This is a genomic window from Austwickia chelonae (genome assembly GCF_003391095.1).
GTDB lineage: Bacteria > Actinomycetota > Actinomycetes > Actinomycetales > Dermatophilaceae > Austwickia > Austwickia chelonae_A.
In genome coordinates, this window is record NZ_CP031447.1 from 460,694 (window position 1) to 518,364 (window position 57,671).

A 57,671-nucleotide genomic window follows, 5' to 3' on the forward strand; every position below is an offset into this window, starting at 1 on the left:
AGAAGCAAAGCGTGAGGCAAATCGTGTTCTTTCTGAGCTAGGATTGGAAGATAAGGCAGATAGCATGTTTATGAGAATGTCTCTGGGGCAAAGACGAAGATTGGGCGTATCACGTGCTATCCTGGGTTCTCCCAGTCTTCTTTTATTAGACGAACCTACCTCTAATCTAGATGCCTCTGGGACTTTTTTAGTTCAAGATGTTATATCTAGGCATGCTTCTGCAGGTGGATCTGTGATAATTTCAACTCACCATCAGCAGGATTTGCGCTTATCGACCAAAGCAGTCCTAGCCTTAAAAAATGGAAGATGTGAATTACTGCTAAGTAATAAATCTATTTTAAGCCGCAAAATCGAGTTCTCCTTCGAATCAAAGAACTCTTCTGCGATTCATAAACTTTCCGAGAAGTATCCAATCACATTAAGTAGCGATGGAGCGTTAGTTGATGTTCCAGTAGAAATTTCTTTGGCTCAAATTGTGGAGGAGATCTCAGGCTTAGGAATATGTATATCATCAGTTAAAGACACTATGTGGTTCCCGGAGCGCAACTCATAGGGAATTTAGGTAAATTGGCAGCCAATAGGATTTTGCACCGCTAGATTTGCAGTCCTTTATTCTAAAAGGAGCTATCTCAGAGTAGTGCCATCAGAGTCTACAGACTATATACATATAAAAACTAATCTGAAACTAGGGGTTTCAATGAATTCTTTAAGGCAATTTTCAGCCTATCTAAAGCGGATTTACCTGGAGCAGGTTAGCTATAAGACTGCACTCGCTTTAACTCTAATAACCGCAGCTATAAGTCTTCTACAATTTGTATTCATGGGAAATTTTATAAAGGAAGGGAATTCTTTTCCGGGTATATCGGCGTATGGAGGTGACATTCTTTCATATTTTGTTACTGGATCTATATTCACAGGATTCGTAGGAATCTGCGTATCTTCATTTAGTTCCTATTTGTCACTAGAGCAGCGAGGGGGAACACTAGAGTCAGTATTTGCATCTCCGATGCCATTAATTAAAACAATGCTCTTCTCTGCGGCAGCTGGATTAATTGGAACGATTTCCGGGTCTGCATTAATGATTTTTATCTTTGGATTTATATTTAAAATATCGTTTAATATTAATATTTTAGGTCTTTTAATAATTCTATTCTCCTTGACGCTGACTCTTTTTGGGTTCGGCCTGGCGGGTTGTGGCGTTTTGTTAGTTACAAAGAAAGGTGATCCGATAACGTGGGTTTTCACAACGGCCACCGCCCTACTGTCTGGAGTTATGTTCCCTGTTTCAATATTGCCGCAATGGATGCAGTATATTTCGCACTTAATTCCCACTACGGTGGCTTTGGATGGAATTAGATTAGCAATGCTATCCTCGGCCTCCCCTGATAGATTAATTTCTATTATTTTTCAACTGTTTTTGTGGTCTTTTATTTCAGTGCCCGCTGGGATCTTTGTATTCAGAAGAGGGCTCGCTCTTTCTCGTAAGCATGGAAGCCTTTCCGACTATTGAAAACAGGGAGTATTACTTGTGAAGGGTTTCCCTTCGGCATGAAAAGCTGCGAACCTGTTGGTATGACACATTGTGGTGTGGTTTCTGCAGTGTAAATTCTCGCCTAGTAAATAAATCTCTTGGCAATCCATGGGGTGTTGTTCTCTGTGGGATGCGACCATCCAGTCAATATGAGGGCGAAGGTAAGTGTCACACGTGTCGAGGTCTTCCAGAAGTCAAGCCTGAGTTCTCCCAGTTGGCTTAGTGACCCCCTTGCGGTGGTGAGGATGGCTTGGGCGTGCTCGGGAATGTCGGGCTCGAGGGTGAGTCGTTGGCCGTTGATCTCGATGGTTGCCGCGCGGATGGTGCGCAGGGTCTGGACGATCTTCTTGATGGAGGTTCCGGTCGTCGAGGTGAGGTAGCCGGTGATGGCCAGGGCCGCGAACACGACGGTCAGGTGGGCCTCGATCGATTCGCGTCGATGATGGAAGACGGGTCGGGCTCGAAGGTCGGACTTCGTCATCCGGAAGGAGGCTTCCACGTGCCACAGGTCGTGATAGGCGCTGATCACCGCCGCTCCAGCCATCGTGGTGATGTCGAGGTTGGTGACATAGCCTTTGAGTCCGGCGAGCTGACGGGCGCGGTCGATGGTGGCCTGATCGAGCTCTTTGGCGGCGCCGCTGACCTTGAGGAACCGGGTCTTGCGTAACGGTGTGGCGCCGGTAGCGACCTTCTCGGCCTTGGTGATCTGGGCGTTGATGGTCCGGTCATCACGCTTTTGGCGCTTGAAGGACCACTGGTAAACGATCCGACGCTCGCGGGCCGCTTTCCCGGTGCCCATGACCCGCTTCGACTCCAGGATCTGCCCATCGGTGAAGTAGTTCCCCTTCCGGGCGAAGTGGTCGGCCAGGTCATAGGGCGCTTTGGTCAGGCGCGACCCGACGATGAAGGAGAACCCGGCATCCTCCAAGGCGTTCAGGTTGGCCGCGGACAGCATCCCGGCATCGGCGACCACGATCATGGCGGTCACGCCGTGGCGCTGCTGGAACTGGGTCAGCATCGGGACCAGGGTGGTGGTCTCGGCGGCGTTGCCCTCGAAGAGGTGCACCTCTAGCGGGAACCCGCCCGGGTCTACCAGGAGCCCGACCTGGACTTGAGGGTCGACGCGATGCTCCTTACTCATCCCGACTTTGCGCAGGCCGTCTTCGTTCTCGTTCTCGACGTGCAAGGTCGTGACGTCGTACATGACGAACGCGGCATGGCCGGTCGTGGCCGTCGAGTGCCTCAGGCAGGCCCGTGGCCAGCCGGCCGCGGTAGTCACGCGCCTGGCAGCGTTGCAGACACCGGTAGATCGTGTTCAACGATGGGGCGGGCACGCCGACCTCGCTGAGGACCCGGATCGTGTCTGCCTTGGAGGCCGGCTCGATGATCCGGGCCAGCACCAGCGCACGGAAGGTCTCATCACCGATGACGTCGAATCCCAGCTGGGTGTACGCGCTGGTCAAGACCTCCCACAGCAGCAGCGCGGAGGTCGAGAGCACCCGACCTCCGCCGGCCACGGTCCGGAGCCGACCCGAAACCGCCGGCACCGGCAGCCGCGGCGGCCCGTCGCTGGTCCAGTCAGCCACCTCGCTCATCCGCGACCCGACCCGCTCTAACGGCCCCAGACCCAACACCTGCTGCCCCGACCGAAGCCGTTCCTCGGCGACGGCGACGAGCAACTCCAACTCGGCATCGGTGTGCGCCGACCCCACATGGTCAACCTCAACGACATCCCACCCCTGACGGGTCACGACCTGGACCGCGACTGCGCCCGAAGAGGTGCGCACCTTGCGCACGAACCGAGACGACACGCCCCCAAGGCTAGCCACGAGCAGGTTATTAGTGACCCCTTCACACCGGCCAGGGCCACACCCCCCCAGATCAGCCCGTCGCCGTCAGCCAGGAATCACAGACTGGGCGAACTCAGGTCAGGCGTAGGAAACCTTTATCCTCGTTCTTCTCTATCCCCAGATCGACGCGCCGGTTTCCAGCCCGCCAGCAGGGCTCAGACCTACACCCTCATTGGGAAGAGCTGGTGAAGGATCTGGCTCGGGAGACGGCGGAGGCGACCGAGGAAGTCGAAGAGAAGGTACGAGCGATTCAGGAGGATGCCGGCAGCGTGGTGCAGGCGCTTTGCCCGGGTCGAGGCGACGGTGGCTCGGATCAGGGGATCATCAGCGGGGTGCTGGGTGACCAGAACAGGCCGAAGAGCAACATGCTGGAACAGGACTGATCTTGCCGCCGGGAATCTCGTTGAGAAGCGCAGTCGCTGGGGCGCTGTGACGTCCGGGCGTTTCGGCACCGGACGCCACCGCGCCGTGGTCAGCTCAAGGCGACTTCTTCATGTTTCATGAAGGCCAGCCGGTGTCCAAAGGAGACCAGCGCGTAGCGGTCTTTTCCGGTGATGAGGACGTGGTCGTTCGGGGTGTCCATGGAGAAGGACTTCGACCAGTAGTAGGCGGTGGGCGGGTTCAGATCGCCGACGACGTACTTCTGTCCGGCTTCGACCTTGTAGACCAGTGAGTTGACCTCTTGGTAACGCGAGGGGTCTTTGTAGGCGGCCTTTTCGGGGACGGCCCGGCCGTAGAGCCTGGTTTTCGCCGTGGTGGTGGCGATGGTGCGTTTCTCGGTGACCTTGCGGGCCTTGGGTGTGGCAGGCGGGTTGTGGAACCAGCCGAGGACGCCCAGGTACCAGATGGCCGTCCAGTCCTTGTCGACCTTCGCCACGACGAATTCGCTTCCGGCGATGGCGCGGGCGCCGATGTCGGAGACCTGGGTGGTGCTGGGGTCACCTTTGGGGCGCAGCCCGGGGTCGCGGACGAGTTCGGAGCTGGTGGACGGTTTGGTGTGCAGTGGGACGAAGTTGGTGTTCCCGGCTTCACAGGGGCCGTCTTTGCCGCAGGCGGTGAGTGGCTGGGCGTTGCCTTTGAACCCGGGGAGGATCCGGATGACGTCGCCGGGTTTGATCGGGTCTTTGCTGGTGCCTTGGGTGAGCGGTGCGCCGAGGAGCTCGAAGAAGTGCTCCCAGTCCCAGAAGGGGCCCGGGTCCCAGTGCATCTTGGGGATCTGTTCGGTTTTCTCGCCGGGGATCTGGTCGTGGCCGATGATGTGGGCGCGATCCATCGGGACCTTGAGTTCTTCGCAGAGGTTCTTCACGAGTTCTGCGGAGGAGGCGTACATCGGTTCGGTGTACCAGCGGTGGCCGCGGGCGGCGTGGCCTTCGTGTTCGATGCCGATCGAGTGCATGTTGAACCACCAGCTGCCGCAGTGCCAGCCGATGTCCTGATGTTTCAGGTGTTGGGCGACGTGGCCGTCGTTCGAGCGGATCGTGTAGTTCCAGGAGACGTACTTCGGGTCCTTGACCATCTTGACTGCGACATCCCATGAGCATTCGGTGTCATGGATGATGATGAAGTTGATGGCGGGGGCTTTGGGGCGGAATGCGCGGTCGTGGTTTCCGTAGTCTTTTTCTGATTCGCCGTACTTTTCGTAGGGCGATGGCATGATCTCGATTTTTTTCTTGTCGGCAGGTGGTGCCGGAGGTTTATCGTCTACGCGCGATTGGAGCAGGACTTCTTTCTGGGCTTCGACGGAGCCGACTTCGCTCTTCTCCAGGACGAGGAACTTGCCATCCGGCAGTTTTTCTTTTTGCCCTGAGGCGACGGTCTTCATGACGCGGTCGGCGAAGGTGCTCTGCGCTTCGATCGTCGACATGCCGCTGGCCCTGGCGACGGCGAGGTACCAGGCTTCGGGCTTGGTGTCGGCGCCGACGGGGTGGCCGGCCTTCTTTTGCAGGTGGACGAGGAGCGCGGCGCCGGCTTCGACGTTGGCGCCGGCGTCATTGCGGATCTTGTCGGCGGGGATTCCGCTGATCTTGGTGGCGCTCTCCAGGGTGTCCTCGAAGGCGGCGATCGGTTTACCTGCCCGTTCGAGACCGCGTTGGCGTTCGGCGGCGTCGATCAGGTGCATGGGGCCGAAGCCGTTGCCGACGCTGGGGCGTCCGCCGTGGTCCTGCCAGCGGCTCTGGCAGTGGGCGAAGGCAGCGAGGACGGTGATCGGGATGCCTTGTTTGTTGGAGGCGTCGTCGTAGATCTTTGTTTCTTTACTTTTTTCTTCCGCAGCATGGCTGGTAGAGGTGCCCAGCCCTATACCCAGGGCTGCTGCACCGGACATGACAATGAAGGAACGTCTCCCTATATGGACCATTCGTTCAAAGCTCCTCACCTTGTTGATAAGGGCATTCCGGACAGTCCCCCCGAGATGCCGGGCTCTTTGTATCATAGATTTCCTTCTCGGGAAATCTTGTTGAAATAAAGATGATGGGCTTGATCGCGAGATGGCGGGGTGTCCGTCCCGGAGTCGCACTCTAAGGAGGTGTCCTGGATTTTTCCTGCATGGGTTGAGGGGATGATGATCCGTACATTTGGGTTCAAATGCCCGAATTATTTGGATATCTCAGCGCCCTTGTGTGGAGAGTGTGTGGACTTCTGAAAATTGGTGAACCACGCTCATGAAAACGTTGGCCTGTGGTTTTAACTAAAGTGAAAGGTGAATACGGGCGGGGTGGGTGAGTCCCGCCTGCGGGTGGCCGGTCGATCGGTGGACGTGCTTGGTCGGTGCTGCGCGTGGTGCTGCTGGAGGAGGTCATGGTCTCGTGGGGAAGCGTGCGCAGGGCCTTGCCACGAGTCAGTGGGCGGGCCGAGCGCACTGCGGGGAAAAGAGAAATGCGGCGCGAGTCGCCGCATGAAAAAAGGCCCTTTCCCGATCTGGGTAAAGGACCTTGTCTCTGTATTAACGATGGTCGGGGTGACAGGATTTGAACCTGCGGCCTCTTCGTCCCGAACGAAGCGCGCTACCAAGCTGCGCCACACCCCGTGGCTGGTCGCCGGGTGCTGACCCAGGTTAGACCTAGGAGGAACCGGCGACGACTCATGGTAGCCGATCAGGTGTTGAACTTCCGAATCGGGGATGGTCGGGCGTTCATCCGTCGTTCACCGATCACGTGGCGTCAAGGTCAACAGGGTGGCCTCGGGTCGGCACGCGAATCTCGCTGGGGCGTAAGGAGATGTGCCCAGCCCTGCGGAGACGTGCATCCAGGCGGCATTCTCGGGGGCTTCTCTATCGGGCGCGCCGTTAGCACCGGGCCACCAGCGGGACATCCCTTTGGCGCGGCGGCGGTCGAGATCGCAGTTGGTGACCAAGGCGCCCATGAAGGGCATCGCGATCTGTCCGCCGTGGGTGTGCCCGGCGATGATCATCCCTGCGCCGTCCCTGGTCATGGCGTTCAGTACCCGCTGGTAGGGGGCGTGGACCACGCCGATGGTCAGGTCGGCCGAGGGGTCGGCCCGGCCGGCCACCTCGTCGTAGCGGTCGAGCTGGATGTGGGGGTCGTCGACCCCGACCAGTTCCAGATCGAGCCCGGCGATTTCCACCCGGCTGCGCACATTGTTGAGGTCGAGCCACCCCTGGGACCGCAGCCCGGCCACCAGAGCATCGGTGGGCAGCCGAGAGGTCATGGGCATGCGGGTCTTGTGGCGTAGATAGATCGCCGGGTTCTTCGGCCGCGGGGCGAAGTAGTCGTTCGATCCCAGGACGAAGGCACCGGGCAGGTCGAGGAAGGGCGCCATCGCTTCCAGGAGCGGCTCGACCGACTCCGGGTGGGAGAGATTGTCTCCGGTGTTCACCACCATGTCGGGACGCAGCCGAGCCAGTTCCTTGATCCAGGCGACCTTGCGGCGTTGCCCAGGCATCAAGTGGATGTCGGACACCTGAAGGACCCGTAGTGGTCGAGCACCGGGGGGCAGGACAGGGGCCGAACGTTCACGCACCACGAAAGCATTGCGCTCGATGAGCGAGGCATAGGCCAGGCAGGAGATTCCTGCACCCACCACTGACAGGGCCGTCTTCGTCAAGGTGTTCATCGTGTGACATCTTCCCAGAGAAGTTCGGGTGCGGGCGAGCCGCCCAGCCTCTGACATCGGTTCTTCGAGAGCGATCTCAACGACTTTGCTGAATCGGACCGAGCGGGTGGGGGCGAGTACCAGAGCCGGGCGAGGTCATGGCAGAGCAGGACGGTGTGGAGACGACCGAAGGGTGGCTCTGCCGGAAGTATCTCCGTCAGAGCCACCCTTGGATCGGTAGCTGAGGAAGTATCAGATCATCGGGCCGGCGCGGGCGGGGGAGCCCCCGGCGCCGGAGCGCCAGGCCTGGCCGGGGCAGCGCCTGCCCCACCTGGAACACCGGCGATGCCTGCTCCTCGACCGCCGCCAGGAGCACCAGCAGCACCACCACCGGCAGCACCGCCAGCAGCACCACCACCGGCAGCCCCGTCCGGTCGGGCTCCCGGGCGCTCAGGTCGGGCGCTGGTTCCGGTCGACGGCTTCGGCGCGCCACCGGCTGCGAGGATGATGCTCACCGTCTCGCCCTTGTTGATCTGGGTTCCTGCAGGCGGGTCGGTGCGCGCCACGGTGCCCGGCTCGACCTCGGTCGTCGTCTCCTTCTGGTTGGAGACGACCACCTTGAAACCGGCTGCTTCCAGTGTCTTCTTCGCGTCCTCTTCAGAGGAGCCGACCACGGTGGGAACCGCTACCCGGTTGTTGGACTGAGCCGCTGAACCGCTGAACTGTGCCTTGGGCAGACCGACGTGCGCGACATCCATGATCTTTTTCCAGGTCGGCCCGGAGAGGGTTCCTCCGTACGGGTTGGCCCAGTAGCGGCTTCCGATCCGGATGCCTTGCATCGACTTGTTGCCCTTCTCCGGGCGGCCGGTCCACACAGCGGTGGAACGCTGCGGGGTGTAGCCGACCATCCAGGTCTGGGCGTTTCCGTCGGTGGTTCCGGTCTTGGCGGCGGCGTCCCTGCCTTCGGACAGGTTGTTCGGCGAGACGACGCCCTTGAGGATGTCAGTGGTGTCCTGGGCGACCTTCGCACTCACTCCGGTGTCGCGGCACTGACCGATGCGCAAGGGCAGCTTCTTGCCGTCGTGCTGGGTGACCGACTCGACCGGGTAGGGCTCGCAGTACTTGCCGTTCGCGGCGAGGGTGGCATAGGAGGCGGCCATCGTCAGCGGAGAGGCTTCGTTCGCGCCCAGGATGATGCTGGGGGAGAAGTCGCCATAGGGCTTTCCGCTGCCGGTGTGCAGGCCCATGTCCTTCATGGTCGCCTTCTGCTTGCAGACGCCGATCTTCGTGGCGAGGTCGGCGAAAGCGGTGTTCACCGAGGCTACTGTCGCGGCCCTGATGGACATGGTTCCGCTGGCGGACCCTTCGACGTTGTGCACCGGCCAAGGGCCACCCATGGCTTTGCATTCCCCGGCACGGAAGCGTCCCTGGTTGTAAACCGTTCCGCTGGGGGTGGAGTTCACCGAGGAGCTCGCGGTCATCCCTTGTTTGAGGGCCTCGACAACGGCATACATCTTCGCGGTGGAGCCGATCTGGAACCCGGCCGATCCGCCGTATTCGGCGTCGACCGACCAGATGAGGTGGTTCTTGTTCTGGGAGCTCTGCGCGATCGAGAGCACCTTTCCGGTGCCGGGCTCGACGACAGCGGCGGCGGTGCCGACCTCTTTCTCCTGGGCGGGGGGCACCCATTCGGTCAGGATCCGGCGGCTCTCCTTGAGGAGCTTCACGTCGAAGGTGGTCTGGACGGTCAGGCCGCCGTGCATCAGGCGGCTCTCCCGTTCGGCTTCGTTGGCGCCCAGCGCGGGCACATTCTTCTTCAGCCAGGACTTCACGTAGAAGCAGACCCACTTGTCGACCGCGGTCTCGCAGGAGGTCTTGATGTCCTGTTCCTTGGTGCCCAGCGGGGCGGCCTTGGCTTCGGTGGCCTCGTCCTTGGTGACGAAGCCACCGGCGGCCATCCGGTCCAGCACGGCATTGCGGCGGTGCAGGGCTGCCTGCGGGTAGACCAGAGGGTTGTAGGCGGTCGGCTGCTGGGCCATACCGGCGATCATGGCCGCCTGGGCGAGGTTGAGGTCTTTCGCCGGGATGCTGAAGTAGCGTTGCGCGGCAGCTTCGACTCCGTAGGAGTTCGCGCCGTAGAAGACCAGGTTGAGGTATCCCTCGAGGATCTGGTCCTTACTCATCTTCTTCTCGATCTCGATGGCGTACTTCGCCTCTTTGAGCTTACGGACGATGCCGGGGACACCATTGCGCTGCTCGGCGGCGGCTGCAGCGTCATGGTTGTCATTGCGCAGCGCGTTGGTGATCAAGGACTGGCGTACGTATTGCTGGGTGATGGTGGAGGCGCCCTGTTTGTCGCCGCGCATGGTCGACACGAAAGCGCGCATGAGGCCGCGGACGTCGACGCCACCGTGCTCGTAGAAGCGTTCGTCCTCGATGGCGACCTGTGCCTTGCGCATCATCGGGGACACCTGGGACAGAGGAACCACGGAGCGGTTCTCGTTGAGGAGAGTGGCCAGCTCGGTGCCGTCAGCGGCCAGGATGCGGGTCTGCTGGGCGATGGCGGGCGCGGTCAGTTGGCTGGGGAGCGCTTCGAAGGTGCCGATGGCCAGCTTGGTCGAGGCCCCGGCGCCGCCGACCAGAGGAATTGCCAGTCCAGCGGCTAGGAAGCCCATGACCACTGACGCGGCGAGGAAAGCGCCCATGAGATTGAGGACGTTGGTGAACCGGGTGGCACGGCGCTGCATGTGGTCAAGGGTACGTGGGTCTGAGGGGCGAGGGCGCAGGCGGCCCCTTCCGGGCGGGTAACGAATCACGCACCTTTGTGGTCTCCCAGGCTGCGCAGACTTTGTCTGGAGTAGTCCCGACTGTGCCCCATGTCAACGCGTGGAGGCGGGCCAACATGGGGCACAGTGGGCCAGTATGCGCGTCGCACGTTGAGTATCCATGATCAACAAGGCTTCTCGGCCAGCTAACCGCAAAGGATTCCACCGAAGGATGGAACCGATTACATCGAGTGACTAGTTCTTTATGACTATAAGGGTGGGCTCTTTAGAGGGATGGGCACGGCCTATCAGGGTTCCTACTGTGCAAATTGTCATCATGTCGGCGGCCTGACCAGAGCAGGCCCAGGCAAGGGTAGGCAAACGGTGAGCACAGTCGCCCAGGAACAGCACACGCAACAGACCAACTGGATAGTCGAGTGGACCCCCTTGGCAGCCTGCCGGGCTTCGTCCCCCGACGCACTCTTCGTGCAAGGGGCAGCCCAACAACAGGCCAAACAGATCTGCCAACGGTGCCCTGTCATCGCCGAATGCCTCGCGGATGCCCTCGACAACCGGACCGAGTTCGGGGTCTGGGGCGGAATGACCGAGCGGGAACGCCGCGCCATGCTGCGCCGCCATCCGAACATCCCCTCCTTCAGGATGCTCTTCGAAGCAGATCGGCAGAACCGGGCCAGCGCCTGAACCTGCCGACACCGGCCGGTCACGCCGCCGCATCGGCCGCCAGGTCCGCCCCGATCCGACGTAGCGCCTCCAGATCATGGACGTCCACCGCCGCGGAAGGAACCTGCACCACCGGCACTCCCGGATGTCCCTCCGCCAGGTGACGGGTCGCAGCCTGCTGGCGCCTCGTCAATTCGTCCTGCACCGCCTGCAGGCGCAACAGTGCCGCAGCGAAACGGTGGACCTCGTCCGGCTCCGCGATCGACTCCAGCCGATCTGCCGCCCGATCAGCAGCATCCGCAGGTAATTCCACCTCGACCCGGGCCATCCGGTTCACCACCACCCCCGCCAGGGGCATTCCGTCAGCGGCCAGCCGATCGATGAAATAACCGGCCTCCCGCAGAGCATCCCGTTCGGGTGAGGCCACCACCAGGAAAGCCGTCTCCGCGTCCTGCAGGAGCGCATAGGTGTGCGTAGCCCGCTCCCGGAATCCCCCGAAGACGGTGTCGAGGGCAGCCACCAGCGTCTGTACGTCATGCAGCATCTGCGCCCCCAGGATCTTGGACAGGGCATGCGCCGTCGCGGACATCCCCGCCTGCACGAACCGCAGATAAGCCCGCCCGCCCGCCTTCGCCGGAGCCACCATCAACCGGATGAACCGCCCGTCCAGGAAGCTGCCCAGACGCTCAGGGGCGTCCAGGAAGTCCAGTGCCGAACGACTCGGCGGGGTGTCCACCACCACCAGGTCCCAGTACGGGCGGCCGTCCTCGTCCCGCCGGTCGTGGAGCTGCCCCAGCTTCTCCATCGCCATGTACTCCTGCGTGCCCGCGAACGAACTCGACAACGCCTGGTAGAAGGGGTTCGCGAGGATCTGCTCCGCCTTCTCCGGCTTGGCATGCGCCTGCACGACCTCGTCGAAGGTCCGCTTCATGTCCAGCATCATCGCGTCCAGGGAACCGCCCGCCGAGCGGTCGACCCCTGACACCTCCCGAGGGCTGTTGTCCAGCTCGGCCAGGCCCAAGGACTGCGCCAACCGACGCGCAGGGTCGATGGTCAACACCACTGCACGACGACCACGTTCGGCCGCCCGCAAGCCCAGCGCGGCTGCCGTCGTCGTCTTGCCCACCCCTCCGGCGCCGCAACACACGACGATCCGAGTCCCTCGATCGTCCAACAGTGCATCGATGTCCAAGGCCGGTGACGGCAGCTCGGCGGACCTGGCCGCTCGGACACCCCGATGAACAGCGTGACCCATGCTGATATCCGTGTTCCGTGGCCCGGGCTTCATCACTCATCCACCTCTTTCACCAGGCGGCCTGGTCCGCGAGTTCCTGCGCGAGCACCCGGATACCCGTGGCATCCATTCCCTCGCGCAGCGGCGGCAGCACATAAACCGGACGGCCCAAGGACTCCACCACGGCGAACTGCTCGTTCTCCAGACGCATCCGGTCTGCATGAGCCGAACCCTGCGCGACCAGGGAGTCCACCGCCGCAGCCGACCACCCCTCCTGCTGCCCCTCAGCCCGCCCCGAGAACGGACCGGGCCACGCCGAGGAGTCCGTCAACACGCGGGCCAGCGCTGCATGATCGATCCGGCCATCGGACAAACAGACCAGTTCCTGCGGAGTCAGCAACGGATCCCGAGCCTGGTTCACCACGACCGCGCCCAAGGGCAGTCCCGCCGCCCGCAGCTCCGCGACGGCGTCCACCGCCTCCTGCACCGGCATCTCCTCCAACAAGGTCACCAGATGTATCGCGCACGACCCTGAACGCAGCAACTTCGTGATGGAATCGGCCTGGCTCCGGATCGGCCCCACCCGTGCCAGGTCGGCGACCTCCTGGTTCACCCCCAGGAAACGCCCCACCCGGCCCGTCGGTGGCGCATCGAGAACGACCGCGTCGTAATGCCAGTCCGGGGTACCGTCCGGGAGCGGACGATCCGCCCGGCGCCGGGCCGCCTCGTAGACCTTCCCGATGAGCAGGACGTCCCGGACCCCGGGAGCGATCGTCGTCGCGAAATCGATGGCTCCCACCTTCTCCAGGGCCCGCCCGGCCCGGCCCAGGTGGTAGAAGAGCTCCAGGTACTCCACCAGCGCGGCCTTCGCGTCGACGGCCAGCCCCCACATCTCCCCGCCGCCGGAGACCTTCAACATCAAGCGTTCGGTGCACGGCAGCGGCGGCACGTCCAGGACCTGGCTGAACCCTTGGCGGCCCTCCACCTCGGCGAGAAGCACTCTGCGGCCCAGACTGGCCAGCGCCAAGGCCAGCGCGGCCGCGACGGTCGTCTTCCCGGTGCCGCCCTTCCCGGTCACGACGTGCAGGCGTACACCAGGCCAGTCCGACGTCGGGGCCCGTTCACCAGGCTTCCCAGCGATGTCCGGCATGAGTGAAGTCTAGGAGAGCGCCCTGTGCTCGTCCTGCTCTGCAGCTCAAGATGATCGGCCGACCTGGCAATCCATGCCGGTCCGGCCCTCGACAGGCCCGGCCCAGTAGGCTGAGAGATATGACGAGGTGGGAGTACGCAACAACGCCGGTCCTGATCCACAACACCCAGGCCATCCTCAACACCTGGGGCGAGGACGGTTGGGAACTGGTGCAGGTAGTGACCATGGCCGAGGGAAACCTCGTGGCCTACTTCAAACGCCCGAAGGAGAACTGATCCATGAGCCAGGTGGAAGAACGCCTCGCGGCGCTGGGCCTGACCGTCCCGGAGGTGGCCGCACCGGTGGCTGCCTATGTCCCTGCGGTCCAGGACGGGCGGCGCATCTATACGTCCGGCCAGCTTCCGCTGGTCGCAGGTGAACTGGCTGGCGCTGGTCTGGTCGGCGCCGACCTGACCGCCGAACAGGCCCAAGAACTAGCCCGGATCTGCGCACTCAACGCCATTGCCGCAGTGAAATCTGTGGTCGGCGACCTGGACAAGGTCGCCCAGGTAGTCAAGGTCGTCGGATTCGTCGCCAGCGCTCCCGGATTCACCGGGCAGCCTGTCGTGATCAACGGGGCGTCCGAGCTGCTCGCGCAAGCCTTCGGGGAGAAAGGCGCGCACGCTCGCAGTGCCGTCGGAGTGGCTGCGCTTCCGCTCAATGCTCCCGTCGAGGTGGAGATGGTCGTCGCCCTCGTGGAGGAGTGACCCGATGAACGGTGGCCGCCGTTACCCACTGCCGGGAGATCGGACCGCGCAGGTCCGGGCCTGGCAAGAGAGCGGCGCCACCGCCGTCGGACCTCGCGATGCCGCGACCGTCGTCCTTCTGCGTGATCGGACCAGAGGACACGACGCACAGCCCGACCGGACATCTGGCGGGCTCGAAGTCTTTGTGCTTCGACGGGCGGCGACCATGCTCTTCGCGCCCAGCACCTATGTCTTCCCCGGCGGCGGCGTCGACCCCACCGACTATCAGCGTCCATCGGCCTGGCACGGACCCGACCCCCGGGCCTGGGCGCGAGTCCTCGACCTGCCGGACCCGGAGCTTGCCGGAGCACTTGTGGTGGCTGCAGCCCGTGAACTCTTCGAGGAGTGCGGAGTCCTGCTCGCCGGGCCGGACCCCGATCACGTCGTCGCCGACCTCGACACCCCGCACTGGTCGGCCGCCCGCAAAGCACTCGTCGTCCACCGGCTCACCTTCGCCGATCTTCTCGCGGAGAACGGACTCGTCCTACGCGCCGACCTGTTGCGTGCCGTCGACCACTGGATCACCCCCGAATTCGAATCCCGCCGCTACAGCACCCGCTTCTTCGCCGCCGTGCTCCCCACCGGCCAGCAGCCGGACGGCGACTGCACCGAGGCCGATGACGCACGCTGGGTCCGTCCTGCCGACCTCCTCGCCGAGGTCCACGTCGGACAGGCCCTGATCCTTCCTCCCACCAGGTCCCGTCTCGACGCACTGCTCGACGGCCCCGCCCGAACCGCCGCCGAATGGTGGCACCACCAGGACCCCGCAGCTGTCGTCCCTGCGCTCCTGGCTGTTCCCGTCCGGACCGCCGACAGGTACGAGATCGTCGCCCAGCGCGTCACATCCGGCCGAGCCGACCCTACTCACCCGCAGAACGGGAGAACGCCATGAACGGACCGGACCGACAGACCGAAGAACTCGTCGCCCGCCCACCCCGGTGGGCGCAAGGTACGTGGGCCGGCGGACGTTGGAGCGACAGGGTGGACTGCATCGTCTGCCCCAACCCCTCGGCGATGACCCTCGAAGGAACCAACACCTGGATCGTTGCCGACCCCGGCGACGAAAGCTGCCTCGTCGTCGACCCAGGCCCCTTGGACGAAGAACATCTACGCCGGGTCCTCGGCCGGATCGGCGAACGCCGGGTCTCCCGGGTGCTCCTCACCCACCGCCATCCCGATCACGCTGCGGGAGCGCACCGTTTCGCCGATCTCGCCCACTGCCACGTCAACGCCATCGGCGACGGACGCCATGACCTCGCCGACGGTGACGTCCTCCGTGAATGCGGGGTCGAGGTGCACGTCGTCGCCACCCCCGGACACAGTGGTGATTCCATCAGTTACCTCGTGGCCGACGACCGCGCGCTACTCACCGGGGACACTGTCCTGGGCTGGGGGACCAGCGTCGTCGACTGGCCGGACGGCAGCCTCGCCGAATACCTCCTCAGCCTGGAGAAGATCGCCGCTCTCATTGCGGACGGGCAGGTCACCGACCTGCTCCCCGGCCACGGCGGGCCCATTGCCCACGCTGCGGAAGTCGTCGAGGCCTATCGTCGGCATCGGCTCGACCGACTCGACCAGATCCGCGCCGCACTCAGCGAGGGGGCCTCCGGCGTCTCCCAGGTCGTCGACCGTGTCTACGCAGGCCTCGACCCGGCGTTGCGACCGGCCGCCGAACGTTCGGTCCAGGCTCAACTCGCCTACTTGAGGGTCGAGGGCCTCGGCTGACCGGGCCACCGGCTGCCTCCGGCAGGACGGATCCGGGGCATGTCGCACCTGCGCGACATGCCCCGGAAGTTGCGTCAGCGGGAGCGGCGGTACAAACGGTCGACGTCGAGGAGAACCACAGCTCGCGCTTCCAACCGCAGCCAGCCACGGGAGGCGAAGTCGGCGAGAGCCTTGTTGACGGTCTCCCGGGATGCGCCTACGAGCTGGGCGAGTTCTTCCTGGGTGAGGTCATGGGCGACGAGGACACCTTCGTCGGCGGGCTGACCGAACCTGTTCGCGAGGTCGAGCAGTGCTTTGGCGACCCGGCCGGGCACATCGGTGAAGACGAGGTCGGCGACGGAGTCATTCGTCCGGCGGAGCCTGCGGGCCAAGGAGGCCAACAAGGTCAGGGAGACGGCAGGCCGGTCCTTGAGGTATTCGTGCAGGGACTCGTTGCCCATGCCGATGAGTTCGGTGTCGGCGACGGCGGTGGCGGTGGCCGTACGCGGACCCGGGTCGAACAGGCTCAGCTCACCGAACATCTCGCCGGGACCGAGGATGGCCATCAGGTTTTCCCGGCCGTCGGTGCTCGACCGTCCGAGCTTGATCTTGCCTGACACGATGACGTAGAGACTGTCCCCTCGTTGGCCTTCGCGGAAGAGGACGTCGCCTCGTTGGAGGCGAGTTTCCGACATCGTGGAGCGCAGGGCATCGACGTCGTCGTCGTTCAGGGCGGCAAAGAGGGGGGAGCGTCTCACCACAGCGTTGTCCACGACCCCTACTCTGCCACAGCTGTGCGCCAGATCACGTGGGTCCCGCAGGAACTCGTTAAGACATCTGTCCGAATATGTCGTCAGCGTCGAACTGGTGGTCTCCTCCGGCACAGGGACAAGGACACTCAGCGGACGGAGAGGTCCCGTTCAGAGCAGCGGCGTAGCCTTTTCCTTGCACAGCGAGGCGTAATGTCTCGAAAGTCATGGATGCCGCGCAAAGGACGGCCGGGGAACGAGGGGGAGAACGCGATGACAGCCGGTGCGGCGGTCACCGAACGACCGGGGGAGCCGAGTCAGCTCGCTCGGGTCCGTCGGGCTCGAAGGATCCATCGTCTTCTGCGGGAACGCTATCCGGATGCCCATTGCGAACTCGATTTCGCGGATCCTTTCCAGCTGTTGGTCGCCACGGTGCTGTCCGCCCAGACCACCGATGTCCGGGTCAACAGCGTCACGCCGACCTTGTTCGCCGCATATCCTGATGCCGCCGCGCTGGCCGCAGCTGAGCGGACTGAGTTGGAGGAGATCATCCGGCCCATCGGTTTCCACCGGAACAAGGCCGATGCCCTGCTGAGACTGTCGGCGGAACTCCTCGCCCGACACGACGGTCGGGTGCCGGGCTGCCAGAAGGAGCTCGTCGCACTCCCCGGCGTCGGACGCAAGACCGCCAATGTCGTCCTGGGGGAGGCCTACGGCGTCCCAGGTATCACCGTCGACACCCACCTCGGACGATTGGCGCGCCGGTTCGGATGGACCACGGCCGAGGACCCGGTCGTGGTCGAGACCGAGGTGGGGGAATTCTTCCCCCGCAAGGAGTGGACCATGCTCTCGCACACGCTGATCTGCCACGGTCGGCGCACCTGCCACGCCCGCCGTCCGGCTTGTGGCGCCTGCACGGTGGCAACATTCTGCCCGTCCCACGGGGTGGGGGAAACCGACCCGGTGAAAGCCGCTGCACTGGTGAAACCGGGCCCGGCCGCCACCGGGGCTCCGGCGTGACGAACGTGCTGAAGCCGTCCATCGAGTTCCTGTCGGAATTCTCGCGACCTGCCCGGACGTTCCGGTGAGCAGGGCCGCGGTCACTCTTCCGGCCGGCCCGGCCCGGCCGGGCGGGCCCCCCTCCTGGATGGGCGAGGTCCTCCTCGCCATACGATCAAAGGAAGCAGATTATTTCTCCAGACACAGGCCCCCGCCCCGACGACGTGGGAGGACTGCGGCTGTGCTGATGCTCTACGGTCCTCATCCGGGCGGTGGGGAGGACGTCGTCCTGACTCAACGCGCCGCTCACCTGCGTAGCCATGCCGGTCAGGTCTCTTTTCCCGGCGGGCAGATCGATGTCGATGACGAGGGGCCGGTCGACGCAGCGTTGCGGGAGGCTCGCGAAGAGATCGGGTTGAACCCCTCAGGGGTGCAGATCCTGGGCCAGCTGCCCGAGCTCTTCCTGTCCGCGTCGAATTCGTCGGTGACTCCCGTGCTGGGGTGGTGGGATCGGCCCTCGCCGGTCTCCGCGTACAGCGCGGAGGAGGTGGCGCGGGTGGTGCGGGTCTCCGTCAAGGAGCTCACCACTCCACAGAACCGTTTCACCGCTGTCCACCCGAGCGGATACCGTTCGCCGGCCTACGTTGTCGACGGCCTGTTCATCTGGGGATTCACTGCGGCTCTGTTGACCGCGACTCTCGACCTGGCCGGGATCGACCCCGGCGGGTGGGATCCCGCGGTCGAACGTGAGGTGCCCCGGCAGGGGTTGCCCGCTTCGACCGATCACATCCGGACCACGGAGGAGACCCGGTGAACGTCGGTGTCGTACTGGACATCCTGTTGTTGCTCCTGCTGGCTTCGGGCGCCTTGGCCGGTTATCGCCGAGGCCTCTTGGTGACCTTCGTGTCCGCGGCGGGTTTCCTCGTCGGGGCGGCACTCGGGTTGTGGTTGTTGCCGGGATATGTGGCCTTGTGGGTGCCGGACTCACCCGCGGCTTTCCGGCCTGCCGTCCTGGTCGGAGGAACGCTCTTCCTGGCTCTGGTCGTGCAAGGACTGTTCGTCAAGGTCGTCGCGCAGATCGCCCACGGCTTGGACCGGTCCAGGTTGGGTGTCGTCGACTCGGTGCTGGGCGCGGTACTCACTGTCGTGGTCACTTCGGCGACAGCGTGGTTCACCGTCGGGGTGTTGCGGGTGGTCGTGCCGGGGGAGCTGGCCAGGGGAATCGGGCAGTCGAGGGTGGTCGCGGCCATCGACTCGGCGATGCCGGCCACCAGCGAGCAAGTGCTCGGCGAGGTCAAGACGACACTCGACGCCTACGGCTTCCCCCGGGTGTTCTCCACCATCGGTGCCGAACCGATCCGGCCTGTCGCCGGGGTGGATCCGTCCGTGGCGACTTCCCCGGCGATCCAGAAGGCGGTGAACTCGGTGCTGCGGATCGATGCCTCGGCCCCGGCCTGTTCCCGGTCGCAGGAGGGCACCGGATGGGTCTATTCCCCGGGCATGGTCGTCACCAATGCCCACGTCGTCGCGGGGTCGAAGAATGTGCGGGTGAGAACAGGGAACAGTTCGTTGCCGGCGAAGGTGGTGGCCTTCGATGCCAAGCGTGATTTGGCCGTCCTCTCGGTCAACAACCTGCGGCACCAACCTTTGCCACTGGGGCGCTCCTTGGAGAACGGGGAGTCTGCCGTGGTCGCCGGGTATCCGCTGGGGGGCCCGTTGAAGGTCGATGCCGCCCGGATCAGGGAGATCCTGGAAGCACACGGTGACGACATCTATGGCAGCAGTCCGGTGCAGCGTCAGGTGTACTCGTTGCTGGCGACGGTCCGCCCCGGTAACTCCGGAGGGCCGCTGCTCGCACCGGACGGGAGCGTCGCCGGGGTGGTCTTCGCACGTTCACTCGATGACAAGGAGACCGGATACGCCTTGACCCTGGAGGAGGCCCGGCCGGTTCTGAAGAGCGTGAACCGTCAGTCCCCGGAGGTCAGCACCGGAAATTGCACGAAGACCGGTGGCTGAGGGCCGACCTCGGACGGACAGCAGAGGGGGTCGGAAGAACGCCGGAGGCCCGTCTCCAGTCGTGTGACGGGGAGGCGGGCCTCTGGGGGGCGGACACGTAACCGGATCAGCCCTGGGCGGCCTTCTTCACGACCTCGACCGTCTCCTTGGAGGTCACGATCGTCCGTTCCGGCTTGCCCTTGACCTTGCTCAGCTGATTCTTGCCGATCACCGCGGCGATGGCGGCGCCGATGAAGAGGATCACTGCGACGATCAGGTAGCCCGCCCAGACAGGCAGCCATACCGCGATCGTCCGGGCGAAGGAGTGCAGCAGGAAGATCAGGCCGAGGAAGGCGAAGACCCCAGCGACCACGAAGAAGGCGGCGCCCATGCCACCTTTCTTGGCGTCGGCCGTCACCTCCGACTTGGCGAGCTGGATCTCCTTTCGAATGAGGGTGGACACGTCCTCCAGGACGTCGTGGACGAGTGCCCCGATGGTCGGTTCGTACTCCCTGGCGGCAACCCGCCCGGCAGCCGAGGAGGACTCATGCGCGGGAGTTCGTCCCTCAGGGTTGGCGATCGCCATGGATTGTTCCCTCCTCACGGGCCTGCACGGCCCGGCGAATATGTTCGTTCATGACGATAGCGAGTGCAGTGCTTCGGGGCCTCCCCGATACCGCGACTCGCTGGCCGTCCGACCGGATCTGCGCTTCTGGTCCGATCCTCCGATCAGAAGTTACCCAGCCGAAGGCCATTCTCCCGCCTCCGTGGCTACTTCGTTATCCCCCAAGGTCCTTGAACTGCTTTCTGCTCTGGGTCGGCAGGCCGCGGGATGACCTCTCGGGGCATGATGGACAGGGCGGCCATGGCTCCGGAGGCACGCTGGACGACGACGTGAGCACACCAGGAGGGGTTCCGTATGTCCGAGCAATCCGTACCGGCTTCTGCAGGAGTGGAGGCAGATCCCGGGGACGATCTCTCGTCAGAGGCCCCTGCGAAGGGAGCGACAGCTGCCCGAATAGGGGTCCTGACCAGTGGTGGAGACGCTCAAGGGATGAATGCCGCAGTGCGTGCGGTAGTGCGGACCGGGATCCATCTGGGCGTCGAGGTCTACGCGATCACCGAGGGATGGCAGGGCGCGGTCGACGGTGGCGACGGCATCCGTCCGATGGACTGGGAGGATGTCAGCAATATCCTCAACAGCGGGGGGACGATCATCGGGACCGCTCGCTGCCAGGAGTTCCGCGGACGGGAGGGGCAGCTCAAGGCGGCTCGAAATCTGTTGGCCCACGGCATCGACCGTCTGGTCGTCATCGGAGGCGACGGGTCGCTCACCGGCACGAACGAGTTCCGGCGCAATTGGCCGGGGCTCGTCGAAGAACTGGTGGGGCGGGGGGAGATCGATCCGGAGACGGCGGCCGCACATCCGTCGTTGATGATCGCCGGCCTGGTGGGTTCCATCGACAACGACATGGTCGGTACCGATATGACGATCGGGGCCGACTCGGCTCTGCACCGGATCGTCGATGCTATCGACTCGATTTCCTCCACTGCAGCCTCCCACCAGCGGAGCTTCGTCGTCGAGGTGATGGGACGACACTGCGGCTACTTGCCGTTGATGGCGGCCATCGCCGGCGGCTGCGACTATGTGTTCATCCCGGAGAACCCACCCGAGGACGGATGGGAGGAGGACCTGTGCACCAAGTTGCGGGCCGGGCGTGCCGCCGGGCGGCGGGATTCGATGGTCCTGGTCGCCGAGGGTGCCCAGGACCGTCACGGCAGTCCGATCAAGGCCGAGCGGGTCAAGGAAGTTCTGGCCGAACAGCTCGGTGAAGACACCCGGGTCACCATCCTCGGGCATGTCCAACGTGGCGGCAGCCCCAGCGCGTACGACCGATGGATGTCCACCCTGCTGGGGTACGCCGCAGTGCACGAGGTGCTGGAGGCCACCGCTGATTCCACCGCGCACGTGCTCGGGGTCCGCCACAACCGGATCGCGCGCATTCCCTTGGTCGAATCGGTGGCGGCGACACGGGCCGTGGCCGATCACATCGCTGCCGGTGACTACGAGAAGGCGATGGCCGCTCGTGGGGGTAGCTTCCGGCGGATGGTCGACGTCTTCGCCACGATGAGCAGGCCGCCGACCGACGAGGACAACGCTCGGGTTCATCACGGTGCGAAACGGGTCGCGATCATGCACGTCGGTGGGCTCGCTCCGGGGATGAACACTGCGGCTCGGGCCGCTGTCCGTCTCGGCATCGACGCCGGGCTCGACATGGTCGGTGTGTACGGCTCGTTCAAGGGTCTTCTCGACGGGGACATCCGCCCGTTGTGTTGGGGAGACGCCGAGGGGTGGGTCGGTGACGGAGGCGCTGAGCTGGGAACCCGGCGCACGGTGCCCGGTATCGAGCATCTTTACTCCATCGGTCGGGCGATCGAGAAACACGAGATCGATGCCCTGCTGCTCATCGGCGGGTACGACGCCTACGAGGCTGCCGCCCTACTGGTCCGGGAGCGTGAACGCTATCCTGCGTTCGCGATGCCGATCGTCTGCGTGCCGGCGACCATCGACAACAACTGCCCCGGTGCGGAATTGTCCATCGGGGCGGACACGGCGTTGAACAATGTCGTGTGGGCGATGGATCGGATCAAGCAGTCGGCATCGGCGGCGCGGCGGTGTTTCGTCGTGGAGACGATGGGGCGTCGATGCGGCTACTTGGCGTTGATGTCCGGTCTCGCCGGTGGCGCCGAACGGGTGTATCTGCACGAAGAGGGCATCACCCTGTCCGATCTGCAAGGTGATGTCGAGCGGATGTTGGAGGCCTTCCGCGGCGGGCGACGTCTCTTCCTGGCCGTCCGGAACGAGGAGGCCTCGGAGATGTACACCACCGATTTCCTGGCACGTCTGTTCGAACAGGAGGGGGCCGATCTGTTCGACGTGCGCCAGGCCGTACTGGGGCATCTCCAGCAGGGCGGCAGCCCGTCGGCTTTCGACCGGCTGCTGGCCACGAGGCTTGTCCAGGAAGCGATCGACGACCTGGCAGGTCAGCTGAAAGCTGGGACGGCTGAAGGTCGTTATCTGGGATACATGGTGGGGGAGACGCAGCGTCGGCCGCTGGCTCATTTCGATGAGGATGTCGACCGGGCGAACCGTCGTCCACGTGAACAGTGGTGGCTTGCCTTGCAGCCCGCCGTCACCGCGGTGACCGAGCCCCAGTCGCGGCCTGGCGAGACCGTGGTCCCGGTGCTTCCTGTCGAGCCACTCTGAGGTTCCGGATCGGCCGGGCACGGTGTGTGGCTGTGCTGCGCCTCCGGCCGAGGACCCCGTCCACGGTTGGGGGCGCAGCCCTTTGCCTCAGGTGCTGCCCTGAGCGCGCACACGCATGCTAGCGGGTCACCTCCAGAACGACCTTGCCCCGAGCATGGCCCCCCTCGACGAGCCGGTGCGCGTGCGCGGCCTCCGACAAGGGCAGCACCTGCCCGACCTCGACGGTGAGCCGGCCATCAGCCACCCGCTCGGCCAAGGCCGCCAAGCGGGAAGGGTCCGGAGCGATCAGGGGCACGGACACCTCGATGCCGCGCTCCCGCGCCGGTCCCAGATCCGCCAAGGACGGCAGGATCACCAGACGGCCGCCGTCCTTCAGGTGATCCATCGACGGCCCGTAAGTGCCGAAGTAGACGCCGTCGACGATCACCTCGGGGCGAGGCGTCGCCGTCGTGAAATCCTCACGGGTGTAATCGACGTGCACCGCACCCATCGACTCCACCAGTTCACGCTTGCCCGCACTCGCGGTGGCGTACACCGTGGCACCGGCCTCCACCGCCAATTGGACGACGAACTGCCCGACGCCACCGGCGCCCCCGTGCACCAGAACGGTCTCACCGGCGGAGACCTTCGCCAGATCGTGCACAGCCGTCCACGCGGTCAGCCCCGCCAGCGCCGTCCCGGCCAACCGGTGGTCCTCGGCTCCCTCCGGTGCGGGGGACAGACAATCGGCCGGAAGCACCACCTGCTCGGCGTAACAGCCTCCGCGATGCCGGAGCGGTGCCATCCCGAAGACCCGGGTGCCCACCGCGAGACCACTGCCCTCGCCGGCGGCCTCCACGACCCCGCAGCACTCGCGACCGAGCACCAACGGGAAGTCGTCCGGCCCGAAGTCCTTCACCAGCCCGGAAGAACCGTCCCGGATCTTGTAGTCCAGTGGGTTCACCCCGGCAGCGGTGACCCGTACTCGGACTTCGCCCGGGCCTGGCTCGGCCACCGGGAGATCGACGACATGCATTTCTTCGGGCGACCCGAAACGGTCGATGGCTACGGCGCGCATGTTCGCAGTCTGCCAGGAAGGTCCGGTGCAGGGTCGCCCCAGGACCCCGGGGAGCTGAATCGGGAACAGCTCGAGAAGAAGCTTTTTCGTGTCGAGCGAGGGGCGGCGGCCATGGATCGTTCCTGGTCGACGTATGCGATTCGATGCGGCAACGTGCACACTACGTCAGTGACCGACGACAGGGACGTCACCCGGGAGCGCTGATCCCGCCGCCTCTGTTCACCTTCAGGAGGACCCATGAACGCTGCCCCCTCCGGCGTGGAACGCCGCAGCATCGACGTCATTCCCGCTGGTGAACGACATGGGCGGCCGATGAGTCAGTTCACCCTGTGGTTCGGTGCGAACATGCAGATCACGGCGTTGGTCGACGGTGCCTTGGCCGTCGTCTTCGGCGCGGACGCGCTGTGGGCCATCATCGGTCTCACCCTCGGGAACATCCTCGGTGGCGCGGTCATGGCCTTGCACTCGGCCCAGGGGCCTCGGCTGGGTCTGCCGCAGATGATCTCCAGCCGGGCACAGTTCGGCGTGGTCGGGGCGATCATCCCTCTCGTGCTGGTGGTCCTGATGTACCTGGGCTTCGCCTCGACCGGAACAGTGCTCTCCGGGCAGGCCATCAACCGCATGGTCGGCGCGACGTCCCCGGCCTTCGGCATCGTGGTCTTCGGTGTCATCACTGCGGTGGTGGCCATCGTCGGATACCGGTGGATCCACGCGCTGGGGCGGATCGCGACGGTCACCGGCATCCTGGGATGGCTGTGGCTGGCATACAAACTGTTCACCTCCCATGACGTGGCCTCCTTCTTCGCGGCGCCCTCGTTCAACATCGTGACTTTCCTGCTGGCCACCTCCTTGGGTGCCGGATGGCAGCTCACGTACGGCCCCTACGTGGCCGACTACTCGCGGTACCTGCCGCAGGACACCCCCGATCGGGTGACCTTCTGGGCGACCTTCTCCGGCAGCGTGCTCGGTTCGTCGTGGTCGATGGCCCTGGGCGTGCTCATCGCGTCGGTGCCCGGGTCGGGCTTCCTGAAGAACCAGGTCGGCTTCCTGGGTGATCTCTCCGGCGGGGGAACCATCGCGATCGTGCTCTACCTGGTCATCGTGATCGGCAAGCTCACCGTCAACACCCTGAACGCCTACGGCGGTTCGATGACGATGCTGACCACGGTGTCCGCCTTCCAACGTTCGGCGGTGATCCCGGCGATGTGGCGGGCGATCTGGATCTGCGTGTTCATCGTCGCCTCGGTCCTGGTGGCCCTGCTGGCCAGCGCCGACTTCCTCAACAACTTCAAGAACTTCGTCCTGGTGCTGCTGATGGTGTTCACCCCGTGGAGCGCCATCAACCTGGTCGACTACTACCTGGTCAGCCGGGAACGGGTCGACATCCCGGCGCTGTACGACCCGAAGGGCCGCTACGGTGCCTGGAACTGGCCGACACTGGCGATCTACTCGCTCGGCGTGCTCGCCCAGATCCCCTTCCTCGCCCAGACGATGTACACCGGTCCGTTGACGAAGATGCTCGGCGGCACCGACATCTCCTGGATCGTCGGTCTGTTCCTCACCGCAGCCGTCTACTACCCGGTGGCGAAACGGACCCAGGACGTGCCTGAACAGATGATCTTCCCGGTTGGATCGGATCTGGGTGCCGAGGAGCCCGCGCCCGTCGGTAATACCCCGGACGAGAAGCTCACCCAGAGCTGAGACCCGGTGGGGGCGGCGAACCACCGCCCCCACCGACCTCAGGCCTTGGCCTGCAGATTGTTCTTGATGAAATCCATCACCGTCGCATCGGCGAGGGTGGTCACGTCGCCGACCTCACGGTTCTCCGCGACATCCCGCAGCAAGCGGCGCATGATCTTGCCAGATCGCGTCTTCGGCAACTCCGAGACGATCATGATCGACCTCGGTTTGGCGATCGCCCCGATCTCCTGGCCGACATGCGTTTTCAATTCTCCGACCAGGGCAGATTCGTCACCGCCGGCCGCATCGCCCCGCAGGATCACGAAGGCCACCACGGCCTGACCGGTCATGTCGTCGTTCGCACCTACCACCGCTGCTTCGGCGACCTTCGGGTGACTCACCAAGGCCGACTCGATCTCCGAGGTGGACAGTCGATGCCCGGAGACATTCATGACGTCGTCGACCCGGCCGAGCACCCAGATGTTGCCCTCCTCGTCCTTCTTGGCACCGTCACCGGCGAAGTAGAGCTGCTCCCACCTGGACCAGTAGGTGTCCCGGTAACGCTGCGGGTCGCCCCAGATACCGCGCAGCATCGCCGGCCATGGCTTGGTGATCACCAGGTAGCCGCCCTCGCCGTGACCGACAGGTCGGGCGTTGTCGTCGACGACCTCTGCGACGATCCCGGGAATCGCGGTCTGCGCCGAGCCTGGGCACAGGGACGTGATCCCCGGTAGTGGCGAGATCATGATCGCGCCGGTCTCGGTCTGCCACCACGTGTCGACGATCGGCACCTGGCCTCCACCGATGTGCTCGCGGTACCACATCCACGCCTCGGGGTTGATGGGTTCGCCCACGGATCCGAGGATGCGGATTCGACTCAGGTCGTATTTCGCCGGGATGTCGGTGCCCCACTTCATGAAGGTGCGGATCGCGGTCGGTGCGGTGTACAGGATCGTGACGCCGTACCGCTGGCAGATCTCCCACCACCGACCTTGATGCGGGGAGTCCGGGGTGCCTTCATACATGACCTGGGTGGCGCCATTGGCCATCGGTCCGTAGACCACATAGCTGTGCCCGGTCACCCAACCGATGTCCGCAGTGCACCAGTAGACATCCGTGTCGGGGTGGAGATCGTGCACGACCTTGTTGGTGTACGCCGACTGCACCAGGTAGCCACCGGTGGTGTGCAGGATGCCCTTCGGTTTCCCGGTCGTCCCCGAGGTGTACAGGATGAACAGCGGGTGCTCGGAATCGACCATCAGCGGGGCCCGCTCCGCCGGAACCGCGGCGAGAGCCTCATGCCACCAGACGTCGCGTTCGTCGTTCCAGGCCACTTCGGTGTCACACCGGTTGACGACGAGCACCTTGCGGACCGGTGAGCCCTCTGCGGCAACGGCCTGGTCCACTGCGGGCTTCAACGCGGACGGCTTGCCGCGTCGGAAACCGGCGTCGGCGGTGACCACGACCTTCGCGTCCGCGTCGGCGATCCGGCTGCGCAGCGCATCCGCGGAGAAACCGCCGAAGACCACCGAATGGGGAGCGCCGAGCCGGGCGCAGGCCAGCATCGTGATCGCGGCCTCGGGGATCATCGGCAGATAGATCATGACGACATCGCCTTTGCCGACGCCCAAGTCGGCCAGCGCATTCGCGCACCGGGCGACCTCGACCTGCAATTCGGCGTACGTGATGTCCCGGCTGTCGCCCGGCTCGCCCACGAAATGGATGGCGATGCGATCGCCGTGGCCGGCTTCCACATGCCGATCCACGCAGTTGTACGAGACATTCAGCTCACCGCCGACGAACCATCGCGCGAACGGGGCATCGGACCAGTCGAGGACCTGCCCGAAATCCTTCGCCCAGGTGACATACTCCTGGGCGCGCGCAGCCCAGAACGTCTCCAGGTCGGTCTCGGCCTGCTCGACGAGTTCGCGTTGGCCGTTGGCGAATGCCGCCACCTCTTCGCCGGGCGGAAAACGACGGTCCTCGTGGAGAAGATTGGACAGGGTCTCTTCGGCCACCGCAGCCTCCTGGGAAGGTTGTACGTCATCGGACGTACCGATCCTTTCCCGCAGAAGAGCTGTGAACGGCCGTGCACCTCGGTCTCAGGCGGCCGAACAGGCAGCTGGGGCGTTGAACGGACCCGTCGCCGGATCCGATCAACGCCCCAGCCGGACGATCAGGGAACGTAGCAGCGGCTGCGTAGCGCAGTGCTCTTCTCGTACGGTCCGTAGGAGCTGTACGTGCTCTGACACCACTTGACGGCGTCCTCACGTGTCTTCCACTCCGAGTTGGTGACGGCCGTCGACCATACCCGACGGCCGTTCTCCTTCCAGGACATCAACTTCGCACTGGGGAAAGTCGCCTGGTAGGACTTGTGCGCCGCCAGGATGTCTGCGGCACTCCACGTCTTGGAGCCCGACGGCGGGGTGACGAAGTTGTTCTGGGTGCCCACCGAATGGATCTGCAGATAAGCGACCGGTCGCCCGGGGGAAGGGGCGATGGAGGTGCTGAGCTCGCTCAACAGGGACAGCGTGCCTTCGTCTCCTCCATCGGCGCTCTCAGCCGGAGCCGCGCCGTTCTTTCCCGCAGGCTTGGGGGCCGGAGCAGCGCTCCGGTCGGCGGCAGGCTCCCCCTTCTTGTCGGCCTTGTCATCGCCGACCTTGTCATCGGCTTTGTCGGCGGCCTTGTCCTTCTCCTTCTCGGCGCTCTGATCCTTGTCCGAGGCCGCGGGGTCGGGCGACTTCTCGGTCGGCTTGGGGTCTTCGACCGGTGCCGTGGCCGACGGTGATTTCTCCTCGGCCTTCGGTGACTGGCCATCGGCGCTGGCACTGGGTGCAGGGGTCTGGCCGGCACCGGTGGGGGATGCGCTCGAGGTGTGGCCGGCCTTGGCGGCCACCGCGGTGGAACTGGTACCCCGGGTTGCATTGTGCAGGGTCCAGGTGGAGGTCCCGATCGCCAGGACGAGCATCACCGCAGCGCCGATCAAGACAACGGGCGCATAGCGATATTCGTCGTGAGGTTGCTCAAGTTCGGGCGTATCGGCAACCCCTTCGGCCTCAGAATCGAAGTAGTCGTGGCGATGTGTTGGATCGCTCATCGGGGTCCTCCTGCGTGGGGTGTCTCGGGTTGTACCGGGACAGCGGGCTCCGTCATCAAACATGTGCTGTCGATCTCGTCGGGAGACCATCCGGGCGACGCCTGGTCGAGTCGGCCGGGTACACACCGGTTATCCACGACCGATATGGACGAAGACTTCACTGGTGGCACTGCGCTTTCTGCTGGTCTTCCTCGTGGCATCCGGGGTGTTCAGGGAACCGGCGTTCCGCTCCGGACCACCGGCGCGGGCGGACGGTCGTGTCGCCGCGGACGGGCAGTAGCCGCTGCGGGCAGACCGGTGAGTGATCCGTCACAGCTGCGGCCGCGCTGCCGAGCCTCTCCCTCGCCTACCCGATGGGTATCAGCGGCGGCGAATAGCCGGACACCGGAACGACCGTCAGGCGTGGAGAGAAAGAGGGCACCCCCCGACCATAGCCGACCGTCCAACTTCCGTGTCGGTGGGTCAACACACCGGATCGGGCAGGGCGATCTTCGCGGTCGGCTTGTGCCGTAGGCGAACCCGCCGGAAAGTGGACAAAGATGGACGAAAGGGCTGTCCAGGTGCCAGGAAGGGGCTCACATCCGGCTCTCGTCGCCCTCGGCCAGGTTCAAGGACTCCGGGGCGTGCAAACGCACGAAGACATGCATGACGTCCGCGGGGACCTGCGCACGCGTCGCCCAGGACGCCGCCACCGCGGTCCCGAACGCCAATGGAACCGTCCAGGCCGCAGGCTGAGCCAACACCAGCAGAGGCCAACCCGACAGCTGGACCCCCGAGACGGTCACCACGGCAGCGGTCAACGAGGTCAACGCACCCACCGCCATCCCCGCGCCCACGCCCGCCGCCGTGGCACCCCGCCACCACACACCCAGCACCAACAACGGACAGAAGGTCGATGCGGTCAACGCGAAGGCCAGACCCACCGTGGTCGCCAAGGACGCACCTTCGGCGCCCAACAGGAGCAAGCAGGGAATGGCGGTGGCCAGGAGCGTCGACAGGCGAAAACTGGTGATCCCGTCGTCCTCCGCGCCATGGCGAACTCCCAACCACGGCCGAACCACGTCCTGATCGAGGACACCGGCCACCGCCAGCGTCAGACCCGAGGCCGTCGACAGGAAAGCCGCGAAAGCCCCCGCCGCCACCACCGCCGTCAACACTTCCCCCAGAGCCCCGGGCACAGCCGCCCGCGGCAACAACAGGACCACCGTGTCCGCGACGAAATCCCCCGAAGCCACCGGCAGATGGATCCGCCCCAACATCCCGTAGATCGGCGGGAACACATAGAAGACGGACAAGAGGGCGATCACCGCAACGGTCGTCCGCCGCGCTTGACGCCCATCGGGATTCGTATAGAAACGCACCACGACGTGCGGAAGCCCCATCGTCCCCAAACAGAGGGCCAGCAAACTGCTGTACGTCAAGTACAGGGACGCCGTCGTCGACTCGGGATGGTCCGGCATCCGACCTTGGAAGGACCACCCCATCGGTGGAGTGGGCTGCCCACCACGCATCCACAGCCACACCACGACCACTGCAGGTACAGCGATCGCCACCAACTTCACCCAGTAGTGCACCGCCTGGATGAGAGTCAACGAACGCATGCCCCCGGCCATCACGTTCGCGGCCACCACCACGGTCACCACCGCCCCGCCGCACCACCCCGGAGCACCGGTCAACGCCCGCAACGCCAGACCTGCGCCCTGAAGCTGAGGCAACAGATAGACCCACCCGGTGATCACCACGAGCGCCGTACACAGAGCCCGCAGACGGGCACTGCCCAACCTGATCTCGGCGAAATCGGGCAAGGTGTACGCCCCGGAACGTCGCAGAGGCGCCGCGACGAAGATCAACAACATCAGGAAGCCCAGCGTGTACCCCACCGGCACCCACAACATGTCCAGACCGGTCAGGAAGACCAGCCCGGAAACACCCAGGAAGGACGCTGCAGAAAGATACTCCCCACCGATGGCGGCGGCATTCCACGAACTCGACACCGCTCGCCCGGCGACATAGAAGTCACTGGTGGTCCGCGACCAGCGCAGACCGAAACCGCCGACCGCGACAGTCACCACACAGACCGCGGCGATCGCGACGACCGACAACGACATGGTCACCGTCGCCGCACCAGATCGTGGAAGTCCTGCTCGACCCGCTCCGCCGCCCGGGTGTAGGACCGCGCCACCATCAGCAGGAAGGGATAGAGCACCCCGCCGACCAACACCCACCGCAGAGGCACCGGCCCGATCTGTACGTGGGCGAGACCAGGCAGAAGCGCCAACAAGGCCGGCAGGACACCCACCCCGACCGTGACTCCGCCGAGCACGACCAACGACAGGCGCAGCTGCGCCCGCACCAGAGAAGTGACGTAGACCTCTCCCAGGTCGGTCTGCTCACCGATCTCACTGGTCAAAGAACGACGCGGGGCCCGTCGACGGGCCTGGCTACGAGGTGAGGTGACCCGCACCCGCCGGGGGGCATCCCCCCGGGACGACTGATTCATCGGACGGGAACCGCCCCTCGAATGCGGAGTCAGGGACGTTCCTGTCCGGGCAGGCGCAGCAGGCGTTCGCGCAGCTCACGGGTGTGTCTGCGGCTCACCTGGAGCTCGATGCCGTCCAGGACGACGACACATCGTCCGCGTTCGGTGCGTACCTGGGTGACCGCGGGCAGGGACACCAGGGTGCTGCGATGGATGCGAACGAATCCGGCAGCGGCCCAGCGTTCTTCCAGGGTGGTCAGGGAGACCCGGATGAGATGGCTGGCTGTGCGTGTGTGCAGCCGGGCGTAGTCGCCCTGCGCCTGGACGTAGATGATGTCGCTGCGTTGGACGAAAGTCGTGATCCCGCCGAGCTCGACGGGGATCGTCTCGTCCTCGGTCGCCGGGGCCGAGGCGGATGGTGCGCCGGGACTGCGGGCGGCGACGACGCGGCGCACGGCTTCGGAGAGCCGTTCCTCCCGGATCGGTTTGACCAGGTAGTCGGTGGCGGACACCTCGAAGGCGTCGACGGCGTGTTTTTCGTAGGCGGTGACGAAGACCACTTGCGGTTTCTCCGCGAAGCGGCCCAGTACGCGAGCCAGTTCCAAGCCGTCCAATCCCGGCATGCTGATATCGCAGAAAACGACGTCAGCGGTGGCTGCGTCCAAAGCACGTAAGGCATCGGCGCCGCTTTGTGCTGTTCGTACGTCGGCTATTCGTTCATCTTGATTCAACAGCCACGCCAGTTCATTCAGCGCCGGCATCTCGTCGTCGACGACGAGAACCGACAGGCCGTCCTTTCCGGTCCGGGTGGCTTCCATAGTCATGCGTTGAGCGTACCGCCAGGTGCGCTCAACGGTCCTGAACTCGACGTGCGTACTTCGGAACTCGGAAAGAGACCTTGGCACCTGCGCCGATTGCGGTCTCCACGACCAAACCGTATTCGTCGCCGAAGGTCTGCCGTAGCCGGGCGTCGACATTGACCAGGCCCACGTGATCACCGCGTTGTCCAGCCAACATGGCTCGGATCTCCTCGGGGTCGGCCCCGACTCCGTCGTCCTCGATGGCGATCTCCGCGTCCGCGCCCATGTCGCGTGCGGTGATCGAGATGTGTCCCACGCCGGTCGAGGTTTCGATGCCATGTTTGACCGCGTTCTCGACCAGAGGCTGAATCGTCAATGTGGGTACTTGAACGGCCAACACCTCTGGGGCCAGCATCAGACTTACCTCCATTCGGTCGCCGAATCTGGCTTCTTCCAAGGTCAGGTAACGCTGGATGTTCTCCAGCTCTTCGGAGAGGGTCGCCATCGGCCCGGATTTACGCAGGGCGTAGCGCGTGAAATCGGCGAATTCCAGAAGGAGTTCTCGTGCTCGAGGGGGATCTGTACGGACGAAACTGGCGATGGCCGCCAGCGAGTTGTAAATGAAATGCGGGCTGATCTGGGCGCGGAGCGCGCGGAGTTCGGCCTCCATCACCCGCTCGCGTTCGACGGACAGCTCGGCGAGGTCCAACTGGGTGGAGATCCAGTCGGCGACGGCTTCGGTGGCTCGGACGAGATCGGCGCTGACGGTGTCGTGATAAGAGGCGAGGACCGCCACGGTGCGTTCGTCGTTGACGACGGGGGCGAGGATCGCATGGCGGATCGGGCAGTTCGGGTCGGCGCATTCCAGGTCTTTCGCGCCCAGCCGCACGGTCGTGCCCTTGTCGAGGACGACCCGGCTCAGTTCTAGGGCTTGCGCGTGGTGGTGTTCTCCGGCGCCTTCCCAGGCGAGGACCTCGGTGGGATCGCACAAGGAGACGGCAGAGACCTGTAGCAGGGGGCGTAGGTCCCGGGCTGCTCGTCCGGCGGCCTTGGGGGTGAGCCCGTCGCGGAGATGTCGTGCTGCTTCTGAGGCGACGTGGAGTGCCTGATAGGTGGCCTGTGCCTCGGGTGAGCTGAGGCGACCGCGGTGCCGCAGCACGTAGGTGATCGCCATCACGATGAGCAGAGCGGCCGTCGACATCGCTACGACCAGGACCCATCCGGGGAGTCCGTCAACGGCGACGAAAGCTGACCAAGAGGACACTGCGCTCACGTCGAGAACTCTAGGCTGGCAGGGTGACCTTGGTGGCGGATCTGCAGTCGATAGCCCGTTGGCCCACGGTGGCTTCCTCGGTGGAGGAAGTGCGCGAGGCCTGCACCGCCCTGCGCTGGCATCCTGCGCTGCGTCGGCGTATCCCCGAGTCCTGCGCGGAGTCGAGGGTCCGTGGCGCCCGGGCGAGTGCCGAGTTGGAGGGCGTCCGGGTCGATACGGACACGGTGCGGTTGATGTTGTGCGGCCTGGCGGACGAGGGCACCCGGAAGGATGCCTCTTCGGCGGTCTTGCAGGGAGCGGTGCAGGTGACGGCGGAGAGTGAGTACGTCGCGCGACTTCTGAGGCGTTCGCCTGCGCAGGCCTTGAGCAGATTGCACGTGGCTGCAGCCGCGGGCCTGGCGTCGCCCGAGCAGGTGGGGCGGCCCCGCAGACCGGGGGAGGAGGTTCACGAGCTGGTTGATCTGGGCCCGCTACCTGCGGTGGAGGAGCTGTCGGGGCGATTGCACCAGGTGGGCCTCATGCTGATGACGACCGGGGCCCCCGCCTTCGTGGTCGCGGCGCTGATCCATGCCGAGATCCTGCATCTTCGGCCGTTCATCAGGGGGAACGGATTGGTGGCGCGGGCTCTGGAACGGGCGTTCCTGCAGGAGAGCGGGCTGGACCCGACCGGCGTGGTGGTGCCTGAGCTGGGGCAGGGGCACGGTGGTCACGCGGCGTACCTGGGGGCCGCTGCTGCTTATGCCACGGGCAGGAAGGAAGGCCTTGAACTGTGGCTCGCGCATTGGGGCAATTCCATGTCGGTAGCGGCGGCTGAAGGTGTCCGAATCGCCGACGAAGTACGGGCTGGAAAGTTGAATAAATCCGTTTCATCTTAAGTGTGATCTTGGCAACGTCATACGGATCTGGTCTGTTCATGCCAAGGGGAGTACACCTGGAAGTGGAGTCGGTGCTCGAAGGGCATCGACCACGTGGGGCAAACAGGTACCCACTCGCGGGCAGTCCACTGGTGGACGGACCCCTGCTCGGACGTACGTCCTGGTCGGGTGATGGTGCACGCTTGTTAACCTGAGCGTTCCACGCTTCGATGGCACCTCGAATTCGAGGTGCCATCGTCATGTGTGGAAGGGCGCGGAAGCAGGTGGAACTCTCAGGCAGAACGATGTTGCCGAAGCGAGATGTTCTTGCGTCATTCCTGGTCGTGGTCGTTCGTTCAAATCGACCCCCTGAGTTATCGGAAGACACGGCTTAACGGGTTTGCCACAAGGCCTTGGAAGAGGCAGACTGTTCTCCAGCGCTCCCTTCGGGTTGAGCGTGGCGCACCGACTCCTCCCCCCCGGAGTTAGGCGCGTTGGCAGCCCCCGTTGTCCCCCCAACGGGGGCTGCCCCGTTTTCCGGGTGATTCCCTTCTTGGTATGCCTGACTAGCAGTTTTGCCGCCTGAATTCATGTCAGGCGAGTTTCTTGCGGTGATAGGTAGACTCGCCCGCATCCTGGCGAGTGTCACCGACTGACAAGGACCGGAATGACTTCTTCTTGGGCCGACCACGCCATCTGGTGGCAGGTATATCCACTCGGTTTCTGCGACGCTCCCATCCGCCCCACGGAGAAAGAACAGGAAAGACGATCTCGCCTGGATCGGATCATCCCCTGGCTCGACTACCTGATCGAACTCGGCGCGAACGGGCTTTCCCTCGGCCCGATCTTCGCTTCCCGGAGCCACGGTTACGACACCGTCGACCACTTCGCCATCGACCCCCGACTCGGCGACCACGCCGACTTCGACCGGCTCGCCGCCGCGTGCCATGAACGCGGCATCGCCCTCATGCTGGACGGCGTCTTCAACCACGTGGGCACCGACCACCCCCTCTTCCAGGACGCGCTGGCGAACCCCGGACCCAACCCCTACTTCGACATCGAGCACGGACCCGACGGCCCCCGCTACGCAGACTTCGAAGGACATCACTCCCTGGCCCGGCTGAAACACGACGAGGACGCCGTGGCCGCGCTGGTCATCGACGTCATGAACCACTGGTCGGACCGCGGCGTCACCGGCTGGCGACTGGACGCCGCCTACGCCGTTCCCCTGCACTTCTGGACGCGAGTGCTGCCCGCCGTTCGGGCGGAACACCCGGATCTGTGGGTCATGGGAGAGGTCATCCACGGCGACTACACACAGATCGTGGCAGCCTCCGGAATGGACTCGGTCACCCAGTACGAACTGTGGAAAGCCGTCTGGAGCTCCCTGCACGACGACAACCTCTACGAGTTGGACTGGTGTCTCGCCAGGCACGGCGAGCTGCTCGACTCCTTCGTGCCGCACACCTTCATCGGCAACCACGACGTCACCCGGATCGCCACCCGGGTCGGGGAAGCCAAGGCAGCACTCGCCACCGTCATCCTGTTCACCGTCGGTGGCATCCCCGCGGTCTACTACGGCGACGAACAAGCCTTTCGCGGCGAGAAGACCGAACGGATCGGCGGCGACGACGAAATCCGTCCGTCCTACCCGCAGGACCCCGCCGAACTGTCCACCCTCGGGGAGTGGATGCTGCGACTCCACCAGGACCTCATCGGACTGCGCCGCCGACACCCCTGGCTCACCACCGCGAAGACCCGAAGCCTCCACCTGGAGAACCGCTCGTACTCCTACGCATCGATCGGAGCCCAAGGCCAGCGCCTCCGCGTTGACCTGACCCTGGAAGACCGCCCGCACGCCACCATCACCGTCGACGGAGAACCACCGCTGCAGATCATGCGCTGACCTCGGACGCCCCGACAACGCCCTCACCAGGCTCGATCCACAACCGTCCCGGCCGACACCCCATCATCCACAACGCAGGGCCGACCCTCTCCGAAGCCGAACACGGATCGACACCGTAGAGGGCATGGACGTGAGCAACCCCGACTGGGCATACGACCTCGGGCTCGACAGGCCACCGCGACGAGCCCACGTCGTCGGTATCACCGGAGCCTCCGGTGGCATCGGCACCTCCTGCCTGGCCGCAGCACTGGCCACCCGAGCCGCCCCGACCCGGCGAGTGGGCTGCCTCGACGCCGACCCGTACCGCGGCGGCATCGACGTCCTCTTCGACCACGAACAACGTCCTGGAATCCGCTGGCCCGACCTCGTGCACGCTCGCGGTCGCCTCGACGGCGACGCTCTCGCCCGGCTCCTGCCACGCTCCGACGAAGGCGTCCTCCTGCTCTCCTCCGGCGGCGACCCGCAGAACATCGCCCCGGAAACGATCACCGCCACTCTCACCGCGCTGCGCGCCGACCTCGACCTGCTGATCCTCGACCTGGGCTCCGTCGACCGCCCGGCGACGTCGACCCTCCGCCTCTGCGACGACATCATCCTGCTCGTCGGCTGCTCCGTCCCCGCCCTGGCCCGGGCACCCCACGCCGCCGACACCCTCGAACGCTGCCTGGCCACCGACGACCCCACCCGGACCTGGCTGGCCCAACGCGCACCCCGCGGACGCGGCGATCTCCCCGAGGACATCGCCACCCACCTCGACCTGCCCCTCATCACGGGCATCATCGACGACCCCGGGCTGGACAACGCACTAGGCCGAGGGATCACCCCCGGCAGCAGGCGCAGCCGCCTCTCCCGCGCCGCAGACCGCATCCTCGAACGACTCCACGACCAAGCTCGCGCCGCATGAACCACCCCGACCACCTCTACACCGAACGCATCCAAGCCCTCGCCCGCGACGGGCAACAGCCCAGCCACGACAGCGTCGACCACGTCCTACGCGCCCACGCACCCCTCCTCGGCGACGAAGGACTCCACGACGCCCGCCGCAGGCTCACCGCCCGAGCCCTCGGACTCGGACCCCTCCAACCCCTGCTGGACCTGCCCGGAATCACCGACATCCTCGTCAACGGCATCCGCGGAGTCTGGATCGACGACGGCGACGGACTACGCCGCATCCCCTGCGACCTCGGCGACGACACCGAACTACGCCGCCTCGCGGTCCGCCTCGCCGGCCAGGCCGGACGCCGACTCGACGACGCCAGCCCCTACGTCGACGGCTGCCTCCCCGGCGGTATCCGACTGCACGCCCTCCTCCCACCCCTCGTCGACGGCTCCGCCCACATCAGCCTGCGTATCCCCCGACGACATGCCCCTACCCTCGAAGACCTCGTCACCTGGGGCAGCATTCCCCCGCACTGGGCCCGGATCCTGCACGCCGTCGTCACCCACCGACTGTCCTATGTCGTCACCGGCGGCACCGGCAGCGGCAAAACCACCCTGCTCGCCGCACTCCTGGGCGCGGTCCCCGCCGACGAACGCATCGTCGTCGTCGAAGACGTCCGGGAACTCGCCGTCGACCACCCACACACCGTCCGACTCGAGGCCCGCGCACCCAATGTCGAAGGCCGCGGCGGCGTCGACCTCGTCGCCCTGGTCCGCCAATCGCTACGCATGCGCCCCGACCGGCTCGTCGTCGGCGAAGTCCGCGGCGGCGAAGTCCGCGAGCTGCTCACCGCCTTGAACACCGGCCACGAAGGCGGCGCAGGAACCCTGCACGCCAACCGGGCCGGAGACGTCATCGCCCGCTTCGAAGCCCTCGGCGCACTCGCCGGGATGACCCCCGAAGCCACCCGGGCCCAACTCTCCAGCGCCGTCGAGGTCGCCCTGCACCTGCGACGGACCGCGACCGGACGCCGACTCGACTCGATCGCCGTGCTCACCGGCCGAGGGAACGACCTCCAGGTCACCCCGGCGCTGCACGCCGACAGCGACCTCCCCGGGCCGGGCTGGCCTCTCCTCGCCCAACGGATCGGAAACCCAGGAATGCCCGCACCCACCTGCGATACCGCCACACCATGAAACTCGCGCTGGCTGCCCTGATCTGTGCCGCGCTGGCCATCTGGCCGATGCACCACATCCCGACCGCCGACCGTCCCCGCCACGCACACCGACCACCCGCCACGAAACGCGCCACCCCGAGGTACCGGCTGCCGAGGCCACTGGTCGCCCAACGCCGCCGCAGACACCAGGAAGAAGCACTCCTGGCCGTCATCGACGCCCTCGCCCCCGCTCTCGAAGCCGGACTGCCCCCGGCCTGGGCCCTGGCCGAAGCCGGCCGCTCCGCGACCGACCCCGACGTCCAGGAACTCTTCGCCGATATCGCCGACCAGGCCGCCCAAGGGACAGCTCTGGGTGAGCTGCTCAGCAGACGCCTCGACTCAAGGCCTACCGTCGAAGGGACAGACCTGCTGGCCCGTTCCTGGTCCCTGGCCGACCATTTGGGCACCCCCCTGGCCCGAACCACCCGAACGGTCGCTGAACTGCTGCGCGCCCGTCGCACCGCCCGCCAACAGGTCGAAACAGCCATCACCGAAGCCCGCACCACCGTGCGCGTCCTGATCGCCCTGCCACTGACCGGCCCGCTCTTCGCGCTCGCCGTGGGTCTTCCGCCGGGGCAGCTCTACCGGTCGGCGCCTGCGCTGGTCGCGGTGGCCGCAGGGGGAGTGCTGCTGGTACTGGGACGCCGCTGGATGAACCACCTCGTGGGGGCCATCGCCGAAGAAGGAGGGCTCCGATGAGCTGGTATCCGGTGTTGTCGCTCTCGCTGATCGTGGTCGCTGTGCTCTGCTGGCCGATCACGGAGAGAACCGGTGCTGCGGGGTCGGCGAACGTCGGGGGAGGTGGTGGGATCGGCGCTGGCGACGAACCGGTGGAGGCCGAGCCGTCGCATGGACGTCGGTGGCGCCGGGCACCGAAACAGGCTGCACCTTCCGTGGAAGATGTCGCCACCACGTGTGAGCTGGTTGCTTTGGCCTTGTCGGCCGGGGCCGGGGTCGGTGAGGCCCTCGAGGCGGTGGCTCGAGATGCGCCACCGCAGGTACAGCGGGCGCTCGTCGCAGTGGTGGCCGGCCGGCGTTGGGGCCTCCCGGAGGAGCAGGTGTGGGCTTTTCCAGGGGAACGGTGGGCGCCGCTGGTCCGGGCCCTGCACCTGGCGGAGGCGGCCGGGGTGCCGCCCTCGGGTCCGCTCCGGCAGGCGGCGGCGGATCTACGGGTGGGGAGTACTCATCGTCTGGAGGTGGCCACGGCCCGTCTGCGGGTGAAGATCGTCCTCCCGTTGGGTCTGTGTTTCCTTCCGGCCTTCGTCCTGACCTCGGTGGTCCCGGTCGTCCTGGCCCTGGCGACTCGGCTGGCCCAGCCCTGATCGGTCGGCGGCCCCTTGTCTCGTCGTTAATTGCGAATTAGTATCGCAATTAACTTAGGGTTACCTAATAAAGGTGGTGGTGACCCGTGGCCCACCAAACCCCAGGACGTCCCGATGCACACCGCACTTTCCCAGGACAACCTCACGATTACCCCCGCTGACACCACGGCCCAGCGCGCTGGACAGAACGAACGCGGGCAGGCCGCACTGCGACAGCTCCTGAGCCCCGTTGCACGGACGATCGCCTTCGCCAAAACACTCGCTGCGCTGTCTGCCGTACTGGCCGTTGCCCCCTACCTCGCCCTGGTCCACCTCGGCGAGATCCTCCTCACCGCCCACGCTCACGGCACACAACCCGACCCAGCACAGGTCACCGACGTCCTGCTCGTCCTGATCGGCACCTTCACCGCACGACTGGGTCTCTACTTCCTGGCACTGGCCGTGATGCACTTCGCCGATCTGCGCCTGCGGGACCACCTACGAAAGCGGATCATGCGCTGCCTGGCCGCGATGCCCTTGTCGCACTTCACCGCCACCACCTCCGGACGCATCCGCAAAGCCGTGCAGGACGACACCCTCGCCCTGCACACCCTCGTTGCCCATGCACCTGTCGAGACCACCGCAGCTGTCACCACTCCTGCTGCTCTGCTGATCTACGCCTTCGTCATCGACTGGCGACTCGGCCTCGCGAGCATCGCGACCTTCCCGATCTACCTGCTCCTCATGGCCAGACAGACCAAGGACATGGGTGCCAAGACCGCCGACATGGAACTCCGACTGACCGAAGTCTCTTCACGGATGGTCGAATTCGTTTCCGGACTCATCGTCGTCAAAACCTTCGGTCGCACCCGCCGCGCCCACGACCGGTACACCGCGGCCACCGAGGACTTCCACGACTTCTACCTCGCCTGGTGCGGGCCGCTGATGAGAGCTGCAGCGATCGGCACCTCCACCGTGGCGCCGGGCCTGCTGTTGCTGATCAACCTCGGAGTCGGATCCCTGATGATCCACGCCGGATGGGTCGGCGTTGCCGAAGTCCTGACCACCACGCTCATTGCGCTGGTCCTCCCGGCTTCCATCGAGATCATCATGATGGGGCAGTGGAACCGCCAGCGAGCAGGAGCCGCTGCCCTGCGGATCATCGAAGCCACGCAGGAACCGGGCCTGCCCGAACCCGCCCAGCCGGTCGCGCCCCAAGGACACCGGGTCGAGATCGACCACGTCAGCTACTCCTACGGTCCGACCCTCGCTGTCGACGATGTCACCCTGACCCTGGAACCCGGCACCGTCACCGCACTCATCGGCCCCTCCGGATCGGGAAAGACCACCCTGGCGACCCTGGTGGCGCGCTTCGCCGACCCGGACGGCGGCACCATCCGCCTCGGCGGCGTCGACCTACGCGAGATCGGCAGCGCCCAGCTCTACCGCCACGTCGCCTTCGTGCTGCAGGATCCGCAACTGCTCCGACTCACCGTCCGGGAGAACATCGCCCTCGCCCGCCCGGAAGCCACCGACGAACAGATCAGAGCCGCCGCGGTCGCCGCCTGCATCGACGAGGAGATCACCGCGCTGCCCGACGGCTATGACACCGTTCTGGGCGGATACACCGACCTGTCCGGTGGGCAACGTCAACGCCTCGCCATCGCCCGGGCGCTCCTGGCCGACGCCCCGGTCCTGATCCTCGACGAAGCCACCGCGCTGACCGACCCCGAGTCGGAATCCCGTATCCAGCGAGCACTGGACGCGCTCGTCGCCGGACGCACCGTGCTGGTCATCGCGCATCGACCCCAGAGCATCATCGGCGCAGACCACATCGTCGTTCTCGACCGGGGACGGATCATCGCCGAAGGCAGCCACGCCGACCTCGACGACCAGGAACACTACGCCGCGCTGTGGGGGAAGAAACCGGCACCGACATCAGGAGACCTGGCATGAGCGATATCACCGCGACCCCCACCCGCAGCCTCTACGCCAGCTACCGGCGGATCACCACCTGGCAGGGCAGTATCTGGATGCGGCGAGCCCTGTGGCTCTGCCTCCTGGTCGGACTCGTCGAAGGGGCCGCGATGGTGATCCTGATGCCCGCCGCCACCACGCTCGCCACCGGCGGCACCTCCTGGGGGCTGACCTTCGACCGGTGGCTGATCCTCCTGGCCGGGCTCGCCATCGCCAGTTTCGTCGCTCGATATGCCCTGTCCATGAACAGCTACCTCGGTGCCATCGACGCCATGCGCGCCGTCCACCACGGACTCGGCGCGCAGATCGCCGTCCTGCCACTGGGCTGGTTCCCGTCCACCTTCGCCGCCCACGCCTCCAGGCTGGTCACCGAAGGCATGATGATGCTCGCCGGATCCCTGGCCCATGCCGTCACCGTCCTCGTCATCGATCTGACCGTCTCCGCCGTGCTGCTGGTCGGCGCCTGGGCCTGGCACCCACTGCTCGGGGCAGCGCTCTCCGCATCGGTGCCGATCTACCTCCTCATCGGGGCAGTCGCCCGCCGCTGCTTTGACCGGGGGCAACGGATCCTCGACCCCGCTGACGCCGAACTCGCCGACCGGATTGTTGAATTCACCCGTTGTCAGGGAGCGCTGCGGGCAGCCGGGCGATCCACCGACCACGCACCCCTCATCGCCGCCGAACAGGCGAGTGCGACCGCGGCCGTCCGCGACCTGTGGTGGGCCGTCCTCGCGAATCTCTTCCTCGGCGGGATGACTCAAGGCATCGTCGTCACCCTGATCGTCGTGAGCGGGGTGCTTGCCGTCGACGGAACCCTGGACCCGATCGCCGCCGTCGCCGTGATCGGGATCTGTCTGAAATTCACCGGCAACCTGGAAAGCCTCAGCGCGCAGTTCCTCGGTACCGAGAGCCAACGGACCACCCTGCGCCATGTCGACCACGTCCTCGACGCCGAGCCGCTGCCCGAAGTCGACGTCTCCGCGCCGACCCCTACTCCGGGTGTCGTCGAACTGGACCGGGTGACCTTCGGCTACGACCCGGCCCGACCCGTCCTGCACGAGGTGAGCCTGAAGATCCCGGCCCGCACCATGACCGCACTCGTCGGCCCGTCCGGATGTGGGAAGAGCACCATCACCCGGTTGATCGGACGGTTCCACGACGTCGACAGCGGAACCATCCGCGTGGACGGCGCCGACATCCGCGAACTGACCACCCCCGACCTGATGTCCAGGCTCTCCCTGGTCTTCCAGGACGTCTACCTCTTCGACGACACCCTGCGCGCCAATATCGCCGTCGGCCGGGAGAACGCCACCGACGCCGAGATCGAGCACGCTGCAGAACTCGCCGGGGTGACCGAGGTCGTCCGCCGGCTGCCGGACGGCTGGAACACCCAGGTCGGCGAAGGAGGACGGGCGTTGTCCGGAGGCGAAAGGCAACGCGTCTCTGTTGCCCGAGCCTTGCTCAAGGACGCTCCGGTCGTCCTCTTCGACGAAGCCACCTCGGCGCTCGACCCGGAGAACGAGGACAACGTGGTCCGGGCCATCGAAGACCTGCGTTGCCGCTCGACCCTGCTGGTCATCGCACACCGGCTCGACACCGTCCGCCATGCCGACAAGATCGTCGTCCTGACCGCCGACGGCCGGATCGCCCAACAGGGAACTCATACCGAGCTGGTCGCTGAACCCGGTCCGTACCAAGATTTCTGGCAGGAGCGCACCCGTGCGGCGAGCTGGCGGCTGACCTGACCCCTGGGGGTGGATCGTCCGTACCATGGGGTCTATGACCGCCCCCGTTCGACGGCTCGGCCGCAAAACCGGACCGAAACCGTCCTTCACCCGGGACGAGGTCGTCACCGCCGCACTCGACATCGGGATCGCCGAGTTCACCCTCGCTCGCGTCGCCGAACAGGTCGGGGTAGGTACCTCGGCGCTCTACCGGCTCTTCCCCTCCAGGGAGGATCTGGTGCACGCCTGCCTGCACCGCGCTGCTCACACCCTGTCCTGGCCCGACCCGAACCTGAGTTGGCCCGACCAACTCCGCTCGTACGCCGACGGTGTATGGCGGTTCTGCGAGGCGCACCCCGGCATCGCACTCGTCCTGCTCACCACCCCCGGCCAACACAGCCACATCCAGAAGAATCTGCACACCTGCCTCCGCCAACTGGAGGACGCAGGCCTATCTCGCGAACGCTCCGAGTTCGCGCTCGACTTCATCGGAGACACCGTCATCGCCACCCATATCGCGGTCACGATGATGCGCCGATGCGACCAGGAAGGACGTACCGGCCTGGACGCTGCCCGGGCCCGGCTCGCCGAAGAATCAGCTCGTACCGGGCTGCCCACGATCATCCAGCCCGACGAGTCCTGGGCTTCTCGCGGTGATCTAGACCGAAAGGTCGAATTCGTCATCGCTGGACTGCTCGCCGGGATGGCGCTACCCGGGAGTAGTCTGAGCCGATAATCACCTGGGCATCCCCGGGACGTACGTTCGCACGAGCTCGACGGGGATAGCACGGATGGAACGGATCTGGACGATAGTGACCACGATTCTCGTGGCCGGCCCCACTATCGTCACCTTCTTCTTGGGATGGACCTTCGTCTACCGGCTCCGCAAGGACACCGGGCGGGTCACCGACGGCTTCCTCCTGATCGCCACTCTCGGAGCGGCCGCCTTCTCCCTCATCGCCTGGTCGGCCGTGCTCGGTGGCAGCCTCGGCTTCTCCATCGTGGTCGCCCTGATGGCGCTGTCGGTCCCCCTGGTCTTCTTCGTCGTCGTCGGAGCCCTCGTCACCAACGGCGTACTGGTCATGTTCCGTGAAGGTATCGGCATCACCACGCTGCTGCCCCTCAGCCTGGGCACAGCGATGGTCCTCGTCCCAGCAGCCACCGTGTGGTCGCTGCTGCGCTCACCCACCTCGATCTTCGCGCCCCTGGCCGTACCCGCCGTGGCCATGCTGTGCGTCGGGATCTACATCGTGATGCACCTGGTCGCCTACATCGCCTACGCGGTGGCGCACTCCCATCTTCCCGTTCCGGAGGACGCCGAAGTGGTGATCACCCTCGGCGCAGGGCTCGCCGGAGCCCGCGTCACCCCCCTGCTGGCGGCCAGACTCGACCAGGCCCTGGAAGTCAGAGCCTTGGCCCCCGACCCGGAAGCGGTCTACATGGTGACCTCCGGCGGACAAGGCCCCGACGAACTCGTCAGCGAAGCCGTCGCAATGGGCCGTTACCTGCAAGAACGCGGCATCGACCCGTGCAAGATCCTCCTGGAGGACCTGTCGAGGACGACCGAGGAGAACATCAGGTTCTCCTATCTCGTCCTCGACGAGAACGGCCTGGAAGACGCGAATGTCGTGGTCTGCACCAACGACTTCCACGCAGTGCGCACCGCAGTGATCGTCCGACGGCTCAAAGCCGGTATGAAAGTCGTCGGATCACATACCGCCGGGTACTACCGTCCAGCGGCTTTCCTCCGCGAATTCGTCGCGCTGCTCGCCGAACGCAGCGTCCGGCATCTGACGATGAGCGGACTGATCACCGTGCTCGTCTTCCTCCTCTACCTCGCCTGACCGACGCGTCCACAACCCTCCACACATCCCCCGACCACCCACAGGCAGGAAGGACGTTGCGCCCGAGCGCTGGCATCCCGCGCAGGCTGGAGCGGTTCCACCCCGTCTCCTTCCCAGAAAGTCGAGGACCACCATGACCCGACGCCTGCTGCGCCGACACCACCTGCCGTCCCTCGTGACCGGCCGACCCGGACGCCGCGCACGCGAAGCCGGGATGACCACCGCCGAATACGCCATCGGCACTGTCGCCGCCTGCACCTTCGCCGCCCTGCTCATCGCCGTCGTCCGTTCCCCCGAGATCAAGGCTGCGCTGCTCGGCATCATCACGCGAGCGCTCGGCCTGGGGCAGTGAGGCGGTGCCGCCGGCGAGTACCTCTCGTCGGCGGCCGCCCCCGGCGAGCAAGGGAATCCGGCATGGTCACCGCGGAGTTCGCGACCGCGCTGCCCGCGGTGGTCCTGGTCCTCGCACTGGCCCTCGGCGCGGGCCGGTACAGCATCGACCAGATCCGGTGCGTAGATGCAGCACGTGCCGGCGCGCGGGCCGCAGCCCGAGGAGAGAGCCCGGACGTCGTCGGACAGGTCGCGAAGCGGGGAGCTCCCGAAGGAGCCAGCGTCGCCATCTCCCGCAGCGGGGGGCTGGTCACCGTGCAGGTCGCGACGACACCCAGCGGGCTGTGGCCGCTCTCGGAACTACCCGGGCTGTCGGCGAGCGCGACGGCCGAAGACGAACAGAGCATCGGGGAGACGCCCCGATGACGGGGCGGGCGGAGCCGGGCGGCCAGACCGAAACGGGTCGGGAAGACCTGGCGGAAGAACGGGCGGGGGAGGACGGCTCGGCGAGTGTGCTGGCCCTTGGCCTGATCGGTGTCATCACCGTGCTGCTGCTGGCCGGATCGGCACTGGCCTCAGCGGTCCTGGCCGGGCACCGGGCAGCTGCCGCGGCGGACCTGTCTGCCTTGGCCGGAGCGGCGACCTTGGCGATCACCGGAGACGCCGGCGAGGCATGCACCCGTGCGGAACTCCTGGCCCGGTCCAATGCCGCCGAGTTGGTCTCCTGTGCGGTGCACGGGGAGGACGTGGCGGTGTCGACGTCGTCCGCACCCTCCTGGCCGGGGCTGCCGGAGGCGCGGGCACGGGCTCAGGCCGGTCCGGCGCCGGAGAGTGCCGAGTCGAGTCATGCTGAGCCCACAGGGGGCGGCGGGGACCCGGCGAGGGCGTGAAGGACCAGGTCCAGGAGCAGGATTGCTCCGGCCTTGTCCAGGGGACGATTGCCATTCCCGCACTTGGGGGAGTGCACGCAGCTGGGGCAGCCTCGGGTACAGGGGCATTCAGCAACGGCCTGGCGGGTGGCGGTCAGCCAGGTCTCGATCCGGCGATAGCCGCGGTCGGCGAATCCTGCACCACCGGGATGCCCGTCGTGGACCAGCACAGTGGGCAGCCCGGTATCCGGATGCCAGGCGGCGCTGACACCGCCGATATCCCACCGGTCGGCCGTGGCGATGAGGGGAAGCAGACCGATGGCGGCATGCTCGGCGGCATGAGCAGCTCCCGCCGTCCGGGCGGGATCGATACCGGCCGAGGCGAGCAGCTCCGGGGTGATCGTCCACCACACGCCCCGGGTGTCCAGGGTTCGTGCGGGCAGATCGAGGGGGTGCTCGCCGAGGACGTCGCCGGTGGCGGTGCGTCGCTGGAAGGAGACGACCTGCTGACGTACGGCGACGGCACCGGTGGTGACGGTGACCGCCCCGGCGCGACGCTCTTCGGTGAGGGTGCGGATGTCGAAGGCGGAACGGGTGCGGGCCTGAGTGACCCAGCCGGGGTCGCCGGGAACGACCAGCGCGATGCCTGTGTCGAGGTCGAGCTGGGTGACCACGAAGGTCTGTCCTTGATGGAGATGGACCGCGCCGGTGTGCACGGTGGCATCGGCGCGGGCGGCATCGACGGTGCCGATCACTCGCCCGGTGTCCCGGTCGGTGATGTGCACCACCTGAGAGGCGCCACGCAGGGAGAACTGATCGGTGGGTCGACTCCGGCCGATCCAGCACCATCCGTGGGGCCTGCGTCGTAACGAGCCGTGATCGGTGAGAGCATCGACGAGCGGGAACAGCCCGGCACCGAAGTAGCCGCTGTCCTTCGAGGTCAACGGCGATTCGGCGGCGGCGGCGAGGAGATGACGGCCCAGGACGTGGGGGTTGTCCGGGTCGAGGACGGTGGCTTCGACCGGTTCGCCCAGCACGGCTTCGGGGTGATGCAGCAGGTAGGTGTCCAAAGGGTCGTCGTCGGCGACGAAGATCGCGACGGCATCGGCACCGCTGCGCCCGGCCCGGCCGACCTGCTGCCACCAGGAAGCACGCGTGCCGGGCCAACCGGCGACGATCACGGCATCGAGGCCGCTGATGTCGACCCCCAGCTCCAGGGCGGTCGTCGCCGCGACTCCACGGATCGACCCGTCGCGCAGGCCGTGCTCGAGCTGACGCCTCTCCTCGGGGAGATAGCCGCCCCGGTAGGCGGCGATGCCTGCGCCGGTGCCCTCCTCGGCGGCAGCCCGGCGCTCGCCGATGAGAGCGAGGAGTTGGCGGGTCTGGGCGGCGAGGATCTCGGTTCCGGCTCGGGATCGGGTGAAGACGACGGCTTGCACGCCGGTGTCGACGGCGGCTGCGAGCAGACGGGCCGATTCGGCGAGGGCGCTGCGGTGTTTCGGGGTGCCTTCGGTGCTCTGCGTCAGGGGTGGTTCCCAGAACAGGATGTGTCGGGTGCCTTGGGCGGAGTCGTCGCGGGTGATCGCCGTGACCGGGAGGCCGCAGAGGGCGGTGGCCTGGCTGGCCGGGTCGGCGGAGGTCGCCGAGGAGAGCGCGAAGGTCGGGTGGGCGCCGTAGTGGTGGCAGAGTCGGCGCAGCCTGCGCAGGACGGCGGCGGCATGTGCGCCGAAGACGCCCCGGTACATGTGGCATTCGTCGATCACCACGTAGTTCAGCGCGCGGAGGAAGGGGGCCCATTCCTGGTGCCGGGGCAGCAGGGTGTGGTGCAGCATGTCGGGGTTGGTGAGCAGGTAGTTGGCCTGGGCGCGGATGCGGCGGCGTTCCTCTGCGGGGGTGTCGCCGTCGAAGGTGGCGGCGCGGACGCCGGGCAGCTCGAGGGCGGCGACGCGGGCTTCTTGGTCGGCGGTGAGTGCTTTGGTGGGGGCGAGGTACAGGGCGGTGGCGCCTCGGCCGTTGAGCGTGCGCACCCCTTGGGAGACGGCGGTGAGTGCTGGCAGGAGGTAGCTCAGGCTCTTCCCGGAGGCGGTTCCGGTGGCGATGACGACGTGATCTCCGTGGTGCAGCAGTTCGGCAGCTTCGCGTTGGTGGCGCCACAGGGCGTGGATGCCTTGTCGTCCGAGGGCTTCGACGAGGGGAGGTGCGACCCAGTCGGGCAGTTCGGCGTGGACGCCGGGCTGCGCGGGGCGGTGACGGAGGTGGCGTATGCGCTCTGGTGCGGAGGTCAGGAGAAGCTCCAGCAGGTCGCTGGGTCGTCCGTCCTGGCCACCGGCATCGGTCATGATTTTCTCAACGTATGACACGAGGGCCCGGTGTGTGTTGTTGTGTCCGTAAGCGGCCGCGGATTTTTCTCCCCCGGTCCGTTTGGCGCGACGGCGTCGCCCGCTCCCGTCCGGAGTGGATATCGTGTGCCCCGACGGAAGGAGCCGGTATGGCGGATCTCGAAGTAGCGACCCGCGAAGAGGATGGCATTGCCGTGGTTTCGGTGTCCGGGGACGTCGACGTGAGTAATGCGGTGCGGCTCCGCGACGGATTGGACAAGGTCCTGATCACCGGGCAGTCACGGCTGGTCGTCGACCTCAGCGATGTCCCATTCATGGATTCGACCGGGCTGGGGGTGCTCATCGGTCGGCTGAAGGTGGTGCGGGCGCGGCGGGGCTCGATGCGGTTGGTGTGTGCTGAGCCGCGGATGTTGCGGGTGCTGTCGATCACTGGACTGGATACGGTCTTCCCGATGTATGCAACAGTGGCCGAAGCGGTGGGTTCTTTCCCGGCGGAGGATGTTTCCTGATATCGCGGGGCATTCTGTGATTCACCTGTAATGGGACGATTGTGCCCATTTCGTTGCGTATGGTCCTGGTTGGTGGTTAGCGTGCTTGAGGGGCTCAGGTTTTGAGCTCTCGATGACCTGCCTTTGGGAGTGAATGCTTGCCTCGCAGTCTTTTTCAAGCGGCCGGTGAATTGCCGGTCTGGCTCCACGGCCGACATATCGGCGATCTGGAGCCGGCTACTCGCGACGAGCGCAGCCAGGAGCTGCTCTCGCTCGCTGCGGACTGCGATGATCCCGATGCCCGCCAGGGCTATCTCGACCAGGTGGTGCTGCTCAACGGTCCGGTGGCCGAGTCGATCGCGGCTCGGTACCGCCAGCGTGGCATCGAGTCCGACGATCTCGTGCAAGTCGCCTACCTGGGGCTGGTGAAGGCTTCGCAGGGGTACCGCCTGGGGGAGGGTCCGTCCTTCCTGTCCTACGCGGTGCCCACGATCTCCGGGGAGATCAAACGGCATTTCCGTGACTTCGGTTGGGTGGTTCGGCCGCCGCGGCGTCTGCAGGAATTACGCAGTCAGGTCGCGGTGACCCGTTCGGATCTGCAGCAGGAGAACGGCCGTCTACCGACGTCCGACGAGTTGGCCGACCGCCTCGGGGTGCCCCGTGGTGAGGTGGACGAGGCCGAGCGGGCGGACGGATGTTTCAGCGCGGTGAGCCTGGATTCGCCGGGGCGGCCTGGCACGGTGTCGGCCCTGGCCGATCTGCTCGTCGACGAGGCCGACCATTTCGATCACGTGGAGAACATGGAGGCCCTACGCCCGGCCTTGCAACGTCTCAGCGAACGTGATCGACGAATTCTGTTGTTGCGCTTCGTGCGTGGCTGGACGCAGGAACAGATCGGTCAGGAGATCGGCGTCAGTCAGATGCAGGTTTCCAGATTGCTCAACCGGATCCTGCTCGATCTGCGCGCCGACATCTTCAAGGACGAACCCGTCGCCTGAGTCGGCCTGAACCGGCCTGACCTGCGATCCGTTCGAGGTGAGTGACGGATCGCCGATGGTGGCCCGGGCGCGGCACCTGCTCCTGATGTCGGGCAGACTCGACTCATGACGACCTGCGACACCCCTGTGCTCGACCTCGATCTCGTCCTGCGGTTGCGAGAGGACCTGACCGATATCGGTTTCCGGGTGGACGCCGTCGACTCCCTGTTGGGGGCGCAAGCCGTCGATGCCCTGGGCAGGGAGCAACCCTTCGCCGCCCGGAGACGGCTGGCCGATCTCAAGGGCGACCCCCTGGCCGCGGTGGTCGGGTTGTTCTCCGTGGGTATGCAGACGCCTGTCGGCGCGATCGACGGGGCGCTGACCCGCACCGGCGTGGAAGGACTCTCCCGGCTGGGGCTGATCGAGCCTGCCGGGGGAGACACGGTGCGGGCACGCTGTGATCTACGCCCGTACGGCGACGAACAGCACACCTGGTGGGTGGCTTCCGACCTGGGCGGGGTCGTGACCGGTGCGCCACTGCGTGCCGACCACGTCCTGGGCATCGGCGGTGCCTCGTTGACCCTGGCGTCGTGGACCCCTCGGACGAAGGTGGCCCGCGCGGCGGACATCGGCACCGGCTGCGGCGTGCAGGCCTTGCACCTGTCGACCCATGCCGACGAGGTCGTGGTGACGGACGTCTCGGAGCGCGCGTTGGCCTACGCCAGGTTCAATGCCGCCTTGGCCGGCCTGTCGTGGGACGTACGCCGGGGGAGTCTGTGGGAGCCCTTGGACGGGGAGACTTTCGACCTGGTGGTGAGTAATCCGCCGTTCGTGATCACACCGCGGGGTGCCGATGTCCCGGTGTTCGATTATCGCGACGGCGGCGCGGCGGGGGATGCGATCGTCGCCCGGATGGTGCGCGGTGCCGCGGAGAGGCTGGCCCCCGGCGGGGTGGCGCATCTGCTGGGCAACTGGGAGACCACACCGGGCCAGGACTGGCGTGAGGTGTGGCAGGGCTGGCTGGACGGTACAGGTTTGGACGCCTTCGTGGTGCAACGTGATGTGCAGGATCCGGTGGAGTACGCCGAGTTGTGGGCGCGGGACGCCGGTCTTCAGCCGGGGTCGCCGGAGCACGACACGTGGTTGGACGCCTGGTTGGACGATTTCGCCCAGCGCGGGGTCGGTCGGATCGGTTTCGGGGTGATGACCTTGCGTCGTCCACTGACGGGCCGCCCGGGGCGGGTGGACCTGGTGGAGCATTCCGGGCCGGTGGCCTCCCCGATGGGCCCGGCGGTGTTGGCGCGTCTCGCGGCTCGGGAGTGGCTGGAGCAGCACGGTCGGAAGGAGGCTTTGGCGCGGGTGTGGCGGATGGCTCCGGATGTGACCGAGGAACGTTACGGGCGTCCCGGGGCGTCGGATCCGAGCGTCATCCTGTTGCGCCAGGGCGGCGGCCTGGGGGTCTCGGTGCGGGCCGACACGGTGCTGGCCGGTCTGGTCGGGGTCTGCGACGGCGATCTGACGGCCGGGCAGGCTCTGGGCGGTATCGCAGCGCTCTTGGACCTGCCTGCGGACGAGGTGATCGATCGGGCCTGGCCGGCGGTGGAGCAGTTGATCCTGGACGGCCTGCTGCTCCCGGTCTGAGACGCGTCCCGGGCGATTCCCGCGAAGGCGACACGCCGGTGCGGAGTGGGGCGGCGGGCGTGTGTTCGGTCACTCCGACGCCGGTGCCGGGGGTGTCTTCGGTGTTGCGTCTTCGCCGACCTCGTCCTGGGTGTGTCATGGTGGGCGCAAGGTGTCTGTGGGCCGGTGTTTCGACGTCGGATGCTTTTCACAGGTGGCTTTTTCGCAGTTGGTGTGCGTTCATGGCACTGGCAGGAATGAACGCCCAACGCGGTATGAACGGTGGTTCACCGACCGGTGGGCGTCACGTTCGCGGCCGTCACGTCGATGAGGCTGTCGGCGTCGTCGACGGAGCGTGTCGTGTTCTGCACGCCGGCGTGCGAAGGGTGACGCGACGAAGCGTTACGCTCGGGCGCGGATCGCGGAGTCATATCGTGACCGGGGCCCTCACGGCGGTGAGGGCCGAATCCGCCTTATGTGGCAGAGGAACAGGGATACACAGTGGCAGGTAGTGCAGCTCGGCGGCTCGTGATCGTGGAGTCGCCGACCAAGGTGAAGTCGATCGCGGGGTACCTCGGTGAGGGGTACACGGTTCAATCGTCCTTCGGTCATATCCGTGACCTGCCCAATCCGTCGGAGATGCCTGCCGACATGAAGAAAGGCCCCTACGGGCGTTTCGCGGTCGACGTCGAGAACGGTTTCGACCCCTACTATGTCGTCGACGCCGACAAGAAACGGCAGGTCAGCGAGCTGAAGAAGGCGCTGAAGGAGTCGGACGAACTCCTCCTGGCCACTGATGAGGACCGGGAGGGCGAGGCCATCGCCTGGCATCTCCTGGAGGTGCTCAAGCCGAAGGTGCCGGTGCGCCGCATGGTCTTCCACGAGATCACCAAGGAAGCCATCCAGCGGGCCGTCAACGAGACCCGTGACCTGGACACCCGCCTGGTCGACGCCCAGGAGACCCGGCGCATCCTCGACCGGCTCTACGGGTACGAGGTCAGCCCGGTGCTCTGGCGCAAGGTGCGTCAGGGGCTCAGCGCGGGCCGGGTGCAGTCCGTGGTGACCCGGATGGTGGTCGAACGCGAACGGGAACGCATGGCCTTCCGGTCGGCGTCCTACTGGGATGTCGACGGAGTCTTCGCGGTCGGCAAGGAGGTCTTCGAGGCCCGACTGGCGAGTGTGGACGGTGCGCGGGTCGCGGCCGGCCGTGACTTCGACGACACCGGGCGGTTGAAGAACGACGCTCTGGTGCATCTCGACGAGCAGTCCGCCACGGCGGTCGCTGCGGCGGCGGTCGCGTCGTCCGCGACGGTCACCGAGGTCACCGAGAAGCCGTACACCCGCCGCCCCTACGCCCCGTTCACCACGTCGACCCTGCAGCAGGAAGCCGGGCGCAAGCTGCGGATGACTGCCCGGACCTGTATGTCGGTGGCCCAGCGTCTCTATGAGGGCGGGTTCATCACCTATATGCGTACCGACTCCACCACCTTGTCCGAGTCGGCGCTCACCGCGGCTCGGACGCAGGCTCGCGACATGTACGGCGCGGAGTACGTCCCGGACAGCCCCCGCCGCTACGAGAAGAAGGTCAAGAACGCGCAGGAGGCCCACGAGGCGATCCGTCCGGCCGGTGACCGTTTCCGCACCCCCGCGCAGATCGCCGGGGAGCTGCGCGGCCAGGAGTTCGACCTGTACGAACTGATCTGGAAACGCACCGTGGCTTCCCAGATGTCCGACGCCCGCGGTTCGACGGCGACGGTACGGCTCGGGGTCGAGCTGGCGAAGGCGCCCTTCTCCCGGGCCGAGTTCAGCGTCAGCGGCACCGTCATCACCTTCCGCGGTTTCCTCGCCGCCTACGAGGAGGGCCGGGACGAGGAGGAGACCGCGAAAGCCGCCGGCCGCGAGCAGGAACGGCGCCTGCCGAAGGTCGGTGTCGGCGTGGCGGCGCAGGTGCGGGACAGCCGCGCCGAGGGCCACGAGACCACGCCGCCCGCCCGGTACACCGAAGCGTCCTTGGTCGCGGCGATGGAGGAGAAAGGTATCGGCCGTCCCTCGACCTATGCGGCGACCATCGCCACCGTCCAGGACCGCGGCTATGTCGCCAAACGCGGTTCGGCCCTGGCCCCGACCTGGCTGGCCTTCGCGGTCACCCAGCTGCTCGAGGTGCACTTCCCCGTCCTGGTCGACTACGAGTTCACCGCCCGGATGGAGGCTGATCTCGACGAGATCGCCGGCGGCGGGCTGGCCCGGGTCGACTGGTTGAACCGCTTCTACTTCGGCGACGAGGCCACCAGCGTCGAAGGGCTGCGGCATCTGGTCGACGACCTGGGCGAGATCGACGCCCGCGAGATCTCCACCATCCCGTTGGGCGACGGCATGGTCGTCCGGGTCGGCCGCTACGGCCCCTATGTGGAAGAGCTGGCTGCGGCCGGTGGCCAGGGCCCCGCGGAGGCCACTCCCGCCGCGAAGGCCACTCCCGCCGCGAAGGACACCGACGAAGAAGGCGCCGTGGTGAAGAACCGCCGCGCCACCATCAACGACGACATCCCCCCGGCGGACATGACCCCGGCCATGGCCCGGGAGCTGTTGGACGTCGCCTCCGACGACGGCCGTGAACTGGGCACCCACCCGGAGAGCGGGCGTACCGTCGTCGCCAGAGCCGGCCGGTACGGCCCCTACGTCTCCGAGATGCTCACCGCCGAGGAAGAAGCACTCAAGGGCAAGGCCAAACCGAAGCCGCGCACCGCTTCCCTGTTCAAGAGCATGGACCTGGCCACCGTCGACCTCGACACCGCGCTGCAACTGATGAGCCTGCCGCGCGTCCTCGGCACCGACGCCGAGGGGGTGGAGATCACTGCCCAGAACGGCCGCTACGGCCCCTACCTGAAGAAGGGCACCGACTCCCGCTCCCTCGCCGGGGAGGATCAGATCTTCGAGATCACCCTCGAAGAGGCCCTGGCGATCTACGCCCAGCCCAAACAGCGCGGCCGGGCAGCCGCCAAGCCGCCCCTGGCACAGTTCGACGCCGACCCGGTCAGCGGGCGTCCCGTCGTCGTCAAGGACGGCCGCTTCGGCCCCTATGTCACCGACGGCGAGACCAATGCGACCCTGCGCCGCGACGACGACATCGAGACCTTGACCGCCGAACGGGCGTACGAACTCCTCGCCGAGAAACGCGCCAAGGGCCCCAGCACCCGCAAACGGGCCACGAAGAAGACCGCCACCAAGAAGGCCACGACCAAGAAGACGACGGCGAAGAAGACGACGGCGAAGAAGACCACCGCCCAGAAAACCGCGGCCAAGAAGAGCACCACGAAGAAGACCGCCACCAAGAAAGCCGCCCCCGCAGCGGAGAAGACCGACAAGGACGCCTGAACCCGAACGACCTGCAACGACTCTCACCGGTGTGCTCAAGGCCCCTGGACCTCTGGCCGATGAGCACACCGGGTGAGACATCACAGGTCACCCGAACCACCAGGGAACAGGAGAAGACATGGACGTCGCCGCACTGGCCGCCACAGTCCTCGACGGACGCACCCAGGCCGCCGTTCAGGACGCCCAAGTATCCGTGCTCAAAAAAGCACTGAACACCGAACAACAAGCCGCGACCAAACTCCTCGACACGCTGGCCCTGCCTCTCGCCACCGAGGGCAGCCTCGGCCGCAACGTCAACACCTACGCCTGACCCGGCCGATGCACGGACCCCTCGCTCCGTGCACATGTCGGCAGGCTCCCCTAGGCTTGCCGACGTGAACGATGCGGACCAGCCAGAGAACACGCGCGCCCCTCGGACACGAGGCGTCCTCATCGCCTTCGAAGGTGGCGACGGCGCCGGAAAATCCACCCAGATAGCCCGGCTCACCCGCTGGCTCGACGCCCGCGGACGTGACCTCGTCGTCACCCGCGAACCCGGCGGCACCGAACTCGGCAGACAGGTCAGGGACGTCCTCCTCCACGGCGGAGCAGTCTCCGCCCGCGCCGAGGCCCTCCTCTTCGCCGCCGACCGCGCCCACCACGTCGACACCGTCATCCGGCCCGCGCTCGCCTCAGGCAAAGACGTCATCACCGACCGGTTCATGGACTCCTCCATCGCCTACCAGGGCGCCGGCCGCGACCTGGGCGCCCAAGAGGTCAAAGAACTCTCCCTGTGGGCCACCGGCGGGCTCCTCCCCGACCTCACCGTCCTCCTCGACGTCCCCGTCGACATCGCCCAAGCCCGCCGCAATCGCACCCCCGACCGGATGGAAGCGGAATCCGTCCGCTTCCACGAAACCGTCCGAGGACACTTCCTCGCCCTCGCACACGCCGACCCCCAGCGCTATCTCGTCGTCGACGGCTCAGCGACCTCCGACGAGATCGCCACCATCGTCACCACCCGGCTGGAGGCCACCGGATGGTTCGGGGCGGCGACCACGTGACCGTCTGGGACGACCTCGTCGGCCAAACCCACGTCGTCGGCACCCTCGGACAGGCGGTCACCGACCCCGCCGCGATGACCCACGCCTGGCTGCTCACCGGCCCCCCAGGCTCCGGGATCACCACCGCCGCCCGAGCCTTCGCCGCCGCCCTCGAATGCCCCCGAGGCGGCTGCGGAGACTGCCGCGACTGCCGCACCGCCACCGACGGCACCCACGCCGACGTCGAGATCCTCACCACCGAAGGGCTCTCCATCAGAGTCGAACAAGCCCGCGCGCTCGCCTCGACGGCAGCGTTACGGCCGTCGGTCGGTCCCTGGCGGGTCCTCGTCGTGGAAGACGCCGACCGGCTCACCGAACGCGCCGCGGACGCCCTTCTGAAGGCCCTGGAAGAGCCCGCCTCCCGCACGGTGTGGCTGCTGTGCGCACCTTCACCGCAAGACGTCATCGTCACCATCCGCAGTAGATCCCGGCACCTGCGGCTGCGCACCCCACCGGTCGACGGCGTCGCCGAACTCGTCCGGCGCAGACATGGCGTCGACCCCGAGCTGGCGCTCTCCGCCGCCCGTGCAGCCCACGGACACATCGATGCCGCTTGTCGCTTCGCTCTCGACGAAGACGCCCGCCACCGGCGCGCGGAGATCATCCGGCTCACCGGCCGTATCCGCACCGTCCCCGACGCCGTCGACGCCGCCGCGAAGATCATCGCCGTCACCGCCGAAGAGACCGGGTCAGCGGCCACCGACCGCAATACCCAAGAACGCACCCGCCTCCTGGAGACCCTCGGCGTCGACCCGGCCGCCCGTACCCAACCCCCGCACGTGCGGTCCCAGCTCGCTGCCCTCGACAAAGAACAGAAGGCCCGCGCAACCCGACACTCACGCGATGTCATCGACCGCGCACTGGTCGACCTGCTTTCCGTCTATCGAGACGCCCTGGCTCTACATTTCGGACGCACCGTCCCCCTGATGAACGAAGACTTCCAACCCGAGATCGAGCACCTCGCCGAGGCCCTCTCACCCGAGGGAGTGCTCGCTGCCGTCGATGCTGTCGGGCAGGCGCGGGAACGCATCTCTGCGAACGTCCCTCCGCTGTTGGCCTTGGAGGCGATGGCCATTTCCCTGCAGACGTCCGACAGGCGTTGACGAGCACAGATCGGCATGGGCGATCACGAACTCCCCATGTTTTATAGGTAGTCTCGGACGACAGATCCGGGCGACAGGAGTGGGACACGTGATGCACACCGGAGCACAGGAAGGCCGTGCCGGCCGGAGGCGCCACATACCTGTGGTCCTGGCCCTGAGTGTGGCGATGGTCTGCTCGGCCTGTACCGGCGGTCCCCTGGGAGGCAAGCAGGCGGCGTCGACCCCGGCGGGTAGCAGCAGTGATGCTGCGACGCCGCCACCAGGGCGGGAGAAGCTGACCAAGTTCTACAAACAATCCGTCCAGTGGGAGGACTGCGACAACGCGAAATGCGGCTGGTTGACCGTCCCCGTCGATTACGAGAAACCGGACGGCGAGACCCTGAAGTTGCGGATGTTGCGCGTCCCGGCGCAGGGCGAGGCCAAGGGCGCGCTCTTCGTCAACCCGGGCGGCCCGGGCGCATCGGCCACCGACTATGCGAAGTTGGCCACCTACATCGTGTCGCCGCACGTCCGCCAGTCGTACGACGTGGTGGGCGTCGACCCGCGGGGCGTCGGCAAGTCGAATCCGATCGTCTGCCTGGACGACCAGCAGGCCGATGAGATGTTCGCCTTCGACCCGACGCCGGACGACCCGGCGGAGAA

General features: G+C 66.1%; 49 protein-coding genes, 1 tRNA gene and 1 pseudogene (2 of these 51 running past the window's edge). 34 read left to right on the plus strand and 17 right to left on the minus strand.

Going from position 1 to position 57,671, the window contains the following annotated elements:
- Positions 1-553, plus strand: the 3' portion of a protein-coding gene (gene ccmA, locus DX923_RS02040) for a heme ABC exporter ATP-binding protein CcmA (RefSeq protein ID WP_116112336.1). 329 nt of this gene lie to the left of the window's left edge; the window shows 553 of its 882 coding nt (coding positions 330-882); its start codon lies beyond the left edge, outside the window; the stop codon is at positions 551-553.
- Positions 554-697: 144 nt separating this feature from the next.
- A complete protein-coding gene (locus DX923_RS02045; protein ID WP_116112337.1) occupies positions 698-1,510 on the plus strand; it encodes an ABC transporter permease in 813 nt (270 codons plus the stop codon).
- Positions 1,511-1,769: 259 nt separating this feature from the next.
- Here DX923_RS02045 and DX923_RS02050 read toward each other — a convergent pair.
- Positions 1,770-3,342 (minus strand): annotated as a pseudogene (locus tag DX923_RS02050) (IS1634 family transposase); the annotation flags it as partial.
- A 224-nt stretch (positions 3,343-3,566) separates the two neighbouring features.
- Between DX923_RS02050 and DX923_RS02055 the strand changes: the two are divergent.
- Positions 3,567-3,764 carry a hypothetical protein gene (locus DX923_RS02055; RefSeq protein WP_116112339.1) on the plus strand — a complete coding sequence of 66 codons (198 nt, stop codon included), beginning with the start codon at positions 3,567-3,569 and terminating at the stop codon, positions 3,762-3,764.
- An 89-nt stretch (positions 3,765-3,853) separates the two neighbouring features.
- Here the strand turns inward: DX923_RS02055 and DX923_RS02060 are convergent, their stop codons facing one another.
- From DX923_RS02060 to DX923_RS02075, 4 genes are all read right to left on the minus strand, one after another.
- The gene (locus DX923_RS02060; RefSeq protein ID WP_162872719.1) at positions 3,854-5,737 is read right to left on the minus strand and encodes an N-acetylmuramoyl-L-alanine amidase; all 1,884 of its coding nucleotides are present in this window, start codon (positions 5,735-5,737) and stop codon (positions 3,854-3,856) included.
- Between the two features lie 592 nt (positions 5,738-6,329).
- Positions 6,330-6,406, minus strand: a tRNA-Pro gene (locus DX923_RS02065).
- A gap of 116 nt (positions 6,407-6,522) precedes the next feature.
- A complete protein-coding gene (locus DX923_RS02070) occupies positions 6,523-7,452 on the minus strand; it encodes a metallophosphoesterase (RefSeq protein WP_116112342.1) in 930 nt (309 codons plus the stop codon).
- A gap of 236 nt (positions 7,453-7,688) precedes the next feature.
- Positions 7,689-10,178 carry a penicillin-binding protein gene (locus DX923_RS02075; protein WP_205413092.1) on the minus strand — a complete coding sequence of 830 codons (2,490 nt, stop codon included), beginning with the start codon at positions 10,176-10,178 and terminating at the stop codon, positions 7,689-7,691.
- Positions 10,179-10,580: 402 nt separating this feature from the next.
- On the opposite strand from DX923_RS02075, the gene DX923_RS02080 reads away from it, so the two are divergent.
- The gene (locus DX923_RS02080) at positions 10,581-10,898 is read left to right on the plus strand and encodes a WhiB family transcriptional regulator (RefSeq protein WP_116112343.1); all 318 of its coding nucleotides are present in this window, start codon (positions 10,581-10,583) and stop codon (positions 10,896-10,898) included.
- A gap of 19 nt (positions 10,899-10,917) precedes the next feature.
- Here the strand turns inward: DX923_RS02080 and DX923_RS02085 are convergent, their stop codons facing one another.
- Together DX923_RS02085 and DX923_RS02090 are read right to left on the minus strand one after the other, a co-directional pair.
- Positions 10,918-12,132 carry an ArsA family ATPase gene (locus DX923_RS02085; RefSeq protein WP_240322704.1) on the minus strand — a complete coding sequence of 405 codons (1,215 nt, stop codon included), beginning with the start codon at positions 12,130-12,132 and terminating at the stop codon, positions 10,918-10,920.
- A 49-nt stretch (positions 12,133-12,181) separates the two neighbouring features.
- Complete coding sequence (locus DX923_RS02090; RefSeq protein WP_116112345.1) at positions 12,182-13,261, minus strand: ArsA-related P-loop ATPase; 1,080 nt, start codon at positions 13,259-13,261, stop codon at positions 12,182-12,184.
- A 119-nt stretch (positions 13,262-13,380) separates the two neighbouring features.
- Between DX923_RS02090 and DX923_RS02095 the strand changes: the two genes are divergently transcribed.
- The 4 genes from DX923_RS02095 to DX923_RS02110 are packed head-to-tail and all read left to right on the plus strand — an operon-like array spanning position 13,381 to position 15,771.
- Entirely contained in the window at positions 13,381-13,536 is a 156-nt protein-coding gene (locus DX923_RS02095) for a DUF4177 domain-containing protein (protein WP_006501802.1), read from the plus strand.
- Positions 13,537-13,539: 3 nt separating this feature from the next.
- Complete coding sequence (locus DX923_RS02100) at positions 13,540-14,007, plus strand: RidA family protein (protein WP_116112346.1); 468 nt, start codon at positions 13,540-13,542, stop codon at positions 14,005-14,007.
- Between the two features lie 4 nt (positions 14,008-14,011).
- Positions 14,012-14,938: an NUDIX hydrolase gene (locus DX923_RS02105; protein WP_116112348.1), complete on the plus strand. Its 927-nt coding sequence runs from the start codon at positions 14,012-14,014 to the stop codon at positions 14,936-14,938.
- A complete protein-coding gene (locus DX923_RS02110) occupies positions 14,935-15,771 on the plus strand; it encodes an MBL fold metallo-hydrolase (RefSeq protein WP_116112350.1) in 837 nt (278 codons plus the stop codon). The genes DX923_RS02105 and DX923_RS02110 overlap by 4 nt, the downstream gene beginning before the upstream one ends.
- 74 nt (positions 15,772-15,845) lie before the next feature.
- Here the strand turns inward: DX923_RS02110 and DX923_RS02115 are convergent, their stop codons facing one another.
- Positions 15,846-16,523 (minus strand): Crp/Fnr family transcriptional regulator, encoded by a 678-nt coding sequence (locus DX923_RS02115; protein WP_116112351.1) that lies wholly within the window; start codon positions 16,521-16,523, stop codon positions 15,846-15,848.
- A 249-nt stretch (positions 16,524-16,772) separates the two neighbouring features.
- On the opposite strand from DX923_RS02115, the gene nth reads away from it, so the two are divergent.
- The 3 genes from nth (at position 16,773) to DX923_RS02130 (ending at position 19,514) form a co-directional block, all read left to right on the plus strand.
- Complete coding sequence (gene nth / locus DX923_RS02120; RefSeq protein WP_116112353.1) at positions 16,773-17,519, plus strand: endonuclease III; 747 nt, start codon at positions 16,773-16,775, stop codon at positions 17,517-17,519.
- Between the two features lie 226 nt (positions 17,520-17,745).
- Entirely contained in the window at positions 17,746-18,312 is a 567-nt protein-coding gene (locus DX923_RS02125; RefSeq protein ID WP_240322803.1) for an NUDIX hydrolase, read from the plus strand.
- Complete coding sequence (locus tag DX923_RS02130) at positions 18,309-19,514, plus strand: MarP family serine protease (protein ID WP_116112354.1); 1,206 nt, start codon at positions 18,309-18,311, stop codon at positions 19,512-19,514. Before DX923_RS02125 ends, DX923_RS02130 begins: the two co-directional genes overlap by 4 nt.
- A 106-nt stretch (positions 19,515-19,620) precedes the next feature.
- Here the strand turns inward: DX923_RS02130 and DX923_RS02135 are convergent, their stop codons facing one another.
- Positions 19,621-20,079, minus strand: a complete 459-nt coding sequence (locus tag DX923_RS02135; protein ID WP_116112356.1) for a phage holin family protein — start codon at positions 20,077-20,079, stop codon at positions 19,621-19,623.
- Positions 20,080-20,412: 333 nt separating this feature from the next.
- On the opposite strand from DX923_RS02135, the gene DX923_RS02140 reads away from it, so the two are divergent.
- Positions 20,413-22,761: a 6-phosphofructokinase gene (locus DX923_RS02140; RefSeq protein WP_116112358.1), complete on the plus strand. Its 2,349-nt coding sequence runs from the start codon at positions 20,413-20,415 to the stop codon at positions 22,759-22,761.
- 118 nt (positions 22,762-22,879) lie between these two features.
- Here DX923_RS02140 and DX923_RS02145 read toward each other — a convergent pair whose 3' ends face one another.
- Complete coding sequence (locus DX923_RS02145; protein WP_116116100.1) at positions 22,880-23,818, minus strand: NADP-dependent oxidoreductase; 939 nt, start codon at positions 23,816-23,818, stop codon at positions 22,880-22,882.
- Between the two features lie 237 nt (positions 23,819-24,055).
- Here DX923_RS02145 and DX923_RS02150 point away from each other — a divergent pair, with 237 nt between their 5' ends.
- On the plus strand, positions 24,056-25,519 hold the full coding sequence (locus tag DX923_RS02150) for a purine-cytosine permease family protein (protein WP_116112360.1): 1,464 nt from the start codon (positions 24,056-24,058) through the stop codon (positions 25,517-25,519).
- A gap of 38 nt (positions 25,520-25,557) precedes the next feature.
- Here DX923_RS02150 and acs read toward each other — a convergent pair whose 3' ends face one another.
- The 6 genes from acs to DX923_RS02180 form a co-directional block, all read right to left on the minus strand.
- A complete protein-coding gene (gene acs, locus DX923_RS02155) occupies positions 25,558-27,516 on the minus strand; it encodes an acetate--CoA ligase (RefSeq protein ID WP_116112361.1) in 1,959 nt (652 codons plus the stop codon).
- Positions 27,517-27,674: 158 nt separating this feature from the next.
- On the minus strand, positions 27,675-28,595 hold the full coding sequence (locus DX923_RS02160) for a hypothetical protein (protein WP_116112363.1): 921 nt from the start codon (positions 28,593-28,595) through the stop codon (positions 27,675-27,677).
- A 575-nt stretch (positions 28,596-29,170) separates the two neighbouring features.
- Entirely contained in the window at positions 29,171-30,709 is a 1,539-nt protein-coding gene (locus DX923_RS02165) for a cation acetate symporter (RefSeq protein WP_116112364.1), read from the minus strand.
- A complete protein-coding gene (locus tag DX923_RS02170) occupies positions 30,706-31,095 on the minus strand; it encodes a hypothetical protein (RefSeq protein WP_116112366.1) in 390 nt (129 codons plus the stop codon). The genes DX923_RS02165 and DX923_RS02170 overlap by 4 nt, the downstream gene beginning before the upstream one ends.
- A 29-nt stretch (positions 31,096-31,124) precedes the next feature.
- A complete protein-coding gene (locus tag DX923_RS02175; RefSeq protein ID WP_116112367.1) occupies positions 31,125-31,898 on the minus strand; it encodes a LytR/AlgR family response regulator transcription factor in 774 nt (257 codons plus the stop codon).
- A 25-nt stretch (positions 31,899-31,923) separates the two neighbouring features.
- Positions 31,924-33,147: a histidine kinase gene (locus DX923_RS02180; protein WP_205413093.1), complete on the minus strand. Its 1,224-nt coding sequence runs from the start codon at positions 33,145-33,147 to the stop codon at positions 31,924-31,926.
- A gap of 23 nt (positions 33,148-33,170) precedes the next feature.
- Here DX923_RS02180 and DX923_RS02185 point away from each other — a divergent pair, with 23 nt between their 5' ends.
- From DX923_RS02185 to DX923_RS02245, 13 genes are all read left to right on the plus strand, one after another.
- Positions 33,171-34,022, plus strand: coding sequence for a Fic family protein (locus DX923_RS02185; protein ID WP_116112369.1), 852 nt, complete (start codon positions 33,171-33,173; stop codon positions 34,020-34,022).
- A gap of 646 nt (positions 34,023-34,668) precedes the next feature.
- On the plus strand, positions 34,669-35,907 hold the full coding sequence (locus DX923_RS02190; RefSeq protein ID WP_116112371.1) for an alpha-amylase family protein: 1,239 nt from the start codon (positions 34,669-34,671) through the stop codon (positions 35,905-35,907).
- Between the two features lie 124 nt (positions 35,908-36,031).
- A complete protein-coding gene (gene ssd / locus DX923_RS02195; protein WP_116112373.1) occupies positions 36,032-36,811 on the plus strand; it encodes a septum site-determining protein Ssd in 780 nt (259 codons plus the stop codon).
- A complete protein-coding gene (locus tag DX923_RS02200; protein WP_116112375.1) occupies positions 36,808-37,983 on the plus strand; it encodes a TadA family conjugal transfer-associated ATPase in 1,176 nt (391 codons plus the stop codon). The genes ssd and DX923_RS02200 overlap by 4 nt, the downstream gene beginning before the upstream one ends.
- Positions 37,980-38,702: a type II secretion system F family protein gene (locus DX923_RS02205; protein WP_116112377.1), complete on the plus strand. Its 723-nt coding sequence runs from the start codon at positions 37,980-37,982 to the stop codon at positions 38,700-38,702. The genes DX923_RS02200 and DX923_RS02205 overlap by 4 nt, the downstream gene beginning before the upstream one ends.
- Positions 38,699-39,325, plus strand: a complete 627-nt coding sequence (locus tag DX923_RS02210; RefSeq protein ID WP_116112378.1) for a type II secretion system F family protein — start codon at positions 38,699-38,701, stop codon at positions 39,323-39,325. Before DX923_RS02205 ends, DX923_RS02210 begins: the two co-directional genes overlap by 4 nt.
- Positions 39,326-39,439: 114 nt before the next feature.
- Positions 39,440-41,260, plus strand: a complete 1,821-nt coding sequence (locus tag DX923_RS02215) for an ABC transporter ATP-binding protein (RefSeq protein ID WP_116112380.1) — start codon at positions 39,440-39,442, stop codon at positions 41,258-41,260.
- Positions 41,257-43,026 (plus strand): ABC transporter ATP-binding protein, encoded by a 1,770-nt coding sequence (locus DX923_RS02220; protein ID WP_116112382.1) that lies wholly within the window; start codon positions 41,257-41,259, stop codon positions 43,024-43,026. Before DX923_RS02215 ends, DX923_RS02220 begins: the two co-directional genes overlap by 4 nt.
- 34 nt (positions 43,027-43,060) lie before the next feature.
- Positions 43,061-43,741, plus strand: coding sequence for a TetR/AcrR family transcriptional regulator (locus DX923_RS02225; protein ID WP_162872720.1), 681 nt, complete (start codon positions 43,061-43,063; stop codon positions 43,739-43,741).
- 76 nt (positions 43,742-43,817) lie between these two features.
- Entirely contained in the window at positions 43,818-44,849 is a 1,032-nt protein-coding gene (locus DX923_RS02230; protein WP_162872721.1) for a YdcF family protein, read from the plus strand.
- 133 nt (positions 44,850-44,982) lie between these two features.
- Complete coding sequence (locus DX923_RS02235) at positions 44,983-45,201, plus strand: DUF4244 domain-containing protein (protein WP_116112387.1); 219 nt, start codon at positions 44,983-44,985, stop codon at positions 45,199-45,201.
- 62 nt (positions 45,202-45,263) lie between these two features.
- Positions 45,264-45,605 carry a TadE family type IV pilus minor pilin gene (locus tag DX923_RS02240; RefSeq protein WP_116112388.1) on the plus strand — a complete coding sequence of 114 codons (342 nt, stop codon included), beginning with the start codon at positions 45,264-45,266 and terminating at the stop codon, positions 45,603-45,605.
- Positions 45,602-46,069, plus strand: a complete 468-nt coding sequence (locus DX923_RS02245; RefSeq protein ID WP_116112390.1) for an Rv3654c family TadE-like protein — start codon at positions 45,602-45,604, stop codon at positions 46,067-46,069. The genes DX923_RS02240 and DX923_RS02245 overlap by 4 nt, the downstream gene beginning before the upstream one ends.
- Here DX923_RS02245 and DX923_RS02250 read toward each other — a convergent pair.
- The gene (locus tag DX923_RS02250) at positions 46,024-48,387 is read right to left on the minus strand and encodes a DEAD/DEAH box helicase (protein WP_116112392.1); all 2,364 of its coding nucleotides are present in this window, start codon (positions 48,385-48,387) and stop codon (positions 46,024-46,026) included. The genes DX923_RS02245 and DX923_RS02250 overlap by 46 nt on opposite strands.
- A gap of 149 nt (positions 48,388-48,536) precedes the next feature.
- Here DX923_RS02250 and DX923_RS02255 point away from each other — a divergent pair, with 149 nt between their 5' ends.
- The 8 genes from DX923_RS02255 to DX923_RS02290 form a co-directional block, all read left to right on the plus strand.
- Positions 48,537-48,896, plus strand: coding sequence for an STAS domain-containing protein (locus tag DX923_RS02255; RefSeq protein ID WP_116112393.1), 360 nt, complete (start codon positions 48,537-48,539; stop codon positions 48,894-48,896).
- Positions 48,897-49,033: 137 nt separating this feature from the next.
- Positions 49,034-49,873 carry a sigma-70 family RNA polymerase sigma factor gene (locus tag DX923_RS02260; RefSeq protein WP_240322705.1) on the plus strand — a complete coding sequence of 280 codons (840 nt, stop codon included), beginning with the start codon at positions 49,034-49,036 and terminating at the stop codon, positions 49,871-49,873.
- 105 nt (positions 49,874-49,978) lie between these two features.
- Positions 49,979-51,493: a DUF7059 domain-containing protein gene (locus DX923_RS02265; protein ID WP_116112395.1), complete on the plus strand. Its 1,515-nt coding sequence runs from the start codon at positions 49,979-49,981 to the stop codon at positions 51,491-51,493.
- A gap of 480 nt (positions 51,494-51,973) precedes the next feature.
- Positions 51,974-54,844 carry a type I DNA topoisomerase gene (gene topA, locus DX923_RS02270; protein WP_116112397.1) on the plus strand — a complete coding sequence of 957 codons (2,871 nt, stop codon included), beginning with the start codon at positions 51,974-51,976 and terminating at the stop codon, positions 54,842-54,844.
- A gap of 118 nt (positions 54,845-54,962) precedes the next feature.
- Entirely contained in the window at positions 54,963-55,154 is a 192-nt protein-coding gene (locus DX923_RS02275; protein ID WP_116112398.1) for a YjfB family protein, read from the plus strand.
- Between the two features lie 64 nt (positions 55,155-55,218).
- On the plus strand, positions 55,219-55,887 hold the full coding sequence (tmk, locus tag DX923_RS02280) for a dTMP kinase (RefSeq protein ID WP_430732289.1): 669 nt from the start codon (positions 55,219-55,221) through the stop codon (positions 55,885-55,887).
- A complete protein-coding gene (locus tag DX923_RS02285; RefSeq protein WP_116116103.1) occupies positions 55,884-57,029 on the plus strand; it encodes a DNA polymerase III subunit delta' in 1,146 nt (381 codons plus the stop codon). Before tmk ends, DX923_RS02285 begins: the two co-directional genes overlap by 4 nt.
- Positions 57,030-57,120: 91 nt before the next feature.
- Positions 57,121-57,671 carry the 5' portion of an alpha/beta hydrolase gene (locus tag DX923_RS02290; RefSeq protein ID WP_116112401.1) on the plus strand. It continues 1,024 nt past the right edge of the window, so only the first 551 of its 1,575 coding nucleotides appear in the window; the start codon lies at positions 57,121-57,123; its stop codon lies beyond the right edge, outside the window.

Excerpts from the sequence above, each read along its gene's own strand:
- DX923_RS02045 (WP_116112337.1), top strand. The coding sequence starts at position 698 with ATGAATTCTTTAAGGCAATTTTCAGCCTATCTAAAGCGGATTTACCTG.
- DX923_RS02060 (WP_162872719.1), bottom strand. The coding sequence starts at position 5,737 with ATGGTCCATATAGGGAGACGTTCCTTCATTGTCATGTCCGGTGCAGCA.
- DX923_RS02070 (WP_116112342.1), bottom strand. The coding sequence starts at position 7,452 with ATGAACACCTTGACGAAGACGGCCCTGTCAGTGGTGGGTGCAGGAATC.
- DX923_RS02075 (WP_205413092.1), bottom strand. The coding sequence starts at position 10,178 with ATGCAGCGCCGTGCCACCCGGTTCACCAACGTCCTCAATCTCATGGGC.
- DX923_RS02085 (WP_240322704.1), bottom strand. The coding sequence starts at position 12,132 with ATGGGTCACGCTGTTCATCGGGGTGTCCGAGCGGCCAGGTCCGCCGAG.
- DX923_RS02090 (WP_116112345.1), bottom strand. The coding sequence starts at position 13,261 with ATGCCGGACATCGCTGGGAAGCCTGGTGAACGGGCCCCGACGTCGGAC.
- DX923_RS02095 (WP_006501802.1), top strand. The coding sequence starts at position 13,381 with ATGACGAGGTGGGAGTACGCAACAACGCCGGTCCTGATCCACAACACC.
- DX923_RS02100 (WP_116112346.1), top strand. The coding sequence starts at position 13,540 with ATGAGCCAGGTGGAAGAACGCCTCGCGGCGCTGGGCCTGACCGTCCCG.
- DX923_RS02105 (WP_116112348.1), top strand. The coding sequence starts at position 14,012 with ATGAACGGTGGCCGCCGTTACCCACTGCCGGGAGATCGGACCGCGCAG.
- DX923_RS02110 (WP_116112350.1), top strand. The coding sequence starts at position 14,935 with ATGAACGGACCGGACCGACAGACCGAAGAACTCGTCGCCCGCCCACCC.
- nth (WP_116112353.1), top strand. The coding sequence starts at position 16,773 with ATGACAGCCGGTGCGGCGGTCACCGAACGACCGGGGGAGCCGAGTCAG.
- DX923_RS02125 (WP_240322803.1), top strand. The coding sequence starts at position 17,746 with ATGCTCTACGGTCCTCATCCGGGCGGTGGGGAGGACGTCGTCCTGACT.
- DX923_RS02135 (WP_116112356.1), bottom strand. The coding sequence starts at position 20,079 with ATGGCGATCGCCAACCCTGAGGGACGAACTCCCGCGCATGAGTCCTCC.
- DX923_RS02140 (WP_116112358.1), top strand. The coding sequence starts at position 20,413 with ATGTCCGAGCAATCCGTACCGGCTTCTGCAGGAGTGGAGGCAGATCCC.
- DX923_RS02145 (WP_116116100.1), bottom strand. The coding sequence starts at position 23,818 with ATGCGCGCCGTAGCCATCGACCGTTTCGGGTCGCCCGAAGAAATGCAT.
- DX923_RS02150 (WP_116112360.1), top strand. The coding sequence starts at position 24,056 with ATGAACGCTGCCCCCTCCGGCGTGGAACGCCGCAGCATCGACGTCATT.
- DX923_RS02160 (WP_116112363.1), bottom strand. The coding sequence starts at position 28,595 with ATGAGCGATCCAACACATCGCCACGACTACTTCGATTCTGAGGCCGAA.
- DX923_RS02170 (WP_116112366.1), bottom strand. The coding sequence starts at position 31,095 with ATGAATCAGTCGTCCCGGGGGGATGCCCCCCGGCGGGTGCGGGTCACC.
- DX923_RS02175 (WP_116112367.1), bottom strand. The coding sequence starts at position 31,898 with ATGACTATGGAAGCCACCCGGACCGGAAAGGACGGCCTGTCGGTTCTC.
- DX923_RS02190 (WP_116112371.1), top strand. The coding sequence starts at position 34,669 with ATGACTTCTTCTTGGGCCGACCACGCCATCTGGTGGCAGGTATATCCA.
- ssd (WP_116112373.1), top strand. The coding sequence starts at position 36,032 with ATGGACGTGAGCAACCCCGACTGGGCATACGACCTCGGGCTCGACAGG.
- DX923_RS02200 (WP_116112375.1), top strand. The coding sequence starts at position 36,808 with ATGAACCACCCCGACCACCTCTACACCGAACGCATCCAAGCCCTCGCC.
- DX923_RS02205 (WP_116112377.1), top strand. The coding sequence starts at position 37,980 with ATGAAACTCGCGCTGGCTGCCCTGATCTGTGCCGCGCTGGCCATCTGG.
- DX923_RS02210 (WP_116112378.1), top strand. The coding sequence starts at position 38,699 with ATGAGCTGGTATCCGGTGTTGTCGCTCTCGCTGATCGTGGTCGCTGTG.
- DX923_RS02215 (WP_116112380.1), top strand. The coding sequence starts at position 39,440 with ATGCACACCGCACTTTCCCAGGACAACCTCACGATTACCCCCGCTGAC.
- DX923_RS02220 (WP_116112382.1), top strand. The coding sequence starts at position 41,257 with ATGAGCGATATCACCGCGACCCCCACCCGCAGCCTCTACGCCAGCTAC.
- DX923_RS02225 (WP_162872720.1), top strand. The coding sequence starts at position 43,061 with ATGACCGCCCCCGTTCGACGGCTCGGCCGCAAAACCGGACCGAAACCG.
- DX923_RS02235 (WP_116112387.1), top strand. The coding sequence starts at position 44,983 with ATGACCCGACGCCTGCTGCGCCGACACCACCTGCCGTCCCTCGTGACC.
- DX923_RS02240 (WP_116112388.1), top strand. The coding sequence starts at position 45,264 with ATGGTCACCGCGGAGTTCGCGACCGCGCTGCCCGCGGTGGTCCTGGTC.
- DX923_RS02245 (WP_116112390.1), top strand. The coding sequence starts at position 45,602 with ATGACGGGGCGGGCGGAGCCGGGCGGCCAGACCGAAACGGGTCGGGAA.
- DX923_RS02250 (WP_116112392.1), bottom strand. The coding sequence starts at position 48,387 with ATGACCGATGCCGGTGGCCAGGACGGACGACCCAGCGACCTGCTGGAG.
- DX923_RS02255 (WP_116112393.1), top strand. The coding sequence starts at position 48,537 with ATGGCGGATCTCGAAGTAGCGACCCGCGAAGAGGATGGCATTGCCGTG.
- DX923_RS02265 (WP_116112395.1), top strand. The coding sequence starts at position 49,979 with ATGACGACCTGCGACACCCCTGTGCTCGACCTCGATCTCGTCCTGCGG.
- DX923_RS02275 (WP_116112398.1), top strand. The coding sequence starts at position 54,963 with ATGGACGTCGCCGCACTGGCCGCCACAGTCCTCGACGGACGCACCCAG.